This is a genomic window from Enterobacter sp. JMULE2 (assembly GCF_013337145.1).
GTDB classification, from domain to species: domain Bacteria; phylum Pseudomonadota; class Gammaproteobacteria; order Enterobacterales; family Enterobacteriaceae; genus Enterobacter; species Enterobacter mori.
Map to the genome: position 1 here is coordinate 55,104 of NZ_SGWD01000016.1, position 57,671 is coordinate 112,774.

Sequence of the window (57,671 nt, forward strand, 5' to 3'; positions counted from 1 at the left end):
ATGCATGGCGCCAAACTCTCCCGCGAGGCCATCATTGCAGGCGGCGGACACTGGCGACTGCATCTGTGGGTGATGTGTAGCACCTTTATCCTCTTCCCTGTATTGGGCGTACTGTTTGCCTGGTGGGCTCCGGTGAATGTCGATCCAGCCCTGTATACCGGTTTCCTGTATCTGTGCATTCTTCCCGCTACCGTGCAGTCTGCTATCGCCTTTACCTCGCTGGCAGGCGGCAACGTGGCGGCGGCAGTTTGTTCAGCATCCGCCTCCAGCCTGTTAGGGATTTTCGTCTCGCCGCTGCTGGTGGGCCTGCTGATGAACATGCACGGTGCAGAGGGCAACCTGGAGCAGGTCGGAAGAATTTGTCTGCAGTTGCTGCTGCCGTTTGTGCTTGGGCATCTTTCCCGACCGTGGACCGGCGCGTTTGTGGCAAAGCATAAAAAATGGATTTCAAAAACCGACCAGACGTCGATTCTGCTGGTGGTTTACTCCGCCTTCAGTGAAGCTGTGGTCAACGGCATCTGGCATAAGGTTGGCGCAGGTTCACTGCTGTTTATCGTGGTCGTCAGCATTATCCTGCTGGCGATAGTGATTGCGGTGAATGTGTTTGTGGCGCGCAAATGCGGCTTTAATAAAGCGGATGAAATCACGATTGTCTTCTGCGGCTCGAAAAAGAGCCTGGCGAACGGCATCCCGATGGCGAACATTCTGTTCCCGACCTCGGTGATTGGGATGATGGTGCTGCCGCTGATGATTTTCCACCAAATCCAGCTGATGGTCTGTGCGGTGCTGGCGCGTCGTTACAAACGCCAGACCGAAAAGCTGGCGCAGGAAGAGACCCGCGCCGCGAAGGCTTAAGGACGTTTGAGGGGCTGAACCAGCTGGGTCAGCCCCTCGGTTTTAATCAGTAACGTGATAGCCATCAGCTCACCCAGTCGCCCGGCCGGGAATTCATCCTTACGGGCAAACCACAGCAGATACTCTTCCGGCAAATCGATCAGCCTGCGGCCCTTGTATTTACCGAACGGCATCTCCGTATTGGCGATCTCAACGAGCTGCTCTTTCTCCACGTTACTCTCCTAACAGGCGCATCATTTCGGCTTCGTCGATAACGTCAATGCCAAGCTCCTGGGCTTTTGCCAGCTTCGAACCGGCCGCTTCCCCGGCGATCACCAGGTCGGTTTTCTTCGATACGCTGCCTGCCACTTTGGCCCCCAGCGCCACCAGACGCGCTTTAGCATCGTCGCGGGATAGCTGGCTCAGGCTACCGGTCAGCACCACGGTTTTACCGGCAAACGGACTGTCGATCTCTTCTGCATTGACCACTACCGGCGCGGGCCATTTGATGCCCTCTTCCAGCAGTTTGCCGATGACCTCGCGGTTGCTCTCTTCAGTAAAGAAGTTAAAGACGTGCGTGGCGACCACAATACCGACATCCGGTACTCTTTGCAGCTCGTCGATGCTTGCCTTTTCCAGCGCCTCCAGCGTACCAAAGTATGCCGCCAGCCCTGCCGCTGTCGCTTCGCCGACTTCACGAATGCCCAGCGCGTACAGGAAGCGGGCGAAGGTGGTCTCTTTCGCCGCTTCCAGCGCGTTAACGACATTCTGCGCTGACTTCGGCCCCATGCGATCCAGGCCGGTCAGTTTACCCGCGGTCAGTTTGAACAGATCCGCTGGCGTGTGAACGTACTCTTTCTCAACCAGCTGATCGATAATTTTATCGCCCATGCCGTCGACGTCCATCGCCCGCCGGGAGACGAAGTGCTTCAGTGACTCTTTACGCTGCGCGCCACAAATTAAGCCGCCCGTACAGCGCGCCACCGCTTCGCCTTCCACACGCTCAACGTCCGAGCCGCACACCGGGCAGTGGGTCGGGAAGACGATCTCGCGCGTTTCGGCAGGGCGTTCTGACTCCACAACGTTAACCACCTGCGGGATCACATCGCCCGCGCGGCGGATCACCACTTTGTCCCCAATGCGAAGGCCCAGGCGTTCGATTTCATCAGCGTTATGCAGCGTGGCGTTACTCACCAACACCCCAGCAACCTGCACGGGCTCCAGACGGGCGACCGGGGTAATGGCACCCGTACGGCCAACCTGGAACTCTACGTCACGAACGAAGGTCATCTGCTCCTGAGCAGGGAACTTAAACGCCACTGCCCAGCGCGGCGCGCGTGCCACAAAGCCCAGCTGTTCCTGCAGCGCCAGTGAATTGACCTTGATGACAACGCCATCAATATCAAAGCCGAGCGTTGGGCGATCCTCTTCCACTTTGTGGTAGAACGCCAGGACCTCCTCCGGAGAGTCGCAGAGCTGAACGCGGTTACTGACCGGCAGACCCCACGCCTTAAACTGCAGCAGGCGTCCGAGGTGCGTATCCGGAAGCTCGCCGCCCTCCAGAATACCGACACCGTAGCAGAAGAAAGTAAGCGGTCGCTTCGCGGTGATACGCGGGTCAAGCTGGCGCAGAGAGCCTGCCGCCGCATTACGTGGGTTCGCAAACACCTTCCCGCCGGTGCGGCGTGCCTCTTCATTTATTTTCTCGAAGCCCGCCTGAGGCAGGAACACTTCACCGCGCACTTCCAGACGCGAAGGAATATTCTCGCCGTGCAGCTTGAGCGGGATCGCGCGGATGGTACGCACATTGGTGGTGATGTCTTCACCCGTTGTACCGTCACCACGCGTCGCGGCACGCACCAGCACGCCGTTTTCATAAAGAATGCTGACCGCCAGACCGTCCAGCTTCAGCTCGCAGCACCAGCTCAGCGAATCACTGCTTTTCAGGCGATCCTGGACGCGCTTGTTAAACGCCAGGAAACTCTCTTCATCAAAGACGTTATCCAGGGACAGCATCGGGACTTCATGGCGTACCTGACTGAAAGCACCCAGCGGTTCCGCACCGACGCGCTGCGTCGGGGAGTCCGGCGTGACGAGCTCCGGATACTGAGTTTCCAGCTCGCGCAGCTCGCGCATCAGGCGGTCATACTCCGCATCCGGTACTTCCGGCGCGTCCATAACATGATAGAGGTATTCATGATGGCGAAGCGTGGTTCGCAGTTCAGTGAGTTGTTGTTCGATTGAGTCCATATCGCACCATCAATGAGAAAAAACCCCCGACAGGCGGGGGTTGAGGAGGAGTCGAAGTAAACGCGACGATTACGCGTTGGCTTCCTTAACTTCGCGGATGCGGTCCTGATACTCGCGCAATTTCTGCGGGGTCATCATTCGACGCTGATCGTCGAGCACCACACCACCCACTTCGTCGGCAATGTGCTGAGCGGACTGCAGCATCAGCTTGAAGTTTTGCAGCTCATCACCGTAGGACGGAACCTGCATAAAGATCGTCACACCCGGCGTCACGAAATCACCGGTCATTTCCGGGTCAAAGGTGCCTGGGTTGACCATATTTGCCAGACTGAACAGCGCCGGGCCGCTCCCGTCAGGGCTCAGGTGACGATGGAAAATATTCATGTCGCCAAATTTGAAACCTGCCTGCTCAATGCTGTTGAGCAGCACGTCACCATTAAGGTGGCTACCATGATGGGCGCCAACGTTCATGATGATCACCGCTTCTTTACGCTGCGGTTTTTCGACAACCGGTTCCGGCTCTACAACGGGCTCTGGCTCAACGTGTGGCGCGGGAGCTGGCTGAGGCGCAGGCTGCACGTGGACAGGCTGCTGTTGCGGTTGCTGAATCGGCTGCACTGGCTGCTGTACAGGTTGTTGAGGCACAGGTTGCGGCGCAGCGGGCTGCTGATGAACCGGCTGTTGCGGCGGCTGACGCACCGGTTCTTCCACAGGCTGTGGCGCTGACTGGCGCGGCTGTGCGGAAGCATACGGCGGTTGATACTGGTGCTGCGAAGGACGAGGCGCTTCTTGCTCCCCATGTCCTGCGCCGGGCGCAGTATTGACCCGATGAACACGAACTTCACCCACGCCGTCGTCGTCGCTACCGTCGATGTCGTCTTCAACGTCATCGTCATCACGACTGGACTTCATGCGCTTCAGTGGGCGATCGCGAAACATAGAAGAACGCTCTTTACGGCTGGTCCAGAAACCATGTACCAGTAAAGCGATTATGGCGATCGCGCCAACAATGATTAATATCAGACGCAAATCCTGCATCATTATATTCTCTGTTGTTCTAACACCTTGCCACCACGGCAAACATTTACTCACTAAGAGTATTTGCCGTTTAACTCAAGTGCAAGTGTATGCAGAGCATTCACAGCATAAAGATGCGCTAAAACGTGCTTTTTGCTGTTTTTTCGAACATTTCCGAACTGGTCATTGGTCCGTAACTGGATAATATAGGCGGGCAATTCCACTGGTTGTGTAAAAAGGAGTACAGCCTGGTTATGGTTTCAACATCTTCTTCATCCCCGCGCAGCGGTGTCTGGTATTTTTCTCAGGGCTGGAAACTGGTCTCTATACCGGGTATTCGCCGCTTCGTCATACTGCCCCTGCTCATCAACATTGTGCTGATGGGCGGCGCGTTCTGGTGGCTGTTCACAAAGCTCGAGAGCTGGATCCCGTCGCTGATGAGCTACGTGCCGGACTGGCTGCAGTGGCTTAACTACCTTCTCTGGCCAGTGGCGGTGATCTCCGTGCTGCTGGTGTTTGGCTATTTCTTCTCGACGATTGCGAACTGGATAGCCGCACCGTTTAACGGCCTGCTGGCAGAACAACTCGAAGCACGCCTTACCGGCGCGACGCCGCCGGACACGGGCATATGGGGGATCATGAAAGACCTCCCGCGCATCATGAAACGCGAATGGCAGAAATTTGCCTGGTACCTGCCCCGCGCGATTGTGTTGCTTATTCTGTATTTCGTGCCCGGTATCGGCCAGACGGTAGTGCCCGTGCTGTGGTTCCTGTTCAGCGCCTGGATGCTGGCTATTCAGTACTGCGACTACCCGTTCGATAACCATAAGGTGCCGTTTAAAGAGATGCGCACCGCCCTGCGCTCGCGGAAAGTGACCAATATGCAGTTTGGCGCGCTGACCAGTCTTTTCACCATGATCCCGTTCCTGAATCTGTTCATCATGCCCGTCGCCGTTTGCGGCGCGACGGCAATGTGGGTGGACTGCTACCGTGCTAAGCACGCGTTATGGAAATAATGCAAAAATGTGTAAAGCAGGGGTGGCTTATGCCGCCCCTTATTCCATACTGATCCCCATTATTTCCTTGCAGTATATAGATATGCGAATTCCTTACTTCCCCCTACCTGTTCAACAGGTATGCTGGGTCGGTATCCCAATTTCATACAGTTAAGGACAGGCCATGAGTAAGATTTATGAAGACAACTCGCTGACTATCGGTCACACGCCCCTGGTTCGACTGAACCGTATCGGTAATGGACGCATTCTGGCGAAGGTCGAATCACGTAACCCAAGCTTCAGCGTAAAATGCCGCATTGGTGCAAACATGATTTGGGATGCGGAAAAACGTGGTGTGCTGAAACCCGGCGTAGAGTTGGTTGAGCCGACCAGCGGCAACACCGGTATCGCTCTGGCCTATGTGGCTGCGGCGCGTGGCTACAAGCTGACGCTCACCATGCCTGAAACCATGAGTATTGAACGTCGCAAGCTGCTGAAAGCGCTGGGTGCAAACCTGGTTCTGACCGAAGGCGCGAAAGGCATGAAAGGTGCCATTCAGAAGGCCGAAGAGATTGTGGCCAGCGATCCGGCAAAATATCTGCTGCTGCAGCAGTTCAGCAACCCGGCTAACCCGGAAATCCACGAGAAAACGACCGGTCCGGAAATCTGGGAAGATACGGACGGTCAGGTTGACGTGTTTATCTCCGGCGTAGGTACCGGCGGTACGCTAACCGGCGTGTCCCGCTATATTAAAGGCACGAAAGGTAAAAAAGACCTGATTACCGTTGCCGTTGAACCGACTGACTCACCGGTTATCACTCAGGCTCTGGCAGGCGAGGAGCTGAAACCAGGCCCGCATAAAATTCAGGGTATCGGCGCAGGCTTCATTCCAGGCAACCTGGATCTGAAGTTGATTGATAAAGTCGTGACCATTACCAACGAAGAAGCGATCTCAACCGCACGTCGTTTGATGGATGAAGAAGGCATTCTGGCGGGGATCTCTTCCGGTGCTGCCGTTGCGGCCGCGCTCAAACTTCAGGAAGATGAGACCTTTACCAATAAGAATATTGTGGTTATCCTTCCTTCTTCGGGTGAGCGTTACTTGAGCACTGCACTGTTTGCCGATCTCTTCACTGAGAAAGAACTGCAACAGTGATGCCAGCATGTTAAAAACGCGTAAAAAAGCACCTTTTTAGGTGCTTTTTTGTGGCCTGCTTCAAAGTTTTACCCCTCCTGGCATTGCTTCACCCCGTTGTGTCTGGTATTTAAACCAGCAATTATTTTGATGCGTGAAATTAATCAGTGAACGAAATAGCCTTGCTGAATCGATTTTATGATTTGGTTCAAGTCTTGCTTTCGCTGCATAATGTTTAATGACGATTGAAACGTCAGCGCTAACAATACAGGCTAAAGTTAAGCCGCCAGGCTAGACTTTAGTTCCACAACACTAAACCTATAAGTTGGGGAAATACAATGTTCCAGCAAGAAGTTACCATTACCGCTCCGAACGGTCTGCACACCCGCCCTGCTGCTCAGTTTGTTAAAGAAGCGAAAGGCTTCACTTCTGAAATCACTGTAACTTCCAACGGCAAAAGCGCTAGCGCAAAAAGCCTGTTCAAACTGCAGACTCTGGGCCTGACTCAGGGCACCGTGGTCACCATCTCTGCGGAAGGTGAAGACGAGCAGAAAGCAGTTGAGCATCTGGTTAAACTGATGGCTGAGCTCGAGTAAGTTTACGGGTTCTTTTCAATATCAGTCACAAGTAAGGTAGGGTTATGATTTCAGGCATTTTAGCATCCCCGGGTATCGCTTTCGGCAAAGCACTGCTGCTGAAAGAAGACGAAATCGTCATTGACCGGAAAAAAATTTCTGCCGACAAGGTTGATCAGGAAGTTGAACGTTTTCTGAGCGGTCGTGCCAAGGCATCTGCGCAACTGGAAGCGATCAAAACTAAAGCTGGCGAAACTTTCGGTGAAGAAAAAGAAGCCATCTTCGAAGGGCACATCATGCTGCTCGAAGATGAGGAGCTGGAGCAGGAAATCATAGCCCTGATTAAAGATAAAGGCATGACGGCCGACGCGGCTGCGCATGAAGTTATCGAAGGTCAGGCAACTGCCCTGGAAGAACTGGATGATGAATACCTGAAAGAGCGTGCGGCTGACGTACGTGACATCGGTAAGCGCCTGCTGCGCAACATCCTGGGTCTGGCCATTATCGATCTGAGCGCGATTCAGGACGAAGTTATCCTGGTTGCCGCCGACCTGACCCCGTCCGAAACCGCACAGCTGAACCTGAACAAAGTGCTGGGTTTCATCACTGATGCAGGTGGCCGTACCTCCCACACCTCTATCATGGCGCGTTCTCTGGAACTGCCTGCCATCGTGGGTACCGGTAGCGTCACTGCTCAGGTGAAAAACGACGACTATCTGATTCTGGATGCCGTAAACAACCAGGTTTACGTCAACCCAACTAACGAAGAGATCGAGCAGCTGCGCGCCGTTCAGGAGCAGGTTGCAACCGAGAAAGCGGAACTCGCTAAACTGAAAGATCTGCCAGCCATTACGCTGGACGGCCATCAGGTAGAAGTGTGCGCGAACATCGGTACCGTACGCGACGTTGAAGGCGCTGAGCGCAACGGTGCGGAAGGTGTAGGTCTGTATCGTACTGAATTCCTGTTCATGGACCGTGACGCGCTGCCAACTGAAGAAGAACAGTTCGCTGCGTACAAAGCCGTGGCTGAAGCCTGTGGCTCTCAGGCGGTTATCGTCCGTACCATGGACATCGGTGGCGACAAAGAGCTGCCGTACATGAACTTCCCGAAAGAAGAGAACCCGTTCCTGGGCTGGCGCGCAGTGCGTATCGCCATGGATCGCAAAGAGATCCTGCGTGACCAGGTTCGCGCGATTCTGCGTGCATCCGCTTTCGGTAAACTGCGTATCATGTTCCCGATGATCATCTCTGTTGAAGAAGTGCGTGCACTGAAGAAAGAGATCGAAATCTACAAACAGGAACTGCGCGACGAAGGTAAAGCGTTTGACGAGTCAATCGAAGTGGGTGTGATGGTGGAAACACCAGCAGCCGCAACAATTGCGCGTCATTTAGCCAAAGAAGTTGATTTCTTTAGTATCGGCACCAATGATTTAACGCAGTACACCCTGGCAGTTGACCGTGGTAATGATATGATTTCACATCTCTACCAGCCAATGTCACCGTCCGTACTGACGCTTATTAAGCAAGTAATTGATGCTTCTCATGCAGAAGGTAAATGGACTGGCATGTGTGGTGAGCTTGCAGGCGACGAACGTGCTACACTTCTGTTGCTGGGTATGGGTCTGGACGAATTCTCTATGAGCGCCATTTCCATCCCGCGCATTAAGAAGATTATCCGTAACACGAACTTCGAAGATGCGAAGGTGTTAGCAGAGCAGGCTCTTGCTCAACCGACAACGGACGAGTTAATGACGCTGGTTAACAAGTTCATTGAAGAAAAAACAATCTGCTAATCCACGAGATGCGGCCCAATTTACTGCTTAGGAGAAGATCATGGGTTTGTTCGATAAACTGAAATCTCTGGTTTCTGATGATAAGAAAGACTCCGGAACTATTGAGATTGTTGCTCCGCTCTCCGGCGAGATCGTCAACATCGAAGACGTGCCGGATGTAGTGTTTGCTGAGAAAATCGTTGGTGATGGCATTGCTATCAAACCAACTGGCAACAAAATGGTTGCTCCAGTTGACGGCACCATCGGTAAAATTTTTGAAACCAACCATGCGTTCTCTATCGAATCTGATAGCGGTATCGAACTGTTCGTTCACTTCGGTATCGACACCGTTGAACTGAAAGGCGAAGGCTTCAAGCGTATCGCAGAAGAAGGCCAGCGCGTTAAAGTTGGCGACCCGGTGATTGAATTCGATCTGCCACTGCTGGAAGAAAAAGCGAAGTCTACCCTGACTCCGGTTGTTATCTCCAACATGGACGAAATCAAAGAACTGATCAAACTGTCCGGCAGCGTGACCGTGGGCGAAACCCCGGTTATCCGCATCAAGAAGTAATTCTTGCCGCACAAAGAAATGGCGCCTTCGGGCGCCATTTTTGTTTATGCGGGGAGAATAAGCTCGTCGTAACCTTTCGACTGGGTATAAACCATCACGTCCGTCACCCGATCCCCTGCTTTGCGAATCGCCTCAGCAATGGTTTTGCCTTCGACAATTCCGCTGACCAGCTCCGAACAGAACAGATCGCCCGTCCCTTTCAGATCGGTTTCGACACGAGGGTGCGCGCTCACGGTCACGCTTTCTTTACTCACCAGCACCACGTGGATATTTTCCGGGTCATCGGCCACCGGCGCACTGGTGATCGCAACCCATTTCAGCGTATCTGAGAGCAACCCCTGCGCGGCGACAATCGCGCTTTCAGGAGTACGGCACGGTTTGCCGCTTAACACTTCCAGCTCAAAGACGTTCGGCGTAATCCCCTGCGCCAGCGGCAGCAGATGCTCGCGATACGCTTCAGGGATATCCGGTTTCACGTACATCCCGCTGTCGATATCGCCGATAACCGGGTCGACCAGCACCAGCAGATCGGGATGCTGCACTTTGATGGTCTTGAGCCACTGGGCCAACAGTTTTATCTGGCTGGCACTGCCCATATAGCCAGTGGTGACCGCCTTAAGCTCGCGCAGGATCTCGCGCTCGTTCAGGGCCTTAAGATAGCCGCTAAACCACTCGTCGGGGATCACCCCACCGTAGAAGGTGTCATAGTGCGGCGTGTTGCTGAACAGCACCGTCGGCACAGCAGTCACGTTCAGCCGATGGGTTCGAATATTTGGCACAGCGATACTGTTGCCCACGCTGCCGTAAACCACCTGCGACTGCACCGCAACAATATCGGTTTGCTGCGCCCGGGTTTTATCCCGGAATAGAATCATCTCCATGACGCTTAAATCCCCGCCCCCTGCGAATAACTCTCTTCACCAAAGACGCCGGTAGAGAGATAACGATCGCCGCGATCGCAAATAATTGCCACCACTACGGCACCCGGGTTTGCCTTTGCCACCCGAATCGCCCCCGCTACCGCGCCGCCCGAACTGACGCCGCAGAAGATGCCTTCGCGCACGGCCAGCTCACGCATGGTATTTTCCGCCTCGCGCTGGTGAAGATCCAGCACCTGGTCCACAAGCTGCGCATTAAAGATGCCCGGCATGTATTCCGCCGGCCAGCGGCGAATGCCCGGAATACTGCTCCCCTCTTCCGGCTGCAGGCCAACAATGGTGACGGCTTTCTCCTGCTCGCGCAGGAAACGCGACACTCCGGTAATAGTGCCGGTGGTCCCCATGCTGGAGACAAAGTGGGTGATGCGCCCGTCCGTTTGTTGCCAGATTTCCGGGCCGGTAGTGGTGTAGTGCGCGTACGGGTTGTCCGGATTGTTGAACTGATCGAGCAGTTTACCTTCGCCGCGCTCGGCCATTTCTAACGCTAAGTCGCGTGCGCCTTCCATACCCTGCTCTTTGGTCACCAGAATCAGCTCGGCCCCGTAGGCACGCATCGCGGCGCGGCGCTCCTGGCTCATGTTGTCCGGCATCAGCAGCTTCATGCGGTAGTCTTTCAGCGCGGCGATCATCGCCAGCGCGATACCGGTGTTGCCGCTGGTGGCCTCGATCAGCACGTCGCCCGGCTTGATTTCACCGCGTTTTTCGGCCTGAACAATCATCGACAGTGCGGCACGGTCTTTCACCGACCCCGCCGGGTTATTGCCTTCGAGTTTGACCCAGATTTCGCTGCCGTTGTCAGGCCCCATGCGCTGAAGTTTGACCAAAGGGGTGTTGCCGATGGTGTTTTCGAGTGTATTCACGTTTTTTACTCAATAAAAAAGCCGGGTGGCGCTTCGCTTACCCGGCCTACAAGACGCAGTGATAACTGTAGGCCCGGTAAGCGCAGCGCCACCGGGCGATAAACATCCTAATAACCTATCAGGCTGTCTCTGCCAGAGCAATATCCTCGCGCGTCTCGATGCGCTCCTTCCCGTGATAAATACGCGCATGCTGCAGCCCAACAAACAGGCGCTCCCCCCGGTGCGGCGGCTCTTCGTCGCGCATCACCACGGTCAGCGGCTCGGTATACCAGCCCAGCGGCTGTACCACCAATTGGGTGTAGTGACCTTTAGGGCTAGCTTCCAGCACCTGTACCGGCAGCGGTGAATCCAGGCTGGTGCGACGGCTGACGTCCACTTCCCACGGACGCAGGAACAGATCGACCGGCCCCTGATGCGCGGAGGTATAGCCCAGCGGCCAGCGGTGCGCGCCGACGTGGAACTGACCGCCGCGAATGGTCCCCTGCAGACGGTTCACTTCGCCCATAAACTCCAGGACAAAACGGGTTGCCGGTTCGCGCCAGAGCTGCTCCGGCTCGTCAACCTGCTCGATGTTCCCCTGGCTCATGACCACCACGCGGTCCGCAACTTCCATCGCCTCTTCCTGATCGTGGGTGACGAAGACGCTGGTGAACTTCAGCTCTTCATGAAGCTGACGCAGCCAGCGACGCAGTTCTTTACGCACCTGGGCATCCAGCGCGCCGAAGGGTTCATCCAGCAGCAGAATTTGCGGCTCAACGGCCAGGGCGCGGGCAAGCGCTACGCGCTGTTTCTGCCCGCCGGACAGCTGGGCAGGGAAACGGTCTGCCAGATGCGCAAGCTGCACCATCTCCAGCAGTTTGGTCACTTTCGCTTTGATAGTTGCCGCATTTGGACGCTCGCGACGCGGCAGCACCGTCAGACCAAACGCGATGTTGTCGAACACGGTCATATGGCGGAACAGCGCGTAATGCTGGAACACAAAGCCTACTTTACGATCGCGGGCATGCAGGCGGCTCACGTCGGTGCCGTGAAAGCGGATATGTCCGCTGGTCTGATGCTCAAGCCCGGCGATAATACGCAGCAGCGTGGTTTTACCGGAACCTGACGGCCCCAGCAGCGCGACCATTTGTCCGGAAGGGATATCCAGCGAGATATCATTCAGCACCTGGGTGCGACCAAAAGACTTCTTAATATTGGCAATCTCAATGCTCATGATTTCCCTCCTGATGCAGACGTTTTTCCTGATTCTCTAAACGCCACTGCACCACACTCTTCAAAAACAGGGTCAAAATCGCCATCAGCGTTAGCAACGCTGCGGCAGTAAAGGAGCCGATGGTGTTATAGTCCTGCTGCAGCAGTTCAATCTGTAACGGCAACGACAGCGTTTCACCGCGGATAGAACCGGATACAACAGAAACAGCCCCGAACTCCCCAATCGCGCGTGCGTTGGTCAGCACCACGCCGTAAAGCAGCGCCCAGCGGATGTTCGGCAGCGTCACGCGGCGGAACATCTGCCAGCCGGAAGCGCCCAGCAGCACCGCGGCTTCGTCTTCATTGCTTCCCTGGCTTAGCATCACCGGCACCAGTTCACGCACCACAAACGGACAAGTCACAAAGATAGTCACCAGCACCATGCCCGGCCAGGCGAACATAATCTGCAGGTTATGCTCATCCAGCCAGCCGCCCAGCGGGCCGTTTGAGCCGTAAAAGAGCAGGTAAACCAGACCGGCAACAACTGGCGACACGGCAAACGGAATATCCAACAGGGTCAACAGCATCTGACGACCCGGGAAGTTGAAGCGCGTCACCAGCCAGGCCAGCAGCGTACCGAACACCAGGTTGACCGGTACCGTGATCAGCGCAATCAACACGGTCAGCCAGATGGCGTGCAGCATATCCGGGTCCGCCAGATTTTCCAGCGCGGGCATAATCCCTTTACTGAATGCCTGGACAAAGATATAGACCGTTGGCACAACGAGAATAAGTGCGGATACCAGCACGCCCGTCCCAATCAGAAACCATTTTGCCCAGTTGATGCGGGGCGCATCGTAACGCTTCAATTGAGTAACTTCCGCCATCAGTGACCTACCACACGTCGACCAAAGCGACTTTGCAGAGTGTTAATCGAGTACAGCAGCAGCAGCGACGCGGCGAGGATCACCGAAGCAATCGCGCTCGCAGCCGGATAATCAAACTCCTGCAAACGCACAAAAATCATCAGTGAGGTCACTTCCGTTTTCCACGCGATGTTCCCGGCGATGAAGATCACCGCACCAAACTCGCCGAGGCTACGGGTGAAGGAGAGCGCCACACCCGCCAGCAGCGCCGGAGAAAGCTCTGGCAGCACAACCTTGCGGAAACTCTGCCAGCGTGTCGCCCCCAGCGTTTCCGCCGCTTCTTCATATTCCGGGCCTAAATCTTCCAGTACCGGCTGTACGGTTCGCACCACAAACGGAATGCTGGTGAAGGCCATCGCTACCGCGATACCGAGCCAGGTATAGGTCACTTTGATATCAAACTTCGCCAGCCACTCGCCGTAAAAACCGTTCACCGAGAACAGCGACGCCAGCGTTAAGCCCGCCACCGCCGTCGGCAGTGCAAACGGCAGATCCATCAACGCATCAAGCAACGTGCGGCCCGGGAAACGGTAGCGGGTTAAGATCCACGCCATCAGCAGGCCGAACAGGCCGTTGAAAATCGACGCCACAAACGCCGACAGTAGCGTCACCTTATAGGCTGCCACCACCTGCGGGTTGGTTATGACGTCCCAGTACTGGGCCCAGCTCATATCAGAGAGCTGCACCACCAGCGCGCTGAGCGGTAACAACAAAATCAGGCAGACGTACAGCAGGCTGGTTCCGAGGCTTAAGGTAAAGCCCGGCAGCACGCGTTTTGTCGATACTGCAAACATTACTTACGCCCCGCCGCCAGCAATTTATCTAACTCACCGCCGCTGACAAAATGCGTTTTCATCACTTCAGGCCATGAGCCGAAATGGTCTTCCACGCGGAACAAATCGGTCTGCGGGAATTTATCTTTCAGCTTGTTCATCACGTCCGGGTTATTCACGCGGTAGTAGTAATCGGTAATGATGGTCTGCGCCTGCGGGCTGTACAGGTAGTTGAGATAGGCTTTTGCCGCTTTCTCGGTACCATTTGCCTGCACGTTTTTATCCACCCAGGCCACCGGGAACTCGGCCAGAATGTTAGTTTTCGGGATAACCACTTCGAAGCCCTGCGCTTCGTACTGTTTACGGATATTGTTTACTTCGGACTCGAAGCTGATCAGGACATCGCCAAGACCACGCTCCGCGAAGGTTGTGGTCGCGCCGCGGCCGCCGGTATCAAACACTTCGACGTTTTTCAGGAACTGGGTCATGAACTGCTCGGTCTTCGCTTTATCGTTACCGTCAGCTTTATCCGCCGCGCCCCATGCCGCCAGATAGGTATAACGCGCGTTGCCGGAGGTTTTTGGGTTCGGGAAAATCAGTTTTACGTCGGAACGCACCAGGTCGTTCCAGTCGTGGATGTTCTTCGGGTTGCCCTTGCGCACCAGGAAGCCCATGGTGGAATAGAACGGCGAGCTGTTGTTTGGCAGACGGCTCTGCCAGTCCGCCGGGAGCAGCTTGCCTTTGTCGTGCAGGATCTGCACGTCAGTCACCTGGTTATAGGTCACCACATCGGCCTTCAGTCCCTGCAGGATGGCCAGCGCCTGTTTGGATGAACCGGCATGGGACTGCTTGATGGTCAGCTTATCGCCGTTATTGTCTTTTGCCCACTGCTGTTCAAACGGTGGGTTAAGGGCGGCAAACAGCTCGCGGGAGACATCATACGAACTGTTAAGCAGCTCGGTTGCCTGCGCCTGCGCCACCAGCAGTAAACCTGCCAGTGCCAGCGATCCTTTTTTTAGTACAGTAACGGCCATTGCGCACCCTTATAAATGTGATGACTATCTTATAGTCATAATATTTATAACGAGGTCGAAAGGAGTAACGGTTTTATATACCGTTTGGTGATTTAGAAGCAGAAAAGGGAATAAGGGTGCGGCCTGATGCCCTCACCCCAGCCCTCTCCCACAGGGAGAGGGAGGAAGGTCATTACAGCGCCAGCAGGCGCTCAACGGACGGGGCGAAGTAGTAGCCTCCGGTCACCGGTTTCGTGAAGCGCAGCATGGCATCGCGCTTGCCGTCGGTATCACCAAACATGCTCAGCAGCTGCTGTTCAATGTTATACAGGCGCGCGCAGTAGGCGCAGAAGTAAAGGCCGTGCGTGCCGCTGGCCGTACCGTAGGGCAGGCTCTGGCGGACAATCTTCAGCCCTTTTCCGTCTTCTTTGAGGTCAACGCGGGTCAGGTGAGAGGTAACGGGACGGTCATCGCCGTCGATCTCTTCGTTGGCTTCTTTGGTTCGGCCAATCATCATCTCCTGGTCGTGCACGCTCATGCGGTTAAGCTGCTTGAGGTTGTGCTCCCAGCGCTGCACGAACACGTAGCTGCCGCCCGCGTCCACACCGTCTTTGATCACCGCCACGTCGCGACGCGTCTCTTCGCCTGCCGGGTTTTCGGTGCCGTCAACGAAGCCGCTCAGATCGCGCTCCTCCACCCAGCGGAAGCCGTGAACCTCTTCCTGCACCTCGATGCTGTCGCCAAAGGCCTCAACAGCAGACTGGGCTACGGAGAAGTTCACGTCGTGACGCAGGGAAAGAATGTGGATCAGCACGTCGTACTGCGTGGCGGGTGCAAGGCCTTTGCCGTAAGGGATAAAGTCTTTTAACTCTTCCGCCCCTTCGCCACCGCTCAGCTGACGCCAGACGTTATTGCCAAAGGCGACAACGGCACCGAGGTGGGCTTCCGGGAATTTAGCCTGGAAGGTCGCCAGTTTATCAACGAACACTTTACTGGCCGCACGCAGGGCATCCACGTCCCCTTTAACATTGGCTTCAATCCAAATCGCCGCGCGGCAATGTTCTGGCAAAATGCCACTCTGAACCTGAGACATCGCTCCTCCTGAAATAAAGATGCCACGTCAGCGTGGCATTGATGGCGGCTATTATACCCGGATTTCAGCAAGACGGTTTGTTCAGGCGCAAATTACTGCTTCCAGAGTATTTTGCTCACTTTCCAGTTTTTCAGCGTGTCGTCAGATGGCATTAACCCCTCCGGGGCCGCTCCACTCTCCGGTGAACAGGTAGCTGATGTGCTGGCTGCCTTCAGCCTTACATTCCACCGCGACCTTGTCCTCAGACGGCACGCTGGTGCAGTTGCCGAACGCCTGTTTATAGAGATCGCTAAACGGGGTCCCCACTTTCACACCGGTTGCGGTTGGAATGTCTTCATCCATCACCGCGATACGGTTTACCGTGCCTTTATCACCATTAATCACCAGCGCCAGCGTGTCCCCCTTCAGCGCTTCGAAGTAACGCACGATATTGCCATTTTCGGTTTTCATGCCGCTGCGCAGGCGATAATCACTGCTCAGGGCATCCTGAATGACATCCTGATCCAGCGCCGTTGACGCGGTAATTTTTCCTACGCCCTGCTCGGTCACTTCGGTGGAAGAACCAAACCAGTTCCACGGATACGCAGAAGACCAGTTAATAGAGGAGAGCGTCGAACAGCCGGTCAACGCCAGCGGAAGAGCGCATAAAAGTAAACGCAGCGATTTCATTGAAACGTCCTTTCTAATTAAATCAACGCTTGTTGGAGTGCGACTTCGGCAAAAAGTGCCGAATTAATCATCCTGATGCCTAAAACAGGCGTGAAGGCGTGGATTGGTCAGCAGCCACAGCAGCGCCACGATATCGGCAACGACCAGCGCAATACCGATGCCCGTGAGCGGCTCACCGTACCACCAGAGTACCGGCTGCCAGAAGAGCAGCGCAACTTGGGCAAGGATCAGCAGCCAGCGAAGCGCCCCCCAAAAGCGAGGGATCAGATGCCGCCGTCCGCTGACCAAAAACGCCAGTACGGCCGGAATGCCCGGCAGCAATCCGATCCAGAATGCATCGTGATCGGGATAGAAGAGATTCAGCAGCGTGTCGCCCTGCCCGCGCGACGCTCCGGCCATTACAAACAGCACCCAGGTGCGGGCCTGTAACAACAGAACGCACCAGAACAGAAAAGGCAGCCTGACACGGCCCTGCGCGTCATAGTCAGCCGGATGGATCTCAGTACTCTTCATCTTCGATCAAACGCTTGCCCAGAGTCAGCACTTCAGCGTGCTCGTAGCCCAGACGCTCATACATGCCCAGCACCACGTCGTTATCTTCTCGTACCATAATCTGAATTTTCGGACAGCCGCGGGCGATGAGTTTCTTTTCCAGGCGATTGAGCAGCGCATTGGCAATGCCGCGCGCCCGGTATTCCGGATGCACGCCCAGATAATAGGCCGAACCGCGGTGGCCGTCGTAACCGCCCATCACCGTACCGACAACCTCACCGTTCACTTCCGCGACCAGAAACAAACTGACGTCGTGATTCACCTTACGTTCGATGTCCATTTCCGGGTCGTTCCACGGACGCAGCAGATCGCAGCGCTCCCAAAGGGTAATCACCTCTTCGAAATCTTCCTGGCGAAAAACGCGTATCTCCATGGTATTAACCGCCTTTTTGGGTTTAAAAACAGTGATTATGGCGTGAACCCTGCGTTTAGCCAATAACCGGGGAAAATCTCGCCAAAATTTGGCATAATGTCACTTTGTCACGTATTGAAATGAAAAGTAAAACAATTATCAATAAGGACTGTCGTAACGGTAATCACGATACGATATAACACCAGGATCGCAATTTTTACTATTCAGGCCGCATGAGCACATTCAAACCATTAAAAGCACTCACATCGCGTCGTCAGGTTCTCAAAGCGGGGCTGGCGGCCTTAACGTTAACGGGCATCGCTAAGCAGGCTCAGGCAAAAGACGAGAGCACGCTTAAAACCAGCAACGGGCACAGTAAACCGAAAGCCAAAAAGCCGGGCGCGAAGCGTCTGGTGATGCTCGATCCGGGCCACGGCGGCATCGATACTGGCGCCATCGGCAAAAACGGGTCGAAAGAAAAACACGTCGTGCTGGCGATTGCAAAAAATGTGCGATCGATTTTACGCAGCAACGGCATTGACGCCCGCCTGACGCGCTCCGGGGACACCTTCATTCCGCTGTACGACCGCGTGGAGATCGCCCACCAGCACGGCGCGGATCTGTTTATGTCGATCCACGCAGACGGCTTTACCAACCCTTCGGCAGCAGGCGCATCGGTGTTTGCGCTTTCCAACCGTGGTGCCAGTAGCGCGATGGCAAAATACCTCTCCGACCGCGAAAACCGGGCGGATGAGGTCGCCGGAAAGAAAGCCACCGATAAAGACCATCTGTTGCAGCAGGTGCTGTTCGACCTCGTGCAGACGGACACCATCAAAAACAGCCTGACACTCGGCTCGCATATCCTGAAGAAGATTAAGCCGGTGCATCGTCTGCACAGTAAAGGCACCGAGCAGGCGGCGTTTGTGGTGCTGAAATCGCCGTCGATTCCGTCGGTGCTGGTGGAAACCTCTTTTATTACCAACCCGGAAGAAGAGCGGCTGCTCGGCACCACGGCGTTCCGCCAGAAGATCGCCAACGCCATCGCCGCAGGCATTATCAGCTACTTCAACTGGTTCGATAACCAAAAAGCGCACTCCAGGAAACGTTGATGAAACCCAATGCACAGCTGGTCAAAAAATTCCTGCTGCAGCTGCAGGATGATATTTGCCGGAAACTGGCCGCCGTAGACGGCGGTGAATTTCAGGAGGATAACTGGCAGCGCGAAGCGGGCGGCGGCGGGCGCAGCCGGGTGCTGCGTAACGGCGGCATCTTCGAACAGGCGGGCGTCAATTTTTCCCACGTTCACGGCGACGCGATGCCCGCGTCTGCGACGGCGCATCGCCCTGAGCTGGCGGGCCGCAGCTTCGAAGCGATGGGCGTCTCGCTGGTAGTGCATCCGCACAACCCGTTTGTGCCGACCAGCCACGCCAACGTGCGCTTTTTCATTGCGGAAAAACCGGGGGCCGATCCGGTCTGGTGGTTTGGCGGCGGTTTCGATTTAACGCCCTATTACGGCTTCGAAGAGGATGCCGTGCACTGGCACACTACCGCGCGCGATCTCTGTCTGCCGTTTGGCGAAGACGTCTACCCGAAATTTAAAAAGTGGTGTGACGACTACTTTTACCTGAAGCACCGCGACGAACAGCGCGGCATCGGCGGGCTGTTCTTTGACGATCTCAACACGCCGGATTTTGATACCGCGTTCAGTTTTATGCGCGCGGTAGGTGAAGGCTATACCGACGCCTATCTGCCCATCGTCGAACGCCGTAAAAACACCGACTACGGCGTGCGCGAGCGTGAGTTCCAGCTTTACCGCCGCGGCCGCTACGTGGAGTTCAACCTGGTGTGGGATCGCGGAACGCTGTTCGGCCTGCAGACCGGCGGGCGCACGGAGTCGATTCTGATGTCGATGCCGCCGCTGGTGCGGTGGGAGTACAGCTACGAGCCAAAAGAAGGCAGCCCGGAGGCTGCCTTGAGTGAGTTCCTGAAAGTACGCGACTGGGTTTAACTGCCGGATGGCGCTGCGCTTATCCGTCCTAGTCAACCCGTAGGTCGGGTAAGCGAACGCGCCACCCGACACCACGCGCTTACAGCGGCTGCGTTTGCGCCTCAACCACCGCCAGCGCCACCATATTCACGATACGACGCACAGAGGCAATCGGCGTTAACACATGCACCGGTTTCGCCACGCCCATCAGTACCGGTCCTACGGTCACCCCTTCAGAGCTGGAGACGCGCAGCAGGTTATAGCTGATACGCGCCGCTTCCACGTTCGGCATAATCAGTATATTCGCCGATCCTTTCAGCGGGCTGTCCGGCATACGTTCGTTGCGGATGCTCTCCACCAGCGCCGCATCGCCGTGCATCTCCCCGTCTATCATCAGCTCCGGCGCACGCTCGCGCACCAGCTCCAGCGTCTGACGCATTTTGCAGGCCGCCGCGGATTTAGACGAACCAAAGTTTGAGTGCGACAGCAGCGCCACCTTCGGCTCGATACCAAAGCGGCGCACGGTCTCGGCGGCCATCACGGTGATCTCCGCCAGCTCGTCTGGGGTCGGATCGTCGTTAACGTAGGTGTCAGCAATAAAGGTGTTGCCGCTTGGCAGCAGCAGCGCGTTCATCGCCCCGGCGGTATGGACGCCGTCGCGATAGCCGAAGATCTCCTGCACCACGCTAAAGTGCTCGTGGTAATCGCCGATGGTGCCGCAGATCAGCGCATCCGCTTCGCCGCGATGGACCATGATCGCGCCGATCACCGTCGTGTTGCTGATGACCGCTTTCTGCGCCTGCTCCTGGGTGATCCCACGGCGCTTCATGATCGCGTAGTATTCGCTCCAGTACTCTTTGAAGCGCGGATCGGATTCGTTATTAACGATCTCGAAGTCGACGCCCGGCTTAATCTGCAGGCCGAGCTTTTGAATGCGCATCTCGATGACGCTCGGACGACCAATCAGGATCGGCTTCGCCAGCCCTAAGGTGATCAGCTCCTGGGTGGCGTGCAGCACGCGCGCCTCTTCCCCTTCCGCCAGCACCACGCGCTTCGCGTCGGCACGCGCCTGAGAGAAGATCGGCTTCATGAACAGGTTAGTTTTGTAGACGAACTCGGTGAGCTTATCGACGTAAGCGTCGAAATCCTGAATCGGTCGCGTCGCCACGCCGGAGTCCATCGCCGCTTTGGCAACGGCTGGCGCAATTTTCACAATCAGACGCGGATCGAACGGTTTTGGAATGATGTAGTCCGGGCCAAAGCTCAGATCCTGATCGCCGTACGCAGACGCGACCACTTCGCTCTGCTCGGCGTGGGCCAGCTCCGCGATGGCGTGAACGGCGGCAAGCTTCATCTCTTCGTTGATCGCCGTTGCGCCGACGTCCAGTGCCCCGCGGAAGATGAACGGGAAGCAGAGCACGTTATTCACCTGGTTCGGGTAGTCCGAACGGCCGGTACAGATAATGGCGTCTTCACGCACCGCTTTCGCCAGCGGCGGCAGGATTTCCGGCTCCGGGTTCGCCAGGGCCAGGATCATTGGCGCACGCGCCATCTTCTTCACCATCTCCTGGGTCAGCACTTTCGGGCCGGAACAGCCGAGGAAGATATCCGCGCCGTCAATGACGTCCTCAAGCGTGCGTTTGCCGTCGTCTTCCACCGCGTACGCCGCCTTGGTTTCCGCCATGTTCGGCTCGCGGTCTTTATAGATAACGCCCTTGGAGTCGCAGACCACAATGTTGTGTTTCTGCATACCCAGCGCCACCAGCAGGTTCATACAGGCAATCGCCGCCGCGCCCGCGCCGGAGACCACCATGCGCACGTCGGAGAGATTTTTCTCGACCACGCGCAGGCCGTTCAGAATGGCGGCGGTGCTGATAATCGCGGTCCCGTGCTGGTCATCATGGAACACGGGAATGTTCATACGCTCGCGCAGCTTCTGCTCGATATAGAAACATTCCGGCGCTTTGATGTCTTCCAGGTTGATCCCGCCGAAGGTCGGCTCCAGCGCGGCCACCACGTTGATGAATTTATCGGGATCGAGTTCGTCCACCTCGATATCAAACACGTCGATACCGGCGAATTTCTTGAACAGAACGCCCTTCCCTTCCATCACCGGCTTACCGGCCAGCGCGCCAATGTTGCCCAGCCCCAGCACCGCCGTGCCGTTAGAAATAACGGCGACAAGGTTGCCGCGCGCGGTGTATTTGTAGGCTGCCAGCGGGTCTTTTTCGATTTCCAGACACGGCGCAGCGACGCCTGGCGAATAGGCCAGCGCCAGATCGCGCTGGGTCGCCAGCGGCTTGGTAGGGGAAACCTGGATTTTGCCCGGGACGGGGAACTCGTGAAAATCGAGGGCACTCTGTTTTAACTGATCGTCCATCTTGTTATTCCTTTTACGTATCGGTCAGATAGTATCGCCGCAGGACAGCGCATAAACTTTGAAGGCTGCCAAACTCTCACCATCACACATTAAAAATTGTTATCAATTTATAACAGCCATGTTACCCGTCTCAAAAGCAATGCCTCCCCCGTCTGCTATGCTTTTTTGTTAAGTCCATCATGATTTTCTCAGAAGTGTGAACTAACGCACTCATCTAACTCTTTTATTTCCAAGGAGTAATGATTTATGAACCAGCTAGACGGCATCAAACAATTCACCACCGTGGTTGCAGACAGCGGCGATATCGAGTCGATTCGCCACTATCAGCCGGAAGATGCGACCACCAACCCTTCGCTGCTGCTCAAGGCGGCCGGGCTTGCCCATTTTAGTCATCTGATTGATGACGCCATTGCCTACGGTAAGCAGCGCGGGAAAACGCAGGAGCAGCAGGTCGCCGAAGCCAGCGACAAGCTGGCGGTTAATTTTGGTGCGGAAATTCTGAAAAGCATTCCGGGTCGCGTGTCGACCGAAGTGGACGCCCGCCTCTCGTTTGATAAAGAAAAAAGCATTAACAAAGCCCGCCGCCTGGTGGAACTCTACCAGGAGCAGGGGATCGATAAATCACGCATCCTGATTAAGCTCGCCTCCACCTGGGAAGGCATTCGCGCCGCGGAGGTGTTGGAAAAAGAGGGCATTCACTGCAACCTGACGCTGCTGTTCTCCTTTGCCCAGGCGCGCGCCTGTGCCGAAGCGGGCGTGTTCCTCGTGTCGCCGTTTGTCGGGCGCATCTACGACTGGTATCAGGCAAAACAGCCGATGGATCCCTACGTGGTGGATGAGGATCCGGGCGTTAAATCGGTCCGTAATATCTACGACTACTACAAACAGCACCGCTACGAAACCATCGTGATGGGGGCCAGCTTCCGCCGTACCGAGCAGATCCTCGCCCTGGCAGGCTGCGACCGTCTGACCATCTCCCCTAACCTGCTCCAGGAGCTTCAGGACAAAGAAGAGACGGTGATCCGCAAGCTGGTGCCGACCTCCACCGTTTTGCCAAAACCGAAAGCCATGACCGAAGCGGAGTTCCGCTGGGAGCACAATCAGGACGCAATGGCCGTCGACAAGCTCGCGGATGGCATCCGCCAGTTCGCCGTCGACCAGCGCAAACTCGAAGATCTTCTTGCCGCCAAACTTTAACCTTGCCACGGAGTGAACTATGTCCCGTAAAGAGCTCGCCAATGCCATTCGCGCCCTCAGCATGGATGCCGTGCAGAAAGCCAATTCCGGCCATCCCGGCGCACCGATGGGCATGGCCGATATTGCCGAAGTGTTGTGGAACGACTTCCTGAAGCACAACCCGAATGACCCCACCTGGTACGATCGCGACCGTTTTATTCTTTCCAACGGTCACGCATCGATGCTGCTCTACAGCCTGCTGCATCTTTCCGGCTACGACCTGCCGCTTGAGGAGCTAAAAAACTTCCGCCAGCTGCACTCCAAAACGCCGGGCCACCCGGAGATCGGCTATACGCCGGGCGTGGAAACGACGACCGGGCCGCTCGGTCAGGGGTTAGCCAATGCGGTCGGGCTGGCGATTGCCGAGCGCACGCTGGCGGCGCAGTTTAACCAGCCGGACCATGAGATTGTCGACCACTACACCTACGTGTTTATGGGTGACGGCTGCCTGATGGAGGGGATTTCGCACGAGGTCTGCTCGCTGGCGGGCACGCTGGGACTCGGCAAGCTGATCGGGTTTTACGATCACAACGGCATCTCCATTGACGGGGAGACCGAAGGCTGGTTTACCGACGACACGGCAAAACGCTTCGAAGCCTACCACTGGCACGTGGTGCATGAGATTGACGGGCACGATCCTGAAGCCGTGAAAAAAGCGATTCAGGAAGCGCAGAGCGTGAAGGACAAACCGTCCCTGATTATCTGCCGCACGGTCATCGGCTTCGGCTCGCCGAACAAGGCGGGCAAAGAGGAGGCGCACGGCGCGGCGCTGGGTGACGAAGAAGTGGCGCTGACCCGGCAGAAGCTGGGCTGGAAATACCCACCATTTGAGATCCCGAAAGAGATCTACAGAGCCTGGGATGCCCGCGAAGACGGTGAGAAAGCCCAGCACGCCTGGAACGAAAAATTTGCCGCCTACAAAAAAGCGCATCCGGAGCTGGCGGCCGAGTTTTCACGCCGCATGAGCGGCGGCCTGCCGGAAGACTGGGACGATAAAACCCAGGCGCTGATCGAAAACCTGCAGTCCAACCCGGCGAAAATTGCCACCCGTAAGGCGTCGCAAAATACGCTGAACGCAATCGGCCCTATTCTCCCCGAACTGCTCGGCGGCTCGGCGGACCTGGCGCCAAGCAACCTGACGATCTGGTCCGGCTCAAAATCGCTCAAAGAGGACATCGCCGGGAACTACATCCACTACGGCGTGCGCGAGTTCGGCATGACCGCCATTGCCAACGGCATCGCCCATCACGGCGGCTTCGTGCCCTACACCGCCACCTTCCTGATGTTTGTCGAGTACGCCCGTAACGCGGCGCGCATGGCGGCGCTGATGAAGGCGCGGCAAATCATGGTTTATACCCACGACTCCATCGGGCTGGGGGAAGATGGCCCGACGCACCAGGCGGTTGAACAGCTGGCGAGCCTGCGCCTGACGCCCAACTTCAGCACCTGGCGTCCGTGCGATCAGGTCGAAGCGGCGGTCGGCTGGAAGCTGGCGGTAGAGCGCCACAATGGCCCAACGGCATTAATTCTGTCGCGCCAGAACCTGGCGCAGATTGAGCGCACCCCGGAGCAGGTGAAAAACATCGCCCGCGGCGGCTACATACTGAAAGACAGCGGCGGCAAGCCGGACGTGATCCTGATTGCCACCGGTTCCGAGGTGGAAATCACGGTGAAAGCCGCGGAGAAACTGACTGCCGAAGGACACGCGGTGCGTGTGGTATCTCTGCCTTCCACGGATATTTTTGATGCACAGGACGAGGCGTACCGGGAATCGGTCCTGCCGTCCAGCGTCGCGGCGCGCGTGGCGGTGGAGGCCGGTATTGCCGACTACTGGTACAAGTATGTCGGGCTCAAAGGGGCGATTGTCGGCATGCGGGGCTACGGTGAGTCCGCCCCTGCCGATAAGCTGTTCCCGTACTTCGGCTTTACCGTTGAGAACGTGGTGGAGAAGGCGCTGAGCGTGCTGTAGTGCGGTCTGCGTTGCCGGGTGGCGCTGTCGCTTACCCGGCCTACGGTTCGAAGTGTTCTAGACCCGGCACATTGTCACAGACCGCAGGATTCGTAGGCCGGGTAAGGCGTAGCCGCCACCCGGCAAAAAGCTACCGCGTAATCCACAGCGTGGGCCAGGCGTCTGGCCCGTTCCAGTTATCACAGCTGGGCTCTTCCGCATAGCGGACCAGGCGGAAGCGCTGGCCGTCAAAACGCCAGCGCGTCTGGATCCCGCAATCCCCAATGCCCCGCCCTAACGCCAGCGTGGTCAGCTCACGCGTTTTCTCATCGAAGCTGGCATTCATCAGCTCCATCTCACTGCTGTTGCTTGAAGGGGTAAATGGCAGACGCAACCTGATGCTACGGGCAGAAAACGGCTTTTTGCGCGAAACCTGCCATGCCAAATCGACGGTGTTATACGCCCCGGCTTCACAGCTGACGATCAGCAGCGCTTTGTCATCGGTTAACGCGGTAACGCGGACTTCACGGCGGTTCGGATCAAGCGAGCATTGACTGTTATTCATCCGCCAGGTGCCATAATCCAGCAGGTCGTTCAACTCTTCATGGGTCAGCGGCGTCGGTGTCGGGTTGACGACTGCCACCTCTTTTAATGCGGGTGCGGGCGGCACGCTCAGCGGCGGACTGTTCCCTTTTTTTATCCAGGCGGTTTTGCTGCCGACGCGTTTTTGCTGGGCATCGATAAACAGCAGCGCCGCTTTCAGGCCATCCAGTGAGATAACCTGCTTACCACCCTGCAACGTCAGGGCGTGCCCTTCCTGAATGTTTTTCAAAAAAGCGGTGATGGTGGCGGCATCGTCAGTCTTCAGATGCCAGGGCGTTAATTGCCAGTGCTGAGGCGAAAGCTTAAGCGGTACGTCATCCAGCAGCAGTCGCGGCGCGATATCAGGCTCTTTCACGGCGGGGTCAGAAAGCCCACCAAGATCGATCCGCAGCGTGGCGTCCGTTTTGGCGCCCGCGCTGCGGCTGAGCGTCATGACCAGACCGCGATGTTCACCGGTATTTCGCGCAACGCAAAAATTCTGGTTATTGCAGGTGACCTGCCAGTCAGAGAAGGACTGCTGGGCGGGGGCTGCCCACACCAATGGCGCGGGTAGCACGCAAAACAGGAAGAGAATAAAAACGCAGTAGCGCATGGATGGCACAATCCCGGAAACGAAAACGTCAAACTGGGCAGTATCTTCGTGTCCGAACCGGGCTTGCTCAATCGGATTTATCGGATAGATTTATCTGAAATGTAATCTATCACCGTTCGAAAGAGGGGCTCATGATCCCGGTCGTTTGCAGGTACTGCAACAATATTACGGCTTTACCGTCCCTGATCTCTCCGCTTCTCACCATTGCCAGTGCCTGAGAAAACGGCATTTCCAGCACCTCAATATCCTCGTCCTCAACGCCACCGCCCCGGTGAGTGCGCTGCGCATCGTGGTATTCCGCAATGAAGAAGTGGACAATTTCCGTCACGCCGCCTGGCGACATGAACAGTTCGAACACCTTTTTCACCTCACCCACTTCGAAGCCCGTTTCTTCAACGGCCTCTTTGCGGATACAAACCTCAGGCTCATCATCGTCAAGCAGGCCAGCGCAGGTTTCAATTAATCGTCCGTCAGGATTGCCATTCACCCATGTCGCCACCCGAAACTGGCGAATCAATACCACGCTCTGTTTTTCACGGTTGTAGAGCAAAATGGTTGCGCCATTGCCACGGTCGTAGACCTCGCGCTTGTGGCGGATCACTTCACCATTCTTACGCGTTAAATCATAGGTGATGTTACGCAGGACAAAGTAATTTTCGGACAGGATTTTGTCTTTAATAACGTCAATTTTGAGGGTCATACGGGCTCCACGGCATAATGAGTGCAGTAATACTACGCCGTGGAGCGCGCTTTGTCGCCGGTCGGATTTAGTGCGCCGTTGGCGCTGTTATCTCAAGCCAGTCGAGAATACCCTGCGCCGCATGGCGCCCCTCAGCCATCGCAGTGACCACTAAATCGGCACCGCGCACAGCGTCACCTCCGGCAAAAATTTGCGGGTTGCTGGTCTGGTAACGATACTGTCCTTCGACAGAGGCAATGATGCGCCCCCAGTCATCCGTTTCCACGCCCTGGGCCTGCAGCCAGGGCATCGCGTGCGGGTTAAAGCCAAACGCCATGATCACCGCATCGGCAGGCAGGACGAACTCACTGCCTGCAATCGGAACGGGACGACGACGACCCTGCGCATCCGGTTCACCCAGTTCGGTGCGCAGCATCCGGATACCGTTGACCTTCCCGTCCGAAGCAAGCGTCAGCTCGACGGGCTGGACGTTAAATTCAAACGCCGCCCCCTCCTCTTTCGCGTTCTTCACCTCTTTTTTCGATCCCGGCATGTTGGCCTCGTCCCGGCGATAGGCACAGGTCACTTTGGCGGCCCCCTGCCGCAGCGCGGTTCGCACGCAATCCATCGCCGTATCCCCTCCGCCGAGTACCACCACATTCAGCCCCTGCGTGTCGATAAACGGCTCAGAGGCGCTCGACTCAAGCCCCATCACATGGCGGGTGTTCGCCACCAGGAACGGCAACGCGTCATAGACACCCGGCGCATCTTCATGAGGGATACCGGCCTTCATGGAGCGGTAGGTTCCTACGCCAATAAACAGGGCATCATAATCACGCTGCAGCTGCGTCAGAGAGACATCGCGTCCCACTTCGCAGTTGAGTTCGAACCGGATCCCCATCGCGGTAAATATCTCTCTGCGCCGCGCGAGCAGGGATTTATCCAGCTTGAAGGCGGGAATGCCAAACGTCAGCAGTCCGCCGATTTCCGGATGGCGGTCATACACCGTCACGCTCACGCCGCTGCGTACCAGGACGTCGGCGCACGCCAGCCCTGCCGGGCCCGCGCCAATAATGGCCACCCGCTTGCCCACCGGGAGGACGTCGCTCATGTCCGGCGTCCAGCCCATCGCCAGCGCCTGGTCTGAGATGTAGCGCTCGATATTACCAATGGTCACGGAACCAGACTCATCGCGCAGCGTGCAGGCACCTTCGCATAAGCGGTCCTGCGGGCAAACGCGGCCCGTAATTTCCGGTAAACAGTTGGTTTGATGGGAGAGTTCTGCCGCGCCGGTGATATCTCCCGCGTTGACGCGCGCAATCCACTGCGGAATGTGGTTGTGCAGCGGGCAGGTCCACTCGCAGATGCTGTGCTCCCCGCAGGTCAGGCAGCGGGACGCCTCACGTCTGGCCTGTTCAGCCCGAAACGGCAGATAGATTTCGTTGAAATGGCAGGCGCGTTCTTGCGCCGGCAGCTTGTCTGGCTCGCCCCGTGGAGGAGTATTGTGCAACTGCTGTAGTTTGGTTTGCGGCTGAACCTGTTGCACCGCCTCGCCGTGCCACGGCTGCGCTTCCAGTCGCGCGGTGCGCGTGCGCCGCGCTTTCGACAGGTTATCCAGCACGGCGGGGGTGGCAAGCGTGAGCACGTCAGCCGGGCAGTTTTCAATACAAGCAGGCCCCTGAGACCGCGCCAGGCAGAGATCGCATTTATGTGCCGACGCCTTCACGCTCGCGTTATCCAGCGGCGTAACGATGATGTCCATCGTGCCGAACGGGCAGGCTACCACGCAGGCTTTGCAACCAATGCATTTATGTTGATTCACCTGTACGCTGTCGCTGTGCTTGCTGATAGCCCCGTTCGGGCAGCTGTGCGCGCAGGGGGCATTTTCGCAATGGTGGCAGGTAACGGGACTGTTCTTCCCCTCTGATTTGAGGACCGTAATACGGGGATGAAAATGGCGCTCACTCAGAACATGTTGCTCATCGTTGTGCGCCATCACACACGCGACCTCACAGGCACGACACCCTATGCATTGCTGGCTGTTGGCCATAATAAAACGATTCATAACGACACCTGTTTTTGGTTCAATAACCTTATTCTTTCTATATGTACTGTATTTAGCCACGGTGACGTGTTCAGGCAATGTTCAAATGCCCAGAAAGCCGAACTATCTCCAGTGAACCTGTGGCAGATCAATTTATTCAGGAAGCTGATTTGTGACCGTTAAACGCCCTGTTTCCGGAAGCCTGGCTCGGGCTTTCTTTTCGATGATTGTGTTATCCGTTATGACCAGCGCCATCGCGCTGATGACCCTCGCCAGCAGCCAGCGAGACGCTGAGGCGATCAACATTGCGGGTTCGCTGCGTATGCAGAGCTACCGCCTGGGCTACGAAATGCAGCGCGCCAGCCCGTCACTGATGGAACACCGTGAAGCCTGGCAGCAGACGCTGAGCGCCCCTGCGCTGCAGACGTTGAACCGCTGGTATGTGCCGGACGATGTTAAACAGCGCTACCACCAGCTGCATCTTGCCTGGCAGGAGATGAGCCAGCGCATCGCCAGCGGCAACACCGCCTGGTATCAGGCCCACATTGAGGATTTCGTCGGCCGTATTGATGCCTTTGTGCTGGCGCTTCAGCACTACACCGAACATAAAATTCAGCTGGTGATCCTGATGTCGCTGGCGGGTGGACTGAGCATTCTGCTGCTGGCGCTGGCGACGCTGCGGCGGATCCGCCGTCAGGTGGTACTGCCGCTGAACAATCTGGTCGCGGCCAGCGAGCGTATCGAACAGGGACAATTTGATACGCCCGCACCGGATACCGCCCTGCCCAACGAGCTGGGCCAGCTTTCCCGCGCGTTTAACCATATGTCAGCCGAACTGCATTCGCTTTATCGCTCGCTGGAGCAATCCGTGGCCGAAAAGACGCAGCACCTGAATGAGGCGCACCAGCAGCTCGAAATGCTGTTCAAATGTTCTCAGGCGCTGAATACCGGACAGATAGACAGCCATTGTTTCAGGCATATTTTGCAGATCGTGCATGAATACACGCAGATAAATTATCTGGCGCTGCGGACCAGTGACGACTGGCAACTGTTCGAAGGCAGCGAAGCCGAAGGCGCGAAACTGCACAGTTTGCCTGTTCTGATGCAGGACACCCTGTATGGCGAACTGCGCTGGCAGAGCGAGACCGGGGGCGTGTCACTCCCGCTGATGAAGAGCGTGGCGACGATGCTGGGGCGCGGGCTTTACTTCAACCAGGCGCAAAAACACTATCAACAGCTGCTGCTGATGGAAGAGCGCGCCACCATCGCCCGCGAACTGCATGATTCGCTGGCGCAGGTATTGTCCTATCTGCGCATTCAGCTTGCCCTGCTCAAACGCACCGTCCCGGATGAGAATGCCCAGGCGCAGACCATCATCACGGACTTCTCGCGCGAGCTTAACAACGCCTGGCACCAGCTGCGTGAACTGCTCACCACCTTCCGCCTGACGCTCAACCACGCAAACCTGCCCGCCGCGCTGCAGGAGTCTCTCGAGGGATTGCAAACCCAGACGAAGGCGAAGCTGGTTCTCGATTGTCGACTCTCATCCCTGGCCCTGGATGCGCAAAAACAGGTGCATTTGCTGCAGATTGTGCGTGAAGCGGTGCTGAACGCCATCAAACACGCCGACGCGAGCGAGATCACCGTCAGCTGCATTACCGCCGCTGACGGTACGCACAGCGTGGCGGTACGCGATAACGGTATTGGCATTGGCGAGGCGAACGAACCGCCGGGCCATTACGGGCTGAACATCATGCGCGAACGTGCAGAACGGCTCGGCGGAACGCTGCGCTTTTCACAGCCGAAAAACGGCGGAACGGAGGTCACCGTCACTTTCCGTACACCCGCAGCGCTGGCGGGTAAATAACGGTAAAGGGGAGCGCGCAGGGAAAAGCGCATGATAATTTACATTATCTCCTTTATTTCTCCACGTTTGACCTGGGCCTAACCGCTAAAGTTATGCGGGCAATAAACAATAATGACGTGCAGCAAAACGAGGTCACACTTTCATGGCGAATTTCTTCATCGATCGCCCCATTTTTGCCTGGGTACTTGCCATTCTGTTATGTCTGACGGGTGTTCTGGCGATTACTTCACTTCCTGTTGAGCAATACCCCGATCTGGCGCCGCCAAATGTGCGCGTCACGGCAAACTATCCTGGCGCATCAGCCCAGACGCTGGAAAATACCGTCACCCAGGTGATCGAGCAGAACATGACGGGTCTCGATAACCTGATGTACATGTCCTCACAGAGCAGCGCCACCGGTCAGGCTACGGTGACACTGAGTTTTACGGCGGGAACCGACCCGGATGAGGCGGTGCAGCAGGTGCAAAACCAGCTGCAGTCTGCCCTGCGTAAGCTACCGCAGGCGGTGCAGAACCAGGGCGTGACCGTACGTAAAACCGGTGACACCAATATTTTAACCATCGCGTTTGTCTCCACCGATGGTTCGATGGATAAGCAGGATATCGCTGACTACGTGGCGAGTAATATCCAGGATCCGCTCAGCCGTATTAACGGCGTGGGGGATATCGACGCCTACGGCTCGCAGTATTCCATGCGCATCTGGCTGGATCCCAACAAGCTAAACAGCGTGCAGATGACGGCCAAAGACGTGACTGACGCCATCGAATCGCAGAACGCTCAGATCGCCGTCGGTCAGCTGGGCGGTACACCCTCTGTCGATAACCAGGCGCTGAACGCGACCATTAACTCTCAGTCCCTGCTCCAGACGCCCGATCAGTTCCGTAATATCACCCTGCGGGTCAATCAGGACGGCTCTGAAGTACGGCTGGGCGATGTCGCGACCGTGGAAATGGGCGCGGAAAAGTATGATTATCTGAGCCGCTTTAACGGTAACCAGGCATCCGGCTTAGGGGTGAAGCTGGCCTCCGGCGCGAACGAAATGGCAACCGCCGAACAGGTGCTAAATCGCCTTGACGAACTGTCGCACTATTTCCCGCACGGGCTGGAATACAAAGTCGCCTACGAAACCACCTCCTTCGTTAAAGCCTCTATTGAAGACGTGGTGAAAACCCTGCTGGAAGCGATCGGGCTGGTGTTCCTGGTCATGTACCTGTTCCTGCAAAACTTCCGCGCCACGCTTATTCCCACCATTGCCGTTCCGGTGGTGCTGCTCGGCACCTTCGCCGTGCTGTATGCCTTTGGTTACAGTATCAATACCTTAACCATGTTCGCGATGGTGCTGGCGATTGGCCTGCTGGTGGATGACGCCATCGTGGTGGTGGAAAACGTCGAACGCATCATGAGCGAAGAAGGACTCTCGCCGCGCGAAGCCACGCGAAAATCGATGGGGCAAATTCAGGGCGCGCTGGTCGGTATTGCAATGGTGCTCTCAGCGGTGTTTATCCCGATGGCGTTCTTTGGCGGCACCACCGGTGCGATTTACCGCCAGTTTTCCATCACGATTGTCTCCGCGATGGTGCTCTCGGTGCTGGTGGCGATGATCCTCACCCCTGCCCTCTGCGCCACCCTCCTCAAGCCGTTACATAAAGGCGAGCATCACGGGCAAAAAGGCTTTTTCGGCTGGTTTAACCGCATGTTCAACCGCAACGCGGCGCGCTATGAGGCGGGCGTGGGTAAGATCCTGCATCGCAGCGTGCGCTGGATGGCGATGTATGTCCTGCTGTTAGGCGGAATGGTGTTCCTGTTCCTGCGTCTGCCAACCTCCTTCCTGCCGCTGGAAGATCGCGGCATGTTTATCACCTCCGTTCAGCTGCCAAGCGGTTCTACGCAGCAACAAACGTTGAAGGTGGTGCAGAAGGTTGAGAACTATTTCCACACCAAAGAGAAAGATAACGTTGTTTCCGTCTTCTCCACCGTCGGCTCGGGCCCGGGCGGGAACGGGCAGAACGTCGCACGCATGTTCGTGCGCCTGAAAGACTGGGATCAGCGCGACAGCGACACAGGCTCCTCGTTCGCCATTATTGAACGCGCGACGAAAGCCTTCAGCCATATCAAAGAAGCGCGCGTATTTGCCAGCAGCCCTCCGGCCATCAGCGGTCTGGGGAGTTCCGCCGGGTTTGATATGGAGCTGCAGGATCACGCGGGAGCCGGACATGACGCGTTAATGGCTGCGCGCGATAAATTGCTCGATCTGGCCAGCAAGGATCCACAGCTGACCCGCGTCCGTCACAACGGTCTGGATGACAGCCCGCAGCTCCAGGTCGATATCGACCAGCGTAAAGCGCAGGCGCTCGGCGTATCCATTGATGACATCAACGACACGCTGCAAACGGCCTGGGGCTCAAGCTACGTCAACGACTTTATGGATCGCGGCCGCGTGAAAAAGGTCTACGTTCAGTCTGCCGCCAAATACCGTATGCTGCCGGACGATATTAACCGCTGGTATGTGCGTAATAACGCAGGGGGCATGGTGCCGTTCTCCGCCTTCGCCACGTCGCGTTGGGAAACCGGCTCACCGCGCCTGGAACGCTATAACGGCTACTCGGCGCTGGAGATCGTAGGTGAAGCCGCGCCGGGCGTCAGTACCGGTACCGCGATGAATATTATGGAAAAACTGGTGCAGCAGTTGCCAACCGGGTTTGGCCTGGAGTGGACGGCGATGTCGTATCAGGAGCGGCTCTCCGGTGCACAGGCCCCTGCGCTGTACGCCCTGTCGCTGCTGGTGGTCTTCCTCTGCCTTGCCGCACTGTATGAGAGCTGGTCAGTACCGTTCTCGGTAATGCTGGTGGTGCCGTTAGGCGTCATCGGTGCGCTGCTGGCAACCTGGATGCGCGGCCTGGAGAACGATGTTTACTTCCAGGTGGGGCTGCTGACTGTGATTGGCCTGTCGGCCAAAAACGCCATTCTGATCGTGGAATTTGCCAATGAGATGAATGCGAAAGGCCAGGACCTGCTAGCCGCAACGCTGTACGCTTGCCGCCAGCGTTTACGCCCGATTCTGATGACCTCTCTGGCGTTTGTCTTCGGGGTACTGCCGATGGCGACCAGTTCGGGTGCCGGTTCCAGCAGCCAGCATGCGGTCGGTACCGGGGTGATGGGGGGAATGATTTCAGCCACGATTCTGGCTATTTATTTCGTGCCGCTGTTCTTTGTGCTGGTACGACGTCGCTTCCCGCTGAAGGAAAAGCCTGAGTAACCAATGAAATAAAAAAGGCGGCTTTCGAAGCCGCCTTTTTATTGTGTGATTCATTCACACTATGGTTATTTTACTTATTTAAGTGCGCTTGCAATTCTTACTGAATGTCATTTACGAAGCATGCCTTCGATAAAATCTTTCCAGTTCCCCAGTTCACGTTCAATCATAACAACCTCTCTTATTATTATGCGCATTCTACGGAAACGTATCATCAATGTGAAGACTATTTAACCAATTGCAGTGATTGTACCCCGCTATCCCCGGTGGATTTATGATAAATATGAACGCACGCCCTTAAATTTTGTGTGACCGCCAGCAATATTTTGAAATAACCCTACGAGCAGATGATTAGATATTTAACCACTGACTTTATTAGAGATTTAAACCTGATAGACATCTATGCTTAAATGATGAAAGAATATTCAGCTTACAGGTGTGAGGTGAATTAAGGAGAATTGTAAATCAAGAGAATTCCTGAATGTGTTATATTCCACTTAAGGATATATCTTCGAATTTATTGAACATTCTTTCTGCATAAGAACAAAAGGATTCACTATGATTGTGATGTACGGCATTAAAAATTGCGACACTATCAAAAAAGCCCGCCGCTGGCTTGAAGCAAACAACGTAGAATACCGCTTTCACGATTACCGTGCTGATGGTCTGGATGCAGAATTTCTGCATACCGCGATCGGTGAACTGGGCTGGGAAGCGCTGCTCAATACTCGGGGGACCACCTGGCGTAAACTGGATGAATCCGTCCGCGCCGGTATCACCGATGCGGACAGCGCGGCAGAACTGATGCTTGAAATGCCAGCAATTATCAAACGCCCATTGCTCTGCAAGCCAGGTCAGCCTATGCTGCTGGGTTTCAGTGAAACCCTTTATTCTGACTTTTTTCGTTGAGGTGTAGTCTATGTCATGCCCGGTCATTGAGCTGACTCAGCAGCTTATCCGCCGTCCTTCCCTTAGCCCGGACGATGCAGGTTGTCAGGCATTAATGATTGAGCGTCTGCGTGCCATCGGTTTTACCGTTGAGCGCATGGATTTTGGCGACACGCAGAACTTCTGGGCCTGGCGCGGTCAGGGGGAAACGCTGGCGTTTGCCGGGCATACGGATGTGGTTCCCGCGGGTGATGCAGACCGCTGGATCAATCCCCCGTTCGAACCCACCATCCGCGACGGTATGCTGTTTGGCCGCGGTGCGGCAGACATGAAAGGCTCACTGGCGGCCATGGTCGTGGCCGCAGAGCGTTTCGTTGCCCAGCATCCTAATCATAAAAATCGTCTCGCGTTTTTGATCACCTCCGACGAAGAAGCCAGCGCGCATAACGGTACCGTGAAAGTCGTTGACGCGCTGATGGCGCGTAACGAACGTCTCGACTACTGCCTGGTGGGTGAGCCATCCAGCACCGAAGTGGTGGGCGATGTCGTGAAAAACGGTCGTCGCGGGTCCATGACCTGTAATCTGACCATTCACGGTGTGCAGGGGCACGTGGCCTATCCTCACCTGGCCGACAACCCGGTGCACCGTGCCGCGCCGATGCTGAACGAACTGGTGGGGATAGAGTGGGACAAAGGCAACGAATTCTTCCCACCAACCAGCATGCAGATTGCCAACGTCAAGGCCGGAACCGGCAGCAACAACGTCATCCCTGGGGATTGCTTTGTACAGTTCAACTTCCGCTTCAGCACGGAACTGACCGACGAGATGATCAAAGCCCGCGTGATCGCACTGCTGGAAAAACACCAGCTGCGCTATACCGTGGAGTGGTGGGTGTCCGGCCAACCGTTCCTGACGCAGCGTGGAAAGCTGGTAGATGCGGTAGTGAACGCCATCGCACACTATAATGAAATTAAGCCACAGCTGCTGACGACTGGCGGCACCTCTGACGGACGCTTTATCGCCCGTATGGGTGCACAGGTTGTCGAACTGGGTCCAGTAAACGCGACCATTCACAAAATCAATGAATGCGTCAACGCGGCTGATTTACAACTGCTGGCCCGTATGTATCAACGTATTATGGAGCAGCTCGTCGCCTGACGACTGCTTAGAGGATTAGCGAATGGACTGGCTTTCAAAGTACTGGTGGATTCTGGTGTTGGTGTTTCTGGTAGGCGTGCTGTTGAACGTGATTAAAGATCTGAAGCGCGTTGACCATAAGAAGTTCCTCGCCAACAAACCGGATCTTCCGCCACATCGTGATTTTAACGACAAGTGGGACGATGAAGACGACTGGCCGAAAAAGGACCAGAAGAAGTAATCGATCTGTTTCCCCCCTCTCCCTGGGAGAGGGGGAATCCTCACATAAACTCTACAATATCATCATCATTCGGCTTACCACCGCTGAGCGCTTCGTCGAAGTAGTGCTTCGGCACGGTATAACGCAAACGATCGAGCGCAAACTGCATGCTGCGGTCGTCAATCGCGTGCCCCAGATCGTCAACGATATCCAGCGTGACGTCGCCGCCAGCGCGGATAAGCGATTCCTGCGCGGCAACCGCATGCGAAAGCTCAATCACCCGATCTTCACCACCGTGGATCAAATGAATGGTGGTCTGCGTCGTCACGCTGCCGGGCAGAGTGGCGAAACGACCGTTAAAGGCAATCACGCGGGATACCAGCCCCGGCTGCGCTTTCACGCTCTCCAGCGACATAATTGACCCCTGTGAAAAACCAATCAGCGCCGTTGCGTCAGCGCCCACGCCGCTCTGCTGCTGCCAGTAGCGTACGGTATCGATGAAGGTCGGCATGATGGCATCGATGCGCGCCTGACGGTTCTCTTCCGTCACACCCTGCACCGAAAACCACTGGCGACCTTCAGGGCCACAAGGCTCTACGCCGCCGATGCTGACAATCAGTGCATCCGGGAAAACCGGCGCAAACCAGCTGCCAATCTGCCCCATATTGACGGCGTTATCGCCAACGCCATGAAACAGCAGCAGTAACTGTTTAGCCGGTTTTTCAGGGCTTTGAACAACAAAATGATCGTGTTTCATGGCGTTCTCCTTAAGTGATGAGCAGGATTCTACGCCTCTGTGGGGTAATGACCATGCCACTTTACTGATGAAGTCATTGAAAAAATTGCCATTGCAAAATGTCGTCTTTCAACTTCTGACAGCGTGTTTCATCAAGACTTTCAAGCGCTTGTGCTGTTTCTTTGCGCAGGTTCGCCAGCAAGGATTTTCGCCCGGCGTTATCCGTTTCCCCCGCCAGTTTACTGCGCAAAAGCGGGAGCGGCATGTCCACGTTTAACAGCAAGCGGGTTAACGCGGCAACGGAGGTCGAGAACGCCCGATGGGCAAAGGCAAACCCCGCCAGCTCCTGCCAGTCGTCATTATTAAGGGTAGCTTCCCAGCCATCTGATACCGGGATCTTTTCGCCATTCCAGGCCGAGAGGACCCGGGCGTCACGCCGCAGACGCTGATGTGCCTGCGCGCACAGCTGATGCCCCGCCTCGCTAAGCGGCAGCAACGCCATCGCGGTGAAGCAGCCGCTGCTCGCTTCGCGGTGGCTGCCTATCCGCACCAGCACAAAGCCGCACTGCTGCCAGAAGCACCACAGCTCGTCGGTATAGCCAAAACTCACGGAGAGATAATCCTCCCCGCTGGCGCTACGGATAAGCCGACGACCAATACCTTCCCGTTGACGATGGGGATGAACGGCAATACGCGTGATCCGTCGGCCCTTAAGCGTCGCCGCCAGTGGCGAGCCGCCGTGGGCAGCCAGAGACTGCGCCACCAGATTCCCACGCGGCCGACGAAATCCCGCCCACACCGCGCGACTAAGCTCTGGGGATAAGCCGCCCTCCTCCACCAGCCAGAGAGCGCCGGCGAGGGTTGAGTCAGTTTCAGCAACGGTAAAATGCTGTCCCGGCGCGTCCATCATCCGGCGTAAATCAAGCGGAGACGTGCGGTAATGCGCGGCACATAACAGCTCATAAACGCCCGCCACACGCGCCGGATTGCTTTCCCACATCTGCGGCTCCAGCGACGTTAAACGTACGTCACCTTCCGGTTTCTGGTCGATGAGCGCATCGTCAAACAGCAGAATCTCTGACACCACACGCTCGAGGGGGCACCCGGCGGCCCAGCGAACCGGCGTTGATAAGGTGAAAGACTGCAACCCGCTGAACCGGGCGCAAAACTTCAGCAGAAAACCCCGGCCTGTTCCTTCATAACCCTGAACCGTGGTGGTCAACAGAGCGCGGGGAAAACGCTCAACCAGCTTTTCAAGAAGCGGTCCCGGAATGGCGGCCGCCTCATCGACAATCAGCCAGTCGGCCTGCAGCGTCGACGCGAGCAGCGCATCCGGCGCCATAAAGTGAAAATGCTCTCCCGCAAAACGGGCGATGACATCCGTTGCCCCTTTCGCAGGTGCAGTCACTACCGCAGTGCCCTGAATACGCTTTAGCAACATTCCTGCAAGCGCTGACTTTCCGCGTCCACGAGGTGCCGTGACCGCCACGACGCCAGTGTTCATGGCCAGGAGCGTACGCAGGATGTCAGCCTGCTCACGCTGCGGGTCGCCGCTGGCTGGCTGCCAGTCAGGGATATCAGGAAACGGAGGAAGCGCTAGCGGTTGGTTTTGACACCACAGGATGGTGTCAGGGTCAGCGACGATGGTGCGCTGGAAATGGTGCACAAAATGCGGCGTGGCGATAGGCTCGGCGCTGTCGCTCCAGCGAACGGAGTCGCTGTCCGGTGTTTCCGCCCAGACGGAGAAAGGCGGAACCAGCAGCACCAGCAGACTCCCGGCGCGCAGCGTCCCGCTGAGGGCGGCAAAGGCCGAGACGTCGAACCCCGCGCGAGCATCAAAAACCGCGTGCTGAAACTCGCGCCCCAGCAGCCCACTGATGGCTTTCGACGGGTGCTCATCCAGCCATAGCCAATCTCCAGGCTGGGCATCGCGCAGGGCCACCGCCTGCGTCAATGTCCAATGCGCATCGCCGCTGAGTACAACCAAACGACGATGACCTTTACGCCTGAGCTGGCTGATCAGATGTTCAAACGGCAACATTACATCGCTTTGCCGAAGGTATTACATTGCGCAGGGTCACCGCTGTCGAAGCCACGTTTAAACCAGCTGTAACGCTGCTCCGAAGTACCGTGAGTGAAACTGTCTGGTACCACTCTCCCCTGGCTTTGCTGCTGGAGACGGTCATCGCCGATGGCCTGCGCGGCGTTCAGCGCCTCTTCAAGGTCGCCCGTTTCCAGAACGCCCTGCTGTTTCATGCTATTGCCCCAGACGCCGGCGAAGCAGTCCGCCTGCAGCTCCATTTTGACAGAAAGACGGTTCACTTCAGCCTGAGACGCATTCTGCTGAAGCTGACGCACTTTAGGCTCGATGCCGAGCAATTTTTGCACGTGGTGGCCGACCTCATGCGCGATCACATAGCCCTGGGCAAAATCGCCGTCGGCACCCAGTTTGCTTTTCATGTCATCATAAAATGAGAGATCGATATAGACAGTGCTGTCCGCCGGGCAGTAGAACGGCCCCATCACGGACTGTCCGGTACCGCATCCGGTGCGCGTCGCACCGCGGTACATCACCAGCTTCGGCTGCTGATAGGTACGCCCCATTTTCTCGAACTGCTGGCCCCAGGTTTCTTCTGTGGTCGCAAGAATAACGGAGGTAAATTTGGCCGCTTCATCTTCGTTCGGGCTGATGGAGCGCTGAGAGTATTGTTGTTGCTGGAGCGGCTCCCCGGTCATCAAACCGGTGAGATCCACACCGTAATACCCTGCGACCAGCACCACAATCAGCAGGATGATACCGCCCTTTCCACTGGGCAACCGGAAGCCGGGACCGCCCATTGAAGGGCCGCCGCCGCCACTGCTGCGCCTGTCTTCTACATTGTCACTTTCACGACGCCCTTGCCAGCGCATAACCACCTCGAACTATTCCATTAATAATAGCTATGATCGTAGGCGGTTAATGACAAGATTACCATAGTAAACAAGGGTAAGACGCCAAAGGATATGAATATCCTTTGGCAATTGAGGAGATTAGTCGAGCTTAACGCCTAAACGGTGAGCAACCGCTTCGTACGCTTCAATCAGGCCACCCAGGCTCTGACGGAAACGGTCTTTATCCATTTTATCCAGGGTTTCTTTATCCCACAGGCGGCTGCCGTCCGGGGAGAACTCATCGCCCAGCACCACTTCGCCTTTGAACAGACCGAACTCCAGCTTGAAGTCGACGAGGATCAGCCCTGCGTCATCAAACAGTTTTTTCAGCACGTCGTTCGCTTTGTAGGTCAGCTCCTGCATACGCGCCAGATTCTCTTTGCTCACCCAGCCGAAGGTTTCGCAGTAAGATTCGTTGACCATCGGGTCGTGCATGGCGTCGTTTTTCAGGAACAGGTCAAACAGCGGTGGATTCAGTTCGATACCTTCTTCAATGCCGAGACGCTTCACCAGGGAGCCAGCGGCACGGTTACGAATGACGCACTCAACCGGAACCATGTCCAGTTTTTTCACCAGACATTCCGTATCGGACAATAACGCTTCCATCTGGGTCGGGATACCCGCTTCGGCCAGTTTGCTCATAATGAAGTGGTTGAACTTGTTGTTCACCATGCCTTTACGATCGAACTGTTCAATGCGTGCGCCATCCCCTGCTGACGTATCATTGCGGAACTCGAGCACCAACAGATCCGGGTTTTCCGTGCTGTATACGGTCTTCGCTTTGCCACGATACAACTCAGCTTGCTTCTGCATCTTCATTACTCCTGGTGTGATGATTTGTGTTCAAAACTGGGGATATTATGCCACGCACACGTTTGCGTGGCACGAAAATAAAAAGGGCTGGATTCACCAGCCCTTGTATTTATTTGCTGAATGCCGCCTGGAAGACGGCGACCAGCGCATCATTCTGCGCCTGGGTCAGCGTGTGACCTTTCGGATCGATAAACTGCAGGCTACTGCGGTTATCGAGGTCACCTACCTGAATTTTGTAGTCACCGGAGGCAAGCTGAGGATCTTTCGCGCCCAGTTCCTGCCATGCGCTGTCAGACAGCGGCTTGTAGGTTGCCGTCATGCTACCGGTTGAACGCGTGCTGTCGGTCACTTTCATGCCCACTTTTTCCAGCGTCGCTGGCAGACGCTGCCAGGTCTGGTTAAACGGTGCACGCACCACCAGCATTGGCAGACCGGTATCATCCGCCGCGCTCTGCACGTCGTAGGAAGAACCACTGCGGTTCTGCGCTGCGTTAGCGGCGTCAGTCGCGTTCTTATCCAGACCGGCTGCAATGACGTTCAGCATTTCGGTGCTGTAACGCTGCATTGACGCAGCATCAGCAACCGGTTTACCCGCCTGCTCCAGGTTTAACAGCTTAACGGTAACCGCCTGCTGATAACCCTGCGGTTTAACGGAGACTTGATAACGACCACGGTACTGCTGATCTTCATCCAGGCGGTTCCACTCGATCCAGTCCGTTGTTAACGTCTGGCTGGCATCATCGCGTTTATCAATCGTGTAGTTCTTAGACTGAATAACGCTGACAACCTGCGGCCACAGCGTGCTGTTGCGGCTGTTTTCAACCATCAGGGATGCCGTATCACCGGTAAACTGGGTACGCGCACCGCTCACCAGCGCCAGAGGCTGAGCAGGTGGACGAATATCAAGCGCTTTACCGACAAGACCACTGCCGTTAGTGACGGGGATATTATAATCGCCGTTTTGAATCGGCAGGATCATACCAGCCGGTGCATGAAGTTCAGCAAGCGGCGCCGCATCCAGATAGGATTCATCACCGCTCACCTGGCGCTTGTAGCGCGAGTCCGAACTACAGGCAGCGAGCAGCATAACAAGCGAAACACTCGCAACCTTCGCCAGGCGCGACTTCTGTACTGAATAAGCCATCAAATCTCCCTAAACTTTACAGCAAACCGGCATGCTTCAGCGCGCCAGCGACAATTTCACGACCGTGGTCGGTAATCGGTGTCATTGGCAGACGCAGCGTGTCGGATGCTACAAGTCCCAATTCCTTACACGCCCATTTCACTGGGATCGGATTGGGTTCGACAAATAATTTATTGTGCAATGGCATCAGACGCTGATTAATCACGCGAGCTTCATCAAAATGACCGGCCGCGGCCAGTTTGCACATTTCCGCCATATCGCGGGCCGCAACGTTAGCCGTTACGGAGATCACGCCATGACCACCGAGCTGCATAAAGTCCAGCGCGGTCGCATCGTCGCCGCTCAACAGGATAAAGTCATCTGAAACCAGCTCTTTGATCTGATGAACGCGGCTTAAGTTCCCTGTCGCCTCTTTAATCCCGATAATATTTTTTACTTTCGAGAGACGGCCAACGGTTTCCGGCAGCATATCGCAACCGGTACGGGACGGCACATTATACAGAATTTGTGGCAAGTCAGTATGTTCTGCGATGGCTTTGAAATGCTGGAACAAACCTTCCTGAGTTGGACGGTTGTAGTAAGGCGTGACGGTCAGACAGCCAACAATGCCGCTGTCGTTAAAACGTTGAGTCAGGCTGATAGCTTCTGCGGTTGCGTTAGCCCCTGTTCCTGCGATGACCGGGATACGTCCGTCAGCCAGCTCCAGGGTCAGCATAACCACATCGCCGTGCTCTTCGTGGCTCAGCGTGGCAGATTCACCGGTAGTCCCTACCGAAACGATCGCCGAGGTTCCATTGGCGACATGGTAATCAATGAGCTTCTTCATGCTTGACCGGCAGACATTACCTTTTTCATCCATCGGTGTAACAAGCGCGACAATACTTCCCGTGAACATGAGCCATCCTCTGTGCGAACAAGAGCCTCAATGTTACGTTTGGAACTGTAATAAAAGCAAGCGACCTGAGGCGCTCAGGCGGTTGTATGCATGTTTTTTTATGCTTTCCTTAGGAAGACTTAACCAAGCAAAGGAAGAACAGGTTTGACAACCTCATCACAACATTACCTGGTTATCACTGCGTTGGGTGCTGACAGGCCGGGTATCGTGAACACCATCACCCGCCACGTAAGCAGCTGCGGCTGTAATATCGAAGACAGCCGTCTCGCTATGCTTGGCGATGAGTTCACGTTTATTATGCTGCTTTCCGGCACTTGGAACGCCATTACGTTGATTGAATCAACCCTGCCGCTGAAGGGTGCCGAGCTGGATTTGCTGATAGTGATGAAGCGCACCACCGCGCGTCCGCGTCCGGCACTGCCTTCCACCGTCTGGGTACAGGTTGAAGTGCCTGATTCACCGCATTTGATTGAGCGTTTTACGGCGCTTTTTGACAGCCATCAGATGAACATTGCCGAACTGGTTTCCCGTACGCAGCCAAGCGATGACCATGCTCTTCCGGTGCTGTTTATTCAAATTACCGCGCACAGCCCTGCATCACAGGATGCGTCAAATATCGAGCAAGCGTTCAAAGCCCTCTGTACAGAATTAAACGCGCAGGGCAGTATAAGCGTCGTAAATTATTCGCAGCACGAACAGGATGGAGTTGAGTAATGAATCCACTGAAAGCCGGTGACATCGCACCGAAATTTAGCTTGCCGGATCAAGACGGCGAGCAAGTAAATTTGACCGACTTCCAGGGACAGCGTGTTCTGGTCTATTTCTACCCGAAAGCCATGACCCCCGGCTGCACCGTACAGGCCTGCGGCTTACGCGATAACATGGATGAGTTGAAAAAAGTCGGCGTGGAAGTGCTGGGTATCAGCACGGATAAACCAGAAAAGCTGTCACGATTTGCGGAAAAAGAGATCCTGAACTTCACGCTACTTTCCGATGAAGATCACCAGGTTTGCGAGCAGTTCGGCGTCTGGGGTGAGAAAACGTTTATGGGTAAAACCTACGACGGCATTCACCGCATCAGCTTCCTGATTGACGCTGACGGTAAAGTTGAGCATGTGTTTGACGACTTCAAAACCAGCAACCACCACGACGTGGTGTTGAACTGGCTGAAAGCAAGTGCCTGATAAACAGCAAAACGGCAACCCAGGTTGCCGTTTTTAGTGTTTTCCCCCTCTCCCACGGGGAGAGGGCCGGGGTGAGGGCATCAGCCCGCACAAAACCTACTTCTCTTCCACCGCTGGCACATCCGGCCACGCGTGAACCACGGCTTTAATCAGCGTCGCCAGCGGAATAGCAAAGAACACGCCCCAGAATCCCCACAGCCCGCCGAAAATCACCACTGACAGAATAATCACCAGTGGATGCAGGTTTACCGCTTCCGAGAACAGCACCGGCACCAGCAGGTTACCGTCCAGTCCCTGAATAATCAGGTACACCGCGAAGCAGCTCCAGAACTCCGTACCCAGACCAAACTGGAACAGCGCGACGCCCACCACCGGGATGGTCACCACGAAGGCACCGATATACGGGATCAGCACCGACAGCCCCACCAGCACCGCCAGCAGCAGCGAGTAGTTCAGGCCGAAAATCAGGAAGCCAATCCAGGTCGCGACACCCACCACAATCATCTCCAGCACCTTGCCGCGAATGTAGTTGGTGATTTGCTGATTCATCTCCTGCCAGACCTGCCCTGCCAGGCCACGGTTACGCGGCAGAATGCGCCTGACGGCGTTCAGCATCTGTTCTTTATCTTTTACCAGGAAGAAGACCATTAACGGCACGAGCACAAGGTAAACCGCCAGCGTCAGCAGGCCGACCAGCGAGGCCAGAGAGTATTTCACCACCGAGTCGCCCATCGTCATGATGCGGGCGCGCATGTTTTCGGCCATCGCGTCAATAATCCCGGCATCCATCAGCGCGGGATAACGACGCGGCAGCGTGGCGGCGAAATCAGAGAGCTTATTCAACATGCCGGGCATATCACGGATCAGGTAGATCCCCTGCTGCCAGGCAACCGGCATGACCACAAATGCCATCAGTAACACTATGCCGACAAACAGTACCAGCACGATGCTGGTCGCCCAGCGGCGGGAACAGCCGATATTTTCCAGACGCGCCGTTGGCCACTCCAGCAGATACGCCAGCACAATCGCCACCAGCAGCGGCGCAAGCAGGCCGCTAAAGAAGAACAGAATACCGAACCCGGCAACCAGAATAACCAGCAAAGCAATGGCTTCCGGGTCGCTAAACCGACGCCGATACCACTGCATTAACATTTCGAGCATACAACCCTTCCCTGAATCGAATGGCGGGAGTGAGAGCTGAATTGTATCTAACTGTCACAAAAAAGACTTTCGCTTTTTGTATCACTGTAACGATTCGCAAAAGCCTGATGAATGGGATTTTCTTCATGTCGCAACACGGCTACACTCGCAGGTCAGTGGAGATGAACGATATGCCGGTTCATCGGTCAAATTGACACATCCAAAATACAGGACAGTGGTTATGTTCAGGCAGTTGAGAAAAACACTGGTTGCGACACTTATCGCCGCACTGACTGTCGGTCAGGCTGCGCCCGCCTTCGCTGATTCGGCTGACTCGTTGCCGGACATGGGTACCACAGCAGGAAGCACGCTCTCCATCGGTCAGGAGATGCAGATGGGTGATTACTACGTTCGCCAGCTGCGCGGTAGCGCGCCGCTGATCAATGACCCGCTGTTGGTGCAGTACATCAATGGTCTGGGCATGCGGCTGGTCGCGCACGCCGACTCGGTAAAAACCCCTTTCCACTTCTATTTAATTAATAACGACGAAATCAACGCCTTCGCCTTTTTTGGCGGCAACGTGGTGCTGCATTCGGCGTTATTCCGCTATTCCGATAACGAAAGCCAGCTGGCATCCGTCATGGCGCACGAAATTTCGCACGTCACCCAGCGTCATCTGGCGCGTGCGATGGAAGACCAGAAACGTAACGCCCCGCTGACCTGGGTTGGTGCGCTGGGCTCTATTCTGCTGGCGATGGCCAGCCCGCAGGCCGGGATGGCGGCACTGACCGGGACGCTGGCGGGCACCCGCCAGGGGATGATCAGCTTTACCCAGCAAAACGAACAGGAAGCGGACCGCATCGGGATTCAGGTGCTGCAGCGTTCAGGCTTTGACCCGCAGGCCATGCCGAGCTTCCTCGAAAAACTGCTCGATCAGGCGCGTTACTCCTCACGTCCACCGGAAATCCTGCTGACGCACCCGTTACCTGAAAGCCGACTGTCGGACGCCCGTAACCGAGCTAACCAGATGCGTCCGGTTGTCGTGCAGTCCTCACAAGATTTCTACATGGCAAAGGTGAGAACCCTGGGGATGTACAATTCCGGGCGTAACCAGCTCACCAGCGATCTGCTGGACGCGCTCTCCAAAGGCAACGTGCGGGAGAAAAACGCGGCTCAATATGGTCAGGCGCTGCAGGCGATGGAGGCCAGTAAATATGACGAGGCGCGTAAAGCGTTGCAGCCGCTGCTGGCCGCCGAGCCAAACAACCCGTGGTATCTCGACCTCTCAACCGATATCGATCTGGGGCAGAAAAAAGCCACCGACGCCATCAACCGCCTGAAAGGGGCAAAAGACGTTCGCACCAACCCGGTGTTGCAGCTTAACCTGGCGAACGCTTACTTACAGGGCGGTCAGCCTGCCGAAGCGGCGACCATTCTGAACCGCTACACCTTTAACAATAAAGACGATCAAAACGGTTGGGATCTGCTCGCGCAGGTTGAAGCCCAGCTCGGTAACCGCGATCAGGAGCTGGCGGCACGTGCCGAAGGCTTTGCGCTGGTCGGTCGTCTCGATCAAGCCATTTCTATGCTGAGCAGCGCCAGCTCGCAGGTCAAACTCGGCAGCCTGCAGCAGGCCCGCTACGATGCGCGCATCGATCAGCTGCGCGCTCTGCAGCAGCGCTTCAAGCCGTACGAAAAGATGTAATAAGGAAGAAAAAACATGACAGACGCGGTAAAAATCTACCATAACCCTCGCTGCTCCAAGAGCCGGGATACTCTCAGCCTGTTGAAATCTAACGGTGTTGAACCCGAGGTGGTGCTGTATCTCGAAACGCCGCCAGATGCACAAACCCTTCGTCAGCTACTGCGCATGCTGGAAATGGGCAGCGCCAGAGAGCTGATGCGCCAGAAAGAAGATCTGTATAAGTCGCTCAATCTGGACGACTCACGTTTGTCAGAGGACCAGCTGGTGCAGGCGATGGTTGAGAATCCAAAGCTGATTGAGCGCCCGATTGTGGTGGCGAACGGCAAGGCGCGCATTGGACGTCCGCCGGAAGACGTGCTCGAGATCCTCTAGCCCTTATGCCGCAGCGCTTCCAGAAAGGCCTGCGGCGTACTTTCCCCCAGTTTTTTCTGCGTTTTCCCCCGGTTGTAAAACTCGCACAGCGCGATCAGCACTTCTCCTGCGGGTTCATCATTCACGCGTGGAATAATATCGCGTAACGGCACCGCCACCTGAAGCGCATTGTGTTTATGTGGATGCGTTTTCACAGCCACGTTCTGCTCCGTTAGCGTCACCTCAAAGCCAAAAGTCTCAATAGATTGTATATCAGCCGGGCAGGCATCAAGCAGCGCCTGCGTCCAGGTGTTAAAGAGCTGAGGCGAGAGTCCCGCATAAAGCCGGGCATAGCACCAGCCGCTCACCGGTTCACGCGCCCAGAGCAGGTGTTGCTCCCCGCCATCGTCCATGTGAAGCGACAAAGGCAGATGATGCAGCGTCAGCGCGTGCGGCATAATGCCTGCCTTCAGCGCCTTTTTCCCCTGCAACGGAGCCCCTTTTTGTTTCGCAGAGGCCGGTTTGAGATAGCGATTCAATGTCGCCCGGGACACGGGGATCCCCAGCACACCGTTGACCATCTGCAGCAGTTCATCTAACGGCGCGCCCGAGACGTCACGCAGGGCATTCACCAGTGCAACCTGCTCTTGTCTCATCGCTTTGTGTATCACTTTCGGTGTCGTCTGGTTATCTGAAACCTGCTCGCGGTTACGCCAGCGCCTGACGGTCGTGACCGAGATACCCAGCTCAGTGGCCAGCTCTCTGTCACTTTTATCGGACTGCTGAAGATAGCGACGGATGCGCGGCGTGGTGGTGGCATTAGCGTGCAGTTTAATTTCCATCCCGATAATTCCATCAACTAATCATATGAGATTTATATAACACCAGCGAACGCTTTGTGACCGATTTCACCTTTCGCTCGCCGCGCTTCACTGATAATCCACAGACATAACATAAACAACGCCACTCAATCTTGTACGGAGTTCACAATGAACAATGTTCTGGGATTTCTTGAAGCAAAACTGATGCCGCTGGCGGCCAAAACGGCCCAGCAGCGTCATCTTGGGGCCATTCGCGGGGCCTACGTGTCATTCATGCCGTTTATTATCGTCGGATCTATTCTGCTGGTGATCTCCTCTTTCCCGAATCAAACCTATCAGCAGTTTATGTCTCAGGCCTTTGGTGAGAGCTGGAGCGCCATTATTGAAATCCCGTTCAACGCGGTGTTCTCCACCATGTCGCTGTTCATCAGCTTCCTGGTGGCGTTCCGCCTGGCGGAACACTACGGGGAAGACCGCATCTCCTGCGGCATTCTTTCGCTGGTCGCCTTTCTGATCCTCACGCCGTTTATTAAGGTGGCGGAAAACGGCGGTATTACCGTCATTCCGGTGGAGTGGATTGGCAGCAAAGGGCTGTTCGTGGCGATGATTGGTTCCCTGCTGTGGACGGAGCTGTTCTGCTGGCTGAAGCGCAAAAAACTGGTGATCAACATGCCGGACGGCGTACCTCCGGCGGTCCAGGAGTCGTTCGCCGCGCTGATCCCGGCTCTGCTGGTGATGATTCTGGTGCTGGGTATCCGCATCGTCTTTGAAAACACCCACTACAGCACCATCCACCAGTTTATTTACGACGTGGTTGCCACGCCGGTGCGCCACTATGGCACCTCATACTTTGGCGCGCTGATGACGGTATTCAGCATCACCATTCTGTGGTCCGTTGGCATTAACTCCGGCTCAATGATTAACGGCATTATTCGTCCACTGTGGATGGAGAACCAGACCGACAACATCGCGGCGATTCAGGCAGGCACAACGCCACCGCACATTATCACCGAACAGTTTTTTGACATGATCTGGATGGGCGGTGCGGGGGCCACGCTGTCGCTGGTGATTGCGATGCTGATTTTCGCCCGCAGTAAAAACATGCGCGAAGTGGCGCGCCTCGGCGCGGGCGCATCGGTGTTTAACATCAACGAACCGATTCTGTTTGGCCTGCCGGTGATCATGAACCCGATCATGCTTATCCCGTTCAACCTGGTGCCGCTGGTGCTGGTTACCGTTCAGTATGCGGCGATGAAAATGGGTGCCGTCGCTGTCACCACCGGGGTGTTTATTCCCTGGACGCTGCCGCCGGTGATCAGCGGCTTTATCGTCACCGGGCACCTGAGCGGCAGCGTCATGCAGCTTCTCAACCTGCTGATTGGCGCCATGCTGTACCTGCCTTTCATGCGTATCCTGGATAAACAGTACCGCGCGGCGGAAATGGCCAGCGTTACGCAAACCGACACCACCCTTGCAAAACAGGAGTAAAGCATGTGGGGAATTATCGCAACCTGGCGAATGGCGCTTGAAGGCGTCACGGAGTCTGCATCTGCGCTGGCTGCGGGCAAACCTGTCGCTCCGGCGGTGGTGGATGCCGTCGCCGCCGTCGAGGACTTTCCGTTTTATAAATCCGTCGGCTACGGCGGACTACCCACCGAAAACGGCGAGGTGGAGCTGGACGCCGCCTATATGGACGGCGACACGCTGGCCTTTGGCGCCGTGGGCAATCTGGTGGATATCGCCAACCCGGTGCGCGTGGCGCACGCGCTCAGCCGCCAGCGCTACAACAGCCTGCTGGTCGGCCAGGGCGCGCGGGAATGGGCGCTGAGCCAGGGCTTTGCCGATAAAACCATGCTCACTGACCGCGCCATGCAGCACTACCGCAAACGCTGCCGCGAAACGCTGGATAAAGGCTTAAGCCCTTACGACGGACATGACACCGTGGGCATTATCGGCCTTGATAAGCAGGGCTCGATGAGCGTCGCCACCTCCACAAGCGGCCTGTTTATGAAAAAGCGCGGCCGCATTGGTGATTCGCCCATTATTGGCTCCGGCTTTTACTGCGACAGCGAAACCGGCGCCGCCACCGCCACGGGCGTCGGTGAAGATCTGATGAAAGGCTGCACCAGCTACGAAATCGTCCGCAGGATGGCGCAGGGTATGACGCCACAGCAGGCGGCAGATTCCGTGGTGTTCGAACTGGAGGACAAGCTGATGTCGCGCTTCGGCCGCGTGGGCGATCTCTCCGTGGTATGCATGAATAACGGGGGCGAGTTCGGCGCGGCAACCAACATTAAAACCTTCTCGTTCGTGGTCGCAACGGCCCGCCAGCCTCTCACCGTTTATCGTACCGAGCGCCTGCAGGAAAAGACGCACTTTCACGCCGTGGATGAGGAGTGGATGCAGGCCTACGCCGCGCGGATCCGCGCGCCGATTGAGGAGTCATGATGATTACGTATCAGTTTATCACCGCGCTTTCTGACGCAAATCCGCAGAGCCACTTGATTGCCCGCGCGGGCAGTCACCTTCTGCCGCAAAATGCACTTGTCGCAGAAATGCGCGAGTCAGACGGCATCGCAGATACCCGCTTTGGCTGTGCCCCGTTTGCCCGAATCACCCTGCTACCGGATGCGCTCTGGCAGGACAGACTGACCGAAGGATTACTGACGGCGCTGCGCCCGCTGCTGGCCTCGCCCGTCAGCCCCGAGCTGATACTGGACGTGACTAATATCGACGATGTGGTGCTTGCGCAGGTACTGCGCTTTCTGTTTAACCAGGCGCACAGGCTGAGTGATTTGCAGTTGAAGAAAACCAGTGACAAGGTCCGTCTTGAACATATCACCGCGCTCTGCTTACCCGAACAGCAGGACCGACTGGCGGCTATTTTCCGCCGGCAGCAGGCCATCGCCCACGGCATGGTCGCGGCGCGACGTCTGGCCGATACGCCGTCGGATCGCTGCACGCCGCAGTTTGTGGTGGAAGTGGCGCAAAAACTGTGTGCCGCCTTCCCTGCCCTGCGGTGTGAAGCGCTGGATGAAAAGCAAATCGTTGAGCAAGGTCTGGGGCTGCTGCACGCCGTCGGCAAAGGGGCGACCTGTCCGCCTCGCCTGCTGGCGATTCATTATGACGGTGCCAGCGATTGCCCGGTGCGCTGCTATGTCGGCAAAGGCATTACCTTCGATACCGGCGGCCTGTGGCTGAAGGACGGCGCGGGCATGTACACCATGAAATACGACATGTGCGGCGCGGCCAACGTGCTGGGGCTGATGCTGGCCGTTGCCGAGCTGGCGCTGCCCGTACGCATCATGGGCGTGCTGGCGCTGGCGGAAAATGCCGTCGGGCCGGACGCCATGCAGCCCGGCACGGTGGCAATGGCCTGTAACGGCACCACGGTGGAAATCAACAACACCGATGCCGAAGGCCGACTGGTGCTGGCGGACGCCATCGCCTGGGCCAGCCAGCGCCATCCGCAGGCGCGCTATATTATTGATATGGCGACCTTAACCGGCGCAGTCGTCAAAGCGCTAGGCTATGAATTGAGCGGATTAATGACGCAGGATGAACCGCTGCGCGCGGCGCTGACGCTGGCGGGTAAGCAGAGCGGCGATGAAGTGTGGTCCCTGCCGCTGGACGCCCGGCTGAAAAAACAGACCGACAGCGCCATCGCCGACCTGTGCAACACGCCGACCAACAATGCGGCAATCAGCGCCTCGGCGGCGTGGCTGCTGCATCACTTCTGCCCGCCGACAATCCCGTGGGCGCATCTGGACATCAGCGGTACGGCGCTGTGGCGAGAAAACGGACGGAGCGTGGCGTCGGGAAGACCGATTCCACTGCTGATGGAGCATCTGATGGGAGATATCTAGCCCGGTGGCGGCTACGCCTTACCGGGCCTACAGGGTCTGGCAGAATTTCGTAGGCCCGGTAAGCGCAGCGCCACCGGGCGAACAACCTCAAAGCTTGAGAATATCTTTCACAAACGGAATGGTCAGCTTGCGCTGGGCGGTAATAGAGGCGCGATCGAGCTGATCGAGCGTGTCAAACAGCGTGCGCATTTCCCGATCAAGCCGTTTAAGCAGGAAGCGTCCCACGTCTTCCGGCAGCTCAAATCCTCGCTGCTTAGCACGCAGCTGAAGCGCCTGCAGCTTATCTTCATCCGACAGCGGCTGGAGCTTATAGATTTGCCCCCAGTCCAGACGAGAGGCCAGGTCCGGCAGCCCCAGATTCAGCTGACGCGGCGGACGATCGCCGGTGATCAGCAGCCGGGTTTTACCCGATTCCAGGATGCGGTTGTAGAGGTTAAAGATCGCCATTTCCCACGGCTCATCACCCGCCACGCATTCGATATTATCGATGCAGACCAGCGAGAGGTGTTCCATTCCCTCAAGCACCTCAGGCACGAACCAGGTACGTTTATCCAGCGGCACATAACCTACCGCATCACCGCGCGCTGAAAGCTCCGCGCAGGCAGCATGCAGCAGGTGGCTGCGCCCCGCGCCTTCGCGTGACCAGATATAGATGTATCCGCTGTGATCCTGGCGCAGCACGTTTTGCAGTGCAGCCAGTAAAGAGGGGTTATCACCCGGCCAGAAACTCGCGAAAGTTTCGTCGTCAGGGAGATAAAGTGGCAGAGAGAGCTGTGCCGGTCCGTTCAGAAGTACCTCAACCAGATCTTACATAAAATCGGAACGGAGTTTAACACGGAACCCGCGAGGAGAGAACCGGGCGATCCCTCGCCCGACTTTTCGATCAATGGGGTGCTTTTTCGCTGTCGTCCGCATCCAGAATTTCTTCTTCAGGACGCAGAACGGAAATCAGCTTAAAGATCAGGCTCAGGCCTACACCCACAATGGTCGCGAGCGCCATGCCCTTCAGCTCGGCCGCACCGATGTGCACCTTCGCGCCGCTCACGCCGATAATCAGGATAACGGAGGTCAGGATCAGGTTCTGCGCCTTGCTGTAATCCACTTTGGATTCAATCAGCACGCGAATACCGGAGGCACCGATCACGCCGTACAGCAGCAGAGAAACGCCGCCCATCACCGGCACAGGAATGATCTGAATCGCTGCCGCCAGCTTGCCGACGCAGGAGAGCAGGATGGCGATGATCGCCGCGCCGCCGATAACCCAGGTACTGTAGACGCGGGTAATCGCCATCACGCCAATGTTCTCACCGTAGGTGGTGTTTGGCGTGGAGCCGAAGAAACCGGAGATAATGGTGGAGAAACCGTTCGCAAACATGGAGCGGTGCAGGCCCGGATCGCGGATTAAATCGCGCTTAACGATGTTCGCCGTCACCACCAGGTGGCCGACGTGCTCCGCAATCACCACCAGCGCGGCTGGCAGAATGGTGAAGATAGCGAACCACTCAAAGCGCGGGGTGTAGAAGGTTGGCAGCGCGAACCAGTGCGCCTGAGCAATCGGGGTCGTATCCACTACGCCCATTGCGAAGGAGAGCGCATAGCCCGCGAGCACGCCGATCAGGATCGGGATAATCGCCATGAAACCGCGGAACAGCACGGAGCCAAAAACCGTCACGCCCAGCGTAACCAGCGAGATGATAATGGTTTTGGAATCCGGTGACTGGCCGTCAGCAGGCAGCAGACCGGCCATATTCGCCGCAACGCCCGCGAGCTCCAGGCCGATAACGGCAACGATTGCGCCCATCGCCGCTGGGGGGAACATCACGTCCAGCCAGCCGGTACCCGCTTTCTTCACTATGAAGGAGACCAGGCAGAAGAGCACGCCACACATGATAAAGCCGCCGAGCGCGACCTCATAACCCAACGGCAGCAACAATAGCACCGGCGAAATAAAGGCAAAGCTCGACCCGAGATACGCCGGGATTTTGCCTTTACAGATAAAGAGGTACAGCAGCGTCCCAACGCCGTTGAACAGCAGAACGGTAGCCGGGTTAATGTGGAACAGGATTGGCACCAGCACGGTTGCGCCAAACATGGCAAACAGGTGCTGCAAACTAAGCGGGATAGTCTGTAAAAGCGGCGGTCTTTCACTCACCCCGATAGCACGGCGCGTCATAGTGTTTTCCTCTGTGTAGTATTGTTGGTGTTTTATTCAAAAAAAAGCCGACTATCAAAGTCGGCTTATTTATCGTTATTCGATTATTTCGTACCAAAGATCTTATCGCCGGCATCGCCGAGGCCCGGGATGATGTACCCGTGCTCGTTCAGCCCCAGGTCGACAGAGGCGGTATACAGCTCAACGTCCGGGTGCGCTTTCTCCAGCGCCGCGATCCCTTCCGGCGCCGCGACCAGCACCAGCACCTTAATGCTGTTACAGCCCGCATTTTTCAGCAGGTCGATGGTGGCAATCATAGAACCGCCGGTTGCCAGCATTGGGTCAACCACCAGCGCCATACGCTCGTCGATGTTAGACACCAGCTTCTGGAAGTAAGGAACCGGCTCAAGGGTTTCTTCGTTACGGTAGATCCCCACCACGCTGATACGCGCGCTTGGCACGTGCTCCAGCACGCCTTCCATCATGCCGAGACCGGCACGCAGGATTGGCACCACGGTAATTTTCTTACCTTTGATCTGCTCAACCTGTACCGGGCCGTTCCAGCCTTCGATGGTCACTTTTTCCGTTTCCAGATCGGAGGTCGCTTCGTAGGTCAGCAGGCTGCCCACTTCAGAAGCCAGTTCGCGAAAACGCTTCGTGCTGATGTCATGCTCACGCATCAGGCCCAACTTGTGTTTAACGAGTGGGTGTTTCACTTCCACAATCTTCATTCTCTTTCTCCTCTGAGGCGGCATCCGCAAAAAAATCGCGGGATTATACCGCTTTTTTCGGATTGCGCCATACCCATCTTGCTTGATGTACATCAATCAAAAACAAAAAAACCGGAGGCTGGGCTCCGGCTTGGGTGCGGGGTTCTGCCGGGTGGCGCTAACGCTTACCCGGCCTACACGTCCCGTAGGCCCGGTAAGCGCAGCGCCACCGGGCAATTATAGCTGCTCGCCGTTGCTCGCAATCACCTGCTTATACCAGTCGAACGACTTTTTCTTACTGCGGTTCAGCGTGCCGTTCCCTTCGTTATCTTTATCGACAAAGATAAAGCCGTAGCGTTTTTTCATTTCGCCCGTTCCGGCAGACACCAGGTCAATGCAGCCCCACGGGGTGTAGCCCATCAGATCCACGCCGTCTTCCACCACCGCTTTTTTCATCTCGCTGATATGCGCGGCGAGGTAATCAATACGGTACTGATCGTTTACGGTGCCGTCGCTCTCCTGCACGTCGATCGCGCCAAAACCGTTTTCAACGATAAACAGCGGCAGCTGATAGTGATCCCAGAACCAGTTCAGGGAGTAGCGCAGCCCCACCGGGTCAATCTGCCAGCCCCAGTCGGATTTCTGCACGTACGGGTTAGAGACCAGGCTTTTGCTCTCGTCGTAGTCCAGCTGCGGGTTGTCCGCCGTCGCCTTGGTGGCGAAGGACATGTAGTAGCTGAACCCGATGTAGTCCACGCAGCCCTGCGTCAGCGCCGCTTTATCTTCTTCGGTGATATCCAACGCGAAGCCGCGACGCTCGAAGTAGTTGAGCAGATGCTGCGGGTACCTGCCGCGCACGTGCACGTCGGTAAACCAGTAGCGGCGGTGCATGGCGTTCATCGCCATCATCATATCGTCCGGCGCGCAGGTCAGCGGATAGATTGGACACATGGCAATCATGCAGCCGATCTGCAGCGACGGGTTAATCTCGCGTCCCGCCTTCACCGCCAGGGCGCTGGCCACCAGCTCATAGTGCGCGGCCTGGAACATCACCGGCTCGCGGTCTTCACCCGGCGCGTACTTCAGCCCGGAGTTGGTAAACGGCGCAAAGTCTTCGTGGAAGTTGGCCTGGTTGTTGATCTCGTTAAAGGTCATCCAGTACTTCACCTTATGCTGGTAGCGCTGGAAAACCACTTTTGCAAAACGAACGAAGAAATCGATCAGCTTACGGTTGCGCCAGCCGCCGTATTCGGTGACCAGGTGGAAAGGCATCTCGAAGTGAGAAAGCGTGATCACCGGTTCGATGCCATACTTCAGGCACTCGTCGAACAAATCGTCATAGAATTTCAGGCCAGCCTCGTTAGGCTCAAGCTCGTCCCCTTTCGGGAAGATCCGCGTCCAGGCGATAGAGGTGCGGAAGCACTTGAACCCCATCTCGGCAAAGAGTTTGATGTCTTCTTTATAGCGATGGTAGAAATCGATGGCTTCATGGTTAGGGTAATTTTTACCGTCCAGCACGCCGTTGGTAATTTCACGCGGCACGCCGTGCGCGCCTGCGGTCATCACATCGGCCACGCTCACGCCCTTGCCGCCCTCTTTCCAGCCGCCTTCGAGCTGGTGCGCCGCTACGGCCCCACCCCACAGAAAACCTGCTTTAAATCCTGACATTTGCTTTCCCTCATTCTGCGTTATTTTCTGCAAAAACAATTACAGAAACCGGTTTCAGTTCGATGATGTGCAAAGGGAATACCCGTTGCAAGCAGTTCTCAGAAACCGGTTTCATTTTCGTGAACAGAGTCAAGTTTGGCTGCATCCACGGGACAGACAGAAAAAAAGATCCCCACGTCCAGAATAGGCTCGCAAACGTTTGCCTGGACTGTTAGAATTGCGCCGATTTTTCTTACTAGCTATGCAATCGCGTGGGGATTTAAGCCGTGACCAACAAAACTTCTCTCAGCTACAAAGATGCCGGTGTTGATATTGACGCAGGTAATGCGCTGGTTGACCGAATCAAAGGTGTGGTGAAGAAAACCCGCCGCCCGGAAGTGATGGGTGGCCTGGGTGGCTTCGGCGCACTGTGCGCGCTGCCGCAAAAATATCGTGAACCTGTTCTGGTCTCGGGTACTGACGGCGTAGGCACCAAACTGCGCCTGGCGATGGATTTAAAACGTCACGACACGATCGGTATCGATCTGGTCGCGATGTGCGTGAACGATCTGGTGGTACAGGGCGCAGAGCCGCTGTTCTTCCTCGATTACTACGCGACCGGCAAACTGGATGTGGACACCGCAGCCAGCGTGATTAGCGGTATCGCCGAAGGCTGCCTGCAGTCCGGCTGTGCGCTGGTCGGCGGCGAAACCGCGGAAATGCCGGGCATGTACCACGGTGAAGATTATGACGTCGCAGGCTTCTGCGTCGGCGTAGTAGAAAAATCAGAAATTATCGACGGCAGCAAAGTGGCCGACGGCGATGTGCTGATCGCGCTGGCCTCCAGCGGTCCGCACTCAAACGGTTATTCCCTGGTACGTAAAATCCTCGAAGTGAGCGGCTGCGACCCGCTGACCACCGAGCTGGACGGTAAACCACTGGCTGACCACCTGCTGGCACCGACCCGCATCTATGTGAAAAACGTGCTGGAACTGATCGAGAGCATCGACGTTCACGCCATTGCTCACCTGACCGGCGGCGGCTTCTGGGAAAACATCCCGCGCGTTCTGCCGGAAAACACCCAGGCGGTGATCGACGAATCCTCATGGCAGTGGCCGGCCGTCTTCAACTGGCTGCAGACCGCAGGCAACGTGAGCTCTCACGAAATGTACCGCACCTTTAACTGCGGCGTGGGTATGGTTATCGCCCTGCCGGCAAGCGAAGC

General features: G+C 56.3%; 52 protein-coding genes and 1 pseudogene (2 of these 53 cut by a window edge). 23 read left to right on the top strand and 30 right to left on the bottom strand.

The window, feature by feature from the left end; genetic code table 11:
* Positions 1-855, top strand: partial view of a bile acid:sodium symporter family protein gene (locus tag EXW94_RS20330; protein WP_010433751.1) — the 3' portion only. Its footprint begins 141 nt before the window's first position; only the last 855 of its 996 coding nucleotides appear in the window; its start codon lies off the left edge, out of view; its stop codon occupies positions 853-855.
* Here EXW94_RS20330 and EXW94_RS20335 read toward each other — a convergent pair.
* The 3 genes from EXW94_RS20335 to zipA all read right to left on the bottom strand — a co-directional run bounded on the left by EXW94_RS20335 (position 852) and on the right by zipA (position 4,125).
* On the bottom strand, positions 852-1,067 hold the full coding sequence (locus EXW94_RS20335; protein ID WP_003861328.1) for a DUF3820 family protein: 216 nt from the start codon (positions 1,065-1,067) through the stop codon (positions 852-854). The two genes, EXW94_RS20330 and EXW94_RS20335, sit on opposite strands and share 4 nt — an antisense overlap.
* 1 nt (position 1,068) lies before the next feature.
* Positions 1,069-3,084, bottom strand: coding sequence for an NAD-dependent DNA ligase LigA (gene ligA / locus EXW94_RS20340; RefSeq protein WP_174340871.1), 2,016 nt, complete (start codon positions 3,082-3,084; stop codon positions 1,069-1,071).
* 69 nt (positions 3,085-3,153) lie between these two features.
* Complete coding sequence (zipA, locus tag EXW94_RS20345; protein ID WP_174340872.1) at positions 3,154-4,125, bottom strand: cell division protein ZipA; 972 nt, start codon at positions 4,123-4,125, stop codon at positions 3,154-3,156.
* Between the two features lie 230 nt (positions 4,126-4,355).
* Here zipA and cysZ point away from each other — a divergent pair, with 230 nt between their 5' ends.
* The 5 genes from cysZ to crr all read left to right on the top strand — a co-directional run bounded on the left by cysZ (position 4,356) and on the right by crr (position 9,149).
* Positions 4,356-5,117, top strand: a complete 762-nt coding sequence (cysZ, locus tag EXW94_RS20350; protein ID WP_174340873.1) for a sulfate transporter CysZ — start codon at positions 4,356-4,358, stop codon at positions 5,115-5,117.
* 163 nt (positions 5,118-5,280) lie between these two features.
* Positions 5,281-6,252 (top strand): cysteine synthase A, encoded by a 972-nt coding sequence (gene cysK / locus EXW94_RS20355; protein ID WP_010433759.1) that lies wholly within the window; start codon positions 5,281-5,283, stop codon positions 6,250-6,252.
* Between the two features lie 317 nt (positions 6,253-6,569).
* On the top strand, positions 6,570-6,827 hold the full coding sequence (ptsH, locus tag EXW94_RS20360) for a phosphocarrier protein Hpr (RefSeq protein WP_000487600.1): 258 nt from the start codon (positions 6,570-6,572) through the stop codon (positions 6,825-6,827).
* 44 nt (positions 6,828-6,871) lie between these two features.
* Entirely contained in the window at positions 6,872-8,599 is a 1,728-nt protein-coding gene (gene ptsI / locus EXW94_RS20365; protein ID WP_010433760.1) for a phosphoenolpyruvate-protein phosphotransferase PtsI, read from the top strand.
* A 40-nt stretch (positions 8,600-8,639) separates the two neighbouring features.
* Positions 8,640-9,149: a PTS glucose transporter subunit IIA gene (gene crr / locus EXW94_RS20370; protein ID WP_003861316.1), complete on the top strand. Its 510-nt coding sequence runs from the start codon at positions 8,640-8,642 to the stop codon at positions 9,147-9,149.
* 44 nt (positions 9,150-9,193) lie between these two features.
* On the opposite strand, the gene pdxK is transcribed toward crr, so the two are convergent.
* From pdxK to EXW94_RS20420, 10 genes and pseudogenes are all read right to left on the bottom strand, one after another.
* Positions 9,194-10,030, bottom strand: a complete 837-nt coding sequence (pdxK, locus tag EXW94_RS20375) for a pyridoxine/pyridoxal/pyridoxamine kinase (RefSeq protein ID WP_042716109.1) — start codon at positions 10,028-10,030, stop codon at positions 9,194-9,196.
* Between the two features lie 5 nt (positions 10,031-10,035).
* The gene (gene cysM, locus EXW94_RS20380) at positions 10,036-10,947 is read right to left on the bottom strand and encodes a cysteine synthase CysM (protein ID WP_174340874.1); all 912 of its coding nucleotides are present in this window, start codon (positions 10,945-10,947) and stop codon (positions 10,036-10,038) included.
* Between the two features lie 118 nt (positions 10,948-11,065).
* Entirely contained in the window at positions 11,066-12,160 is a 1,095-nt protein-coding gene (cysA, locus tag EXW94_RS20385) for a sulfate/thiosulfate ABC transporter ATP-binding protein CysA (RefSeq protein WP_042716105.1), read from the bottom strand.
* Positions 12,150-13,025 carry a sulfate/thiosulfate ABC transporter permease CysW gene (gene cysW / locus EXW94_RS20390; protein WP_010433766.1) on the bottom strand — a complete coding sequence of 292 codons (876 nt, stop codon included), beginning with the start codon at positions 13,023-13,025 and terminating at the stop codon, positions 12,150-12,152. The genes cysA and cysW overlap by 11 nt, the downstream gene beginning before the upstream one ends.
* Complete coding sequence (cysT, locus tag EXW94_RS20395; protein WP_010433768.1) at positions 13,025-13,858, bottom strand: sulfate/thiosulfate ABC transporter permease CysT; 834 nt, start codon at positions 13,856-13,858, stop codon at positions 13,025-13,027. Before cysT ends, cysW begins: the two co-directional genes overlap by 1 nt.
* On the bottom strand, positions 13,858-14,871 hold the full coding sequence (cysP, locus tag EXW94_RS20400) for a thiosulfate/sulfate ABC transporter substrate-binding protein CysP (RefSeq protein ID WP_010433770.1): 1,014 nt from the start codon (positions 14,869-14,871) through the stop codon (positions 13,858-13,860). Before cysP ends, cysT begins: the two co-directional genes overlap by 1 nt.
* A gap of 172 nt (positions 14,872-15,043) precedes the next feature.
* Entirely contained in the window at positions 15,044-15,943 is a 900-nt protein-coding gene (locus EXW94_RS20405; RefSeq protein ID WP_120157752.1) for a Dyp-type peroxidase, read from the bottom strand.
* A 92-nt stretch (positions 15,944-16,035) separates the two neighbouring features.
* Positions 16,036-16,612, bottom strand: a pseudogene (locus EXW94_RS20410) (RpoE-regulated lipoprotein).
* 63 nt (positions 16,613-16,675) lie between these two features.
* Positions 16,676-17,125, bottom strand: coding sequence for a DUF2919 domain-containing protein (locus EXW94_RS20415; RefSeq protein WP_174340875.1), 450 nt, complete (start codon positions 17,123-17,125; stop codon positions 16,676-16,678).
* The gene (locus tag EXW94_RS20420; RefSeq protein ID WP_174340876.1) at positions 17,112-17,537 is read right to left on the bottom strand and encodes a GNAT family acetyltransferase; all 426 of its coding nucleotides are present in this window, start codon (positions 17,535-17,537) and stop codon (positions 17,112-17,114) included. Before EXW94_RS20420 ends, EXW94_RS20415 begins: the two co-directional genes overlap by 14 nt.
* 212 nt (positions 17,538-17,749) lie before the next feature.
* Between EXW94_RS20420 and amiA the strand changes: the two genes are divergently transcribed.
* Together amiA and hemF are read left to right on the top strand one after the other, a co-directional pair.
* Complete coding sequence (amiA, locus tag EXW94_RS20425; RefSeq protein WP_174340877.1) at positions 17,750-18,625, top strand: N-acetylmuramoyl-L-alanine amidase AmiA; 876 nt, start codon at positions 17,750-17,752, stop codon at positions 18,623-18,625.
* On the top strand, positions 18,625-19,524 hold the full coding sequence (gene hemF, locus EXW94_RS20430) for an oxygen-dependent coproporphyrinogen oxidase (protein ID WP_174340878.1): 900 nt from the start codon (positions 18,625-18,627) through the stop codon (positions 19,522-19,524). The genes amiA and hemF overlap by 1 nt, the downstream gene beginning before the upstream one ends.
* Before the next feature lie 79 nt (positions 19,525-19,603).
* Here hemF and maeB read toward each other — a convergent pair whose 3' ends face one another.
* Positions 19,604-21,883, bottom strand: a complete 2,280-nt coding sequence (gene maeB / locus EXW94_RS20435) for an NADP-dependent oxaloacetate-decarboxylating malate dehydrogenase (RefSeq protein WP_010433785.1) — start codon at positions 21,881-21,883, stop codon at positions 19,604-19,606.
* Between the two features lie 246 nt (positions 21,884-22,129).
* On the opposite strand from maeB, the gene tal reads away from it, so the two are divergent.
* The gene (tal, locus tag EXW94_RS20440; protein ID WP_010433786.1) at positions 22,130-23,080 is read left to right on the top strand and encodes a transaldolase; all 951 of its coding nucleotides are present in this window, start codon (positions 22,130-22,132) and stop codon (positions 23,078-23,080) included.
* 19 nt (positions 23,081-23,099) lie between these two features.
* The gene (gene tkt, locus EXW94_RS20445) at positions 23,100-25,088 is read left to right on the top strand and encodes a transketolase (RefSeq protein ID WP_174340879.1); all 1,989 of its coding nucleotides are present in this window, start codon (positions 23,100-23,102) and stop codon (positions 25,086-25,088) included.
* Positions 25,089-25,218: 130 nt separating this feature from the next.
* Here the strand turns inward: tkt and EXW94_RS20450 are convergent, their stop codons facing one another.
* The 3 genes from EXW94_RS20450 to aegA all read right to left on the bottom strand — a co-directional run bounded on the left by EXW94_RS20450 (position 25,219) and on the right by aegA (position 29,006).
* Complete coding sequence (locus EXW94_RS20450) at positions 25,219-26,262, bottom strand: DUF1176 domain-containing protein (RefSeq protein WP_126816138.1); 1,044 nt, start codon at positions 26,260-26,262, stop codon at positions 25,219-25,221.
* A 109-nt stretch (positions 26,263-26,371) separates the two neighbouring features.
* Complete coding sequence (gene nudK / locus EXW94_RS20455; protein WP_174340880.1) at positions 26,372-26,962, bottom strand: GDP-mannose pyrophosphatase NudK; 591 nt, start codon at positions 26,960-26,962, stop codon at positions 26,372-26,374.
* Between the two features lie 67 nt (positions 26,963-27,029).
* Positions 27,030-29,006 (bottom strand): formate-dependent uric acid utilization protein AegA, encoded by a 1,977-nt coding sequence (gene aegA, locus EXW94_RS20460; protein WP_174340881.1) that lies wholly within the window; start codon positions 29,004-29,006, stop codon positions 27,030-27,032.
* Between the two features lie 151 nt (positions 29,007-29,157).
* On the opposite strand from aegA, the gene narQ reads away from it, so the two are divergent.
* On the top strand, positions 29,158-30,852 hold the full coding sequence (narQ, locus tag EXW94_RS20465) for a nitrate/nitrite two-component system sensor histidine kinase NarQ (protein ID WP_174340882.1): 1,695 nt from the start codon (positions 29,158-29,160) through the stop codon (positions 30,850-30,852).
* A gap of 142 nt (positions 30,853-30,994) precedes the next feature.
* On the top strand, positions 30,995-34,108 hold the full coding sequence (gene acrD, locus EXW94_RS20470) for a multidrug efflux RND transporter permease AcrD (RefSeq protein WP_174340883.1): 3,114 nt from the start codon (positions 30,995-30,997) through the stop codon (positions 34,106-34,108).
* 107 nt (positions 34,109-34,215) lie between these two features.
* Here the strand turns inward: acrD and ypfM are convergent, their stop codons facing one another.
* Positions 34,216-34,275 (bottom strand): protein YpfM, encoded by a 60-nt coding sequence (ypfM, locus tag EXW94_RS20475; protein WP_015572204.1) that lies wholly within the window; start codon positions 34,273-34,275, stop codon positions 34,216-34,218.
* A 388-nt stretch (positions 34,276-34,663) separates the two neighbouring features.
* Here ypfM and EXW94_RS20480 point away from each other — a divergent pair, with 388 nt between their 5' ends.
* The 3 genes from EXW94_RS20480 to EXW94_RS20490 are packed head-to-tail and all read left to right on the top strand — an operon-like array spanning position 34,664 to position 36,372.
* Positions 34,664-35,014, top strand: coding sequence for an ArsC family reductase (locus EXW94_RS20480; protein WP_174340884.1), 351 nt, complete (start codon positions 34,664-34,666; stop codon positions 35,012-35,014).
* A gap of 10 nt (positions 35,015-35,024) precedes the next feature.
* A complete protein-coding gene (dapE, locus tag EXW94_RS20485; protein ID WP_010433812.1) occupies positions 35,025-36,152 on the top strand; it encodes a succinyl-diaminopimelate desuccinylase in 1,128 nt (375 codons plus the stop codon).
* A 22-nt stretch (positions 36,153-36,174) separates the two neighbouring features.
* Entirely contained in the window at positions 36,175-36,372 is a 198-nt protein-coding gene (locus EXW94_RS20490; RefSeq protein WP_000383991.1) for a YpfN family protein, read from the top strand.
* Between the two features lie 40 nt (positions 36,373-36,412).
* Here the strand turns inward: EXW94_RS20490 and ypfH are convergent, their stop codons facing one another.
* The 6 genes from ypfH to dapA form a co-directional block, all read right to left on the bottom strand.
* The gene (ypfH, locus tag EXW94_RS20495; protein WP_010433816.1) at positions 36,413-37,108 is read right to left on the bottom strand and encodes an esterase; all 696 of its coding nucleotides are present in this window, start codon (positions 37,106-37,108) and stop codon (positions 36,413-36,415) included.
* Between the two features lie 73 nt (positions 37,109-37,181).
* Entirely contained in the window at positions 37,182-39,128 is a 1,947-nt protein-coding gene (locus EXW94_RS20500; RefSeq protein ID WP_174340885.1) for a tRNA(Met) cytidine acetyltransferase TmcA, read from the bottom strand.
* Positions 39,128-39,997: a neutral zinc metallopeptidase gene (locus EXW94_RS20505; protein WP_029485160.1), complete on the bottom strand. Its 870-nt coding sequence runs from the start codon at positions 39,995-39,997 to the stop codon at positions 39,128-39,130. Before EXW94_RS20505 ends, EXW94_RS20500 begins: the two co-directional genes overlap by 1 nt.
* Before the next feature lie 120 nt (positions 39,998-40,117).
* Positions 40,118-40,831, bottom strand: a complete 714-nt coding sequence (purC, locus tag EXW94_RS20510; protein ID WP_010433825.1) for a phosphoribosylaminoimidazolesuccinocarboxamide synthase — start codon at positions 40,829-40,831, stop codon at positions 40,118-40,120.
* 109 nt (positions 40,832-40,940) lie between these two features.
* Positions 40,941-41,975, bottom strand: a complete 1,035-nt coding sequence (gene bamC, locus EXW94_RS20515) for an outer membrane protein assembly factor BamC (RefSeq protein ID WP_108416690.1) — start codon at positions 41,973-41,975, stop codon at positions 40,941-40,943.
* A 16-nt stretch (positions 41,976-41,991) separates the two neighbouring features.
* The gene (gene dapA / locus EXW94_RS20520; protein ID WP_010433831.1) at positions 41,992-42,870 is read right to left on the bottom strand and encodes a 4-hydroxy-tetrahydrodipicolinate synthase; all 879 of its coding nucleotides are present in this window, start codon (positions 42,868-42,870) and stop codon (positions 41,992-41,994) included.
* Positions 42,871-43,014: 144 nt separating this feature from the next.
* On the opposite strand from dapA, the gene EXW94_RS20525 reads away from it, so the two are divergent.
* Together EXW94_RS20525 and bcp are read left to right on the top strand one after the other, a co-directional pair.
* Positions 43,015-43,584, top strand: a complete 570-nt coding sequence (locus tag EXW94_RS20525; RefSeq protein ID WP_042715787.1) for a glycine cleavage system transcriptional repressor — start codon at positions 43,015-43,017, stop codon at positions 43,582-43,584.
* On the top strand, positions 43,584-44,054 hold the full coding sequence (bcp, locus tag EXW94_RS20530; RefSeq protein WP_120157742.1) for a thioredoxin-dependent thiol peroxidase: 471 nt from the start codon (positions 43,584-43,586) through the stop codon (positions 44,052-44,054). Before EXW94_RS20525 ends, bcp begins: the two co-directional genes overlap by 1 nt.
* 96 nt (positions 44,055-44,150) lie before the next feature.
* Here the strand turns inward: bcp and EXW94_RS20535 are convergent, their stop codons facing one another.
* Positions 44,151-45,215: an AI-2E family transporter gene (locus EXW94_RS20535; protein ID WP_108416694.1), complete on the bottom strand. Its 1,065-nt coding sequence runs from the start codon at positions 45,213-45,215 to the stop codon at positions 44,151-44,153.
* A gap of 220 nt (positions 45,216-45,435) precedes the next feature.
* Here EXW94_RS20535 and bepA point away from each other — a divergent pair, with 220 nt between their 5' ends.
* Both bepA and arsC read left to right on the top strand, forming a co-directional pair.
* Positions 45,436-46,899 carry a beta-barrel assembly-enhancing protease gene (gene bepA, locus EXW94_RS20540; protein WP_010433840.1) on the top strand — a complete coding sequence of 488 codons (1,464 nt, stop codon included), beginning with the start codon at positions 45,436-45,438 and terminating at the stop codon, positions 46,897-46,899.
* A gap of 15 nt (positions 46,900-46,914) precedes the next feature.
* On the top strand, positions 46,915-47,271 hold the full coding sequence (gene arsC, locus EXW94_RS20545; protein ID WP_108416695.1) for an arsenate reductase (glutaredoxin): 357 nt from the start codon (positions 46,915-46,917) through the stop codon (positions 47,269-47,271).
* Here the strand turns inward: arsC and EXW94_RS20550 are convergent.
* The gene (locus EXW94_RS20550; RefSeq protein WP_174340886.1) at positions 47,268-48,092 is read right to left on the bottom strand and encodes a helix-turn-helix domain-containing protein; all 825 of its coding nucleotides are present in this window, start codon (positions 48,090-48,092) and stop codon (positions 47,268-47,270) included. The genes arsC and EXW94_RS20550 overlap by 4 nt on opposite strands.
* 147 nt (positions 48,093-48,239) lie before the next feature.
* On the opposite strand from EXW94_RS20550, the gene celB reads away from it, so the two are divergent.
* The 3 genes from celB to EXW94_RS20565 are packed head-to-tail and all read left to right on the top strand — an operon-like array spanning position 48,240 to position 51,937.
* Positions 48,240-49,559 (top strand): PTS cellobiose transporter subunit IIC, encoded by a 1,320-nt coding sequence (gene celB / locus EXW94_RS20555; protein WP_010433846.1) that lies wholly within the window; start codon positions 48,240-48,242, stop codon positions 49,557-49,559.
* Between the two features lie 3 nt (positions 49,560-49,562).
* On the top strand, positions 49,563-50,519 hold the full coding sequence (locus EXW94_RS20560) for a N(4)-(beta-N-acetylglucosaminyl)-L-asparaginase (protein ID WP_120157738.1): 957 nt from the start codon (positions 49,563-49,565) through the stop codon (positions 50,517-50,519).
* Entirely contained in the window at positions 50,519-51,937 is a 1,419-nt protein-coding gene (locus tag EXW94_RS20565; RefSeq protein WP_174341021.1) for a M17 family metallopeptidase, read from the top strand. Before EXW94_RS20560 ends, EXW94_RS20565 begins: the two co-directional genes overlap by 1 nt.
* Positions 51,938-52,024: 87 nt before the next feature.
* On the opposite strand, the gene EXW94_RS20570 is transcribed toward EXW94_RS20565, so the two are convergent.
* From EXW94_RS20570 to EXW94_RS20585, 4 genes are all read right to left on the bottom strand, one after another.
* Positions 52,025-52,726, bottom strand: a complete 702-nt coding sequence (locus EXW94_RS20570; protein ID WP_211438414.1) for a DnaA inactivator Hda — start codon at positions 52,724-52,726, stop codon at positions 52,025-52,027.
* Positions 52,727-52,820: 94 nt separating this feature from the next.
* Positions 52,821-54,110, bottom strand: a complete 1,290-nt coding sequence (gene uraA / locus EXW94_RS20575; RefSeq protein WP_089597849.1) for a uracil permease — start codon at positions 54,108-54,110, stop codon at positions 52,821-52,823.
* A gap of 83 nt (positions 54,111-54,193) precedes the next feature.
* A complete protein-coding gene (upp, locus tag EXW94_RS20580; protein WP_174340887.1) occupies positions 54,194-54,820 on the bottom strand; it encodes a uracil phosphoribosyltransferase in 627 nt (208 codons plus the stop codon).
* Positions 54,821-55,036: 216 nt separating this feature from the next.
* Positions 55,037-56,467, bottom strand: a complete 1,431-nt coding sequence (locus EXW94_RS20585; protein ID WP_108416700.1) for a 6-phospho-beta-glucosidase — start codon at positions 56,465-56,467, stop codon at positions 55,037-55,039.
* A 266-nt stretch (positions 56,468-56,733) separates the two neighbouring features.
* Here EXW94_RS20585 and purM point away from each other — a divergent pair, with 266 nt between their 5' ends.
* Positions 56,734-57,671, top strand: the 5' portion of a protein-coding gene (gene purM / locus EXW94_RS20590) for a phosphoribosylformylglycinamidine cyclo-ligase (protein WP_174340888.1). 100 nt of this gene lie beyond the right edge of the window; the window shows 938 of its 1,038 coding nt (coding positions 1-938); it begins with the start codon at positions 56,734-56,736; its stop codon lies beyond the right edge, outside the window.

Bases quoted from the DNA above. Each gene is read 5' to 3' on its own strand.
- ligA (WP_174340871.1), bottom strand. From the start codon at position 3,084: ATGGACTCAATCGAACAACAACTCACTGAACTGCGAACCACGCTTCGC.
- zipA (WP_174340872.1), bottom strand. From the start codon at position 4,125: ATGATGCAGGATTTGCGTCTGATATTAATCATTGTTGGCGCGATCGCC.
- cysZ (WP_174340873.1), top strand. From the start codon at position 4,356: ATGGTTTCAACATCTTCTTCATCCCCGCGCAGCGGTGTCTGGTATTTT.
- cysK (WP_010433759.1), top strand. From the start codon at position 5,281: ATGAGTAAGATTTATGAAGACAACTCGCTGACTATCGGTCACACGCCC.
- ptsH (WP_000487600.1), top strand. From the start codon at position 6,570: ATGTTCCAGCAAGAAGTTACCATTACCGCTCCGAACGGTCTGCACACC.
- ptsI (WP_010433760.1), top strand. From the start codon at position 6,872: ATGATTTCAGGCATTTTAGCATCCCCGGGTATCGCTTTCGGCAAAGCA.
- crr (WP_003861316.1), top strand. From the start codon at position 8,640: ATGGGTTTGTTCGATAAACTGAAATCTCTGGTTTCTGATGATAAGAAA.
- pdxK (WP_042716109.1), bottom strand. From the start codon at position 10,030: ATGGAGATGATTCTATTCCGGGATAAAACCCGGGCGCAGCAAACCGAT.
- cysA (WP_042716105.1), bottom strand. From the start codon at position 12,160: ATGAGCATTGAGATTGCCAATATTAAGAAGTCTTTTGGTCGCACCCAG.
- cysW (WP_010433766.1), bottom strand. From the start codon at position 13,025: ATGGCGGAAGTTACTCAATTGAAGCGTTACGATGCGCCCCGCATCAAC.
- cysT (WP_010433768.1), bottom strand. From the start codon at position 13,858: ATGTTTGCAGTATCGACAAAACGCGTGCTGCCGGGCTTTACCTTAAGC.
- cysP (WP_010433770.1), bottom strand. From the start codon at position 14,871: ATGGCCGTTACTGTACTAAAAAAAGGATCGCTGGCACTGGCAGGTTTA.
- EXW94_RS20405 (WP_120157752.1), bottom strand. From the start codon at position 15,943: ATGTCTCAGGTTCAGAGTGGCATTTTGCCAGAACATTGCCGCGCGGCG.
- EXW94_RS20415 (WP_174340875.1), bottom strand. From the start codon at position 17,125: ATGAAGAGTACTGAGATCCATCCGGCTGACTATGACGCGCAGGGCCGT.
- EXW94_RS20420 (WP_174340876.1), bottom strand. From the start codon at position 17,537: ATGGAGATACGCGTTTTTCGCCAGGAAGATTTCGAAGAGGTGATTACC.
- amiA (WP_174340877.1), top strand. From the start codon at position 17,750: ATGAGCACATTCAAACCATTAAAAGCACTCACATCGCGTCGTCAGGTT.
- hemF (WP_174340878.1), top strand. From the start codon at position 18,625: ATGAAACCCAATGCACAGCTGGTCAAAAAATTCCTGCTGCAGCTGCAG.
- maeB (WP_010433785.1), bottom strand. From the start codon at position 21,883: ATGGACGATCAGTTAAAACAGAGTGCCCTCGATTTTCACGAGTTCCCC.
- tal (WP_010433786.1), top strand. From the start codon at position 22,130: ATGAACCAGCTAGACGGCATCAAACAATTCACCACCGTGGTTGCAGAC.
- tkt (WP_174340879.1), top strand. From the start codon at position 23,100: ATGTCCCGTAAAGAGCTCGCCAATGCCATTCGCGCCCTCAGCATGGAT.
- EXW94_RS20450 (WP_126816138.1), bottom strand. From the start codon at position 26,262: ATGCGCTACTGCGTTTTTATTCTCTTCCTGTTTTGCGTGCTACCCGCG.
- nudK (WP_174340880.1), bottom strand. From the start codon at position 26,962: ATGACCCTCAAAATTGACGTTATTAAAGACAAAATCCTGTCCGAAAAT.
- aegA (WP_174340881.1), bottom strand. From the start codon at position 29,006: ATGAATCGTTTTATTATGGCCAACAGCCAGCAATGCATAGGGTGTCGT.
- acrD (WP_174340883.1), top strand. From the start codon at position 30,995: ATGGCGAATTTCTTCATCGATCGCCCCATTTTTGCCTGGGTACTTGCC.
- EXW94_RS20480 (WP_174340884.1), top strand. From the start codon at position 34,664: ATGATTGTGATGTACGGCATTAAAAATTGCGACACTATCAAAAAAGCC.
- dapE (WP_010433812.1), top strand. From the start codon at position 35,025: ATGTCATGCCCGGTCATTGAGCTGACTCAGCAGCTTATCCGCCGTCCT.
- EXW94_RS20490 (WP_000383991.1), top strand. From the start codon at position 36,175: ATGGACTGGCTTTCAAAGTACTGGTGGATTCTGGTGTTGGTGTTTCTG.
- ypfH (WP_010433816.1), bottom strand. From the start codon at position 37,108: ATGAAACACGATCATTTTGTTGTTCAAAGCCCTGAAAAACCGGCTAAA.
- EXW94_RS20500 (WP_174340885.1), bottom strand. From the start codon at position 39,128: ATGTTGCCGTTTGAACATCTGATCAGCCAGCTCAGGCGTAAAGGTCAT.
- EXW94_RS20505 (WP_029485160.1), bottom strand. From the start codon at position 39,997: ATGCGCTGGCAAGGGCGTCGTGAAAGTGACAATGTAGAAGACAGGCGC.
- purC (WP_010433825.1), bottom strand. From the start codon at position 40,831: ATGCAGAAGCAAGCTGAGTTGTATCGTGGCAAAGCGAAGACCGTATAC.
- bamC (WP_108416690.1), bottom strand. From the start codon at position 41,975: ATGGCTTATTCAGTACAGAAGTCGCGCCTGGCGAAGGTTGCGAGTGTT.
- dapA (WP_010433831.1), bottom strand. From the start codon at position 42,870: ATGTTCACGGGAAGTATTGTCGCGCTTGTTACACCGATGGATGAAAAA.
- bcp (WP_120157742.1), top strand. From the start codon at position 43,584: ATGAATCCACTGAAAGCCGGTGACATCGCACCGAAATTTAGCTTGCCG.
- EXW94_RS20535 (WP_108416694.1), bottom strand. From the start codon at position 45,215: ATGCTCGAAATGTTAATGCAGTGGTATCGGCGTCGGTTTAGCGACCCG.
- bepA (WP_010433840.1), top strand. From the start codon at position 45,436: ATGTTCAGGCAGTTGAGAAAAACACTGGTTGCGACACTTATCGCCGCA.
- arsC (WP_108416695.1), top strand. From the start codon at position 46,915: ATGACAGACGCGGTAAAAATCTACCATAACCCTCGCTGCTCCAAGAGC.
- EXW94_RS20550 (WP_174340886.1), bottom strand. From the start codon at position 48,092: ATGGAAATTAAACTGCACGCTAATGCCACCACCACGCCGCGCATCCGT.
- celB (WP_010433846.1), top strand. From the start codon at position 48,240: ATGAACAATGTTCTGGGATTTCTTGAAGCAAAACTGATGCCGCTGGCG.
- EXW94_RS20560 (WP_120157738.1), top strand. From the start codon at position 49,563: ATGTGGGGAATTATCGCAACCTGGCGAATGGCGCTTGAAGGCGTCACG.
- EXW94_RS20565 (WP_174341021.1), top strand. From the start codon at position 50,519: ATGATTACGTATCAGTTTATCACCGCGCTTTCTGACGCAAATCCGCAG.
- uraA (WP_089597849.1), bottom strand. From the start codon at position 54,110: ATGACGCGCCGTGCTATCGGGGTGAGTGAAAGACCGCCGCTTTTACAG.
- upp (WP_174340887.1), bottom strand. From the start codon at position 54,820: ATGAAGATTGTGGAAGTGAAACACCCACTCGTTAAACACAAGTTGGGC.
- EXW94_RS20585 (WP_108416700.1), bottom strand. From the start codon at position 56,467: ATGTCAGGATTTAAAGCAGGTTTTCTGTGGGGTGGGGCCGTAGCGGCG.